Annotated in this window: 47 protein-coding genes and 1 pseudogene (2 of these 48 cut by a window edge); 23 read left to right on the top strand and 25 right to left on the bottom strand. The window is 47.6% G+C overall.

What is annotated here, in order from left to right; all coding sequences use genetic code 11:
- The 6 genes from ACO0LB_RS11505 to ACO0LB_RS11480 form a co-directional block, all read left to right on the top strand.
- On the top strand, positions 1 to 341 hold the 3' portion of the coding sequence (locus ACO0LB_RS11505; protein WP_423049236.1) for a response regulator transcription factor. It extends 334 nt beyond the left edge of the window; the window shows 341 of its 675 coding nt (coding positions 335–675); its start codon lies off the left edge, out of view; its stop codon occupies positions 339 to 341.
- Entirely contained in the window at positions 338 to 1,720 is a 1,383-nt protein-coding gene (locus ACO0LB_RS11500; RefSeq protein WP_423049235.1) for a sensor histidine kinase N-terminal domain-containing protein, read from the top strand. Before ACO0LB_RS11505 ends, ACO0LB_RS11500 begins: the two co-directional genes overlap by 4 nt.
- 117 nt (positions 1,721 to 1,837) lie before the next feature.
- On the top strand, positions 1,838 to 3,199 hold the full coding sequence (locus ACO0LB_RS11495; RefSeq protein ID WP_423049234.1) for a TolC family protein: 1,362 nt from the start codon (positions 1,838 to 1,840) through the stop codon (positions 3,197 to 3,199).
- A 65-nt stretch (positions 3,200 to 3,264) separates the two neighbouring features.
- On the top strand, positions 3,265 to 4,359 hold the full coding sequence (locus ACO0LB_RS11490; RefSeq protein ID WP_423049233.1) for an efflux RND transporter periplasmic adaptor subunit: 1,095 nt from the start codon (positions 3,265 to 3,267) through the stop codon (positions 4,357 to 4,359).
- Positions 4,349 to 7,432: an efflux RND transporter permease subunit gene (locus ACO0LB_RS11485; protein WP_423049232.1), complete on the top strand. Its 3,084-nt coding sequence runs from the start codon at positions 4,349 to 4,351 to the stop codon at positions 7,430 to 7,432. The genes ACO0LB_RS11490 and ACO0LB_RS11485 overlap by 11 nt, the downstream gene beginning before the upstream one ends.
- 189 nt (positions 7,433 to 7,621) lie before the next feature.
- Positions 7,622 to 8,014, top strand: coding sequence for a hypothetical protein (locus ACO0LB_RS11480; RefSeq protein ID WP_423049231.1), 393 nt, complete (start codon positions 7,622 to 7,624; stop codon positions 8,012 to 8,014).
- Between the two features lie 41 nt (positions 8,015 to 8,055).
- Here ACO0LB_RS11480 and ACO0LB_RS11475 read toward each other — a convergent pair whose 3' ends face one another.
- Together ACO0LB_RS11475 and leuE are read right to left on the bottom strand one after the other, a co-directional pair.
- A complete protein-coding gene (locus tag ACO0LB_RS11475; protein ID WP_423049230.1) occupies positions 8,056 to 8,877 on the bottom strand; it encodes a substrate-binding periplasmic protein in 822 nt (273 codons plus the stop codon).
- Positions 8,878 to 8,996: 119 nt separating this feature from the next.
- The gene (leuE, locus tag ACO0LB_RS11470) at positions 8,997 to 9,662 is read right to left on the bottom strand and encodes a leucine efflux protein LeuE (RefSeq protein ID WP_423049229.1); all 666 of its coding nucleotides are present in this window, start codon (positions 9,660 to 9,662) and stop codon (positions 8,997 to 8,999) included.
- A 340-nt stretch (positions 9,663 to 10,002) separates the two neighbouring features.
- Here leuE and ACO0LB_RS11465 point away from each other — a divergent pair, with 340 nt between their 5' ends.
- On the top strand, positions 10,003 to 10,743 hold the full coding sequence (locus ACO0LB_RS11465; protein ID WP_423049228.1) for a sulfite exporter TauE/SafE family protein: 741 nt from the start codon (positions 10,003 to 10,005) through the stop codon (positions 10,741 to 10,743).
- Positions 10,744 to 10,823: 80 nt separating this feature from the next.
- On the opposite strand, the gene ACO0LB_RS11460 is transcribed toward ACO0LB_RS11465, so the two are convergent.
- From ACO0LB_RS11460 to ACO0LB_RS11450, 3 genes are all read right to left on the bottom strand, one after another.
- The gene (locus ACO0LB_RS11460) at positions 10,824 to 12,035 is read right to left on the bottom strand and encodes a methyl-accepting chemotaxis protein (protein ID WP_423049227.1); all 1,212 of its coding nucleotides are present in this window, start codon (positions 12,033 to 12,035) and stop codon (positions 10,824 to 10,826) included.
- A 74-nt stretch (positions 12,036 to 12,109) separates the two neighbouring features.
- Entirely contained in the window at positions 12,110 to 12,628 is a 519-nt protein-coding gene (locus tag ACO0LB_RS11455; RefSeq protein ID WP_423049226.1) for a chemotaxis protein CheW, read from the bottom strand.
- Positions 12,629 to 13,008: 380 nt separating this feature from the next.
- Complete coding sequence (locus ACO0LB_RS11450) at positions 13,009 to 13,917, bottom strand: LysR substrate-binding domain-containing protein (protein ID WP_423049225.1); 909 nt, start codon at positions 13,915 to 13,917, stop codon at positions 13,009 to 13,011.
- Positions 13,918 to 14,023: 106 nt separating this feature from the next.
- On the opposite strand from ACO0LB_RS11450, the gene ACO0LB_RS11445 reads away from it, so the two are divergent.
- Positions 14,024 to 14,851, top strand: coding sequence for a sugar phosphate isomerase/epimerase family protein (locus ACO0LB_RS11445; protein ID WP_423049224.1), 828 nt, complete (start codon positions 14,024 to 14,026; stop codon positions 14,849 to 14,851).
- A 29-nt stretch (positions 14,852 to 14,880) separates the two neighbouring features.
- Positions 14,881 to 16,635, top strand: coding sequence for an FAD-dependent oxidoreductase (locus ACO0LB_RS11440; protein ID WP_423049267.1), 1,755 nt, complete (start codon positions 14,881 to 14,883; stop codon positions 16,633 to 16,635).
- A 46-nt stretch (positions 16,636 to 16,681) separates the two neighbouring features.
- Here the strand turns inward: ACO0LB_RS11440 and ACO0LB_RS11435 are convergent, their stop codons facing one another.
- Positions 16,682 to 18,262, bottom strand: coding sequence for an isocitrate lyase (locus ACO0LB_RS11435; protein WP_423049223.1), 1,581 nt, complete (start codon positions 18,260 to 18,262; stop codon positions 16,682 to 16,684).
- A gap of 996 nt (positions 18,263 to 19,258) precedes the next feature.
- A complete protein-coding gene (locus tag ACO0LB_RS11430) occupies positions 19,259 to 20,167 on the bottom strand; it encodes an AraC family transcriptional regulator N-terminal domain-containing protein (protein WP_423049222.1) in 909 nt (302 codons plus the stop codon).
- 189 nt (positions 20,168 to 20,356) lie between these two features.
- Here ACO0LB_RS11430 and ACO0LB_RS11425 point away from each other — a divergent pair, with 189 nt between their 5' ends.
- The 4 genes from ACO0LB_RS11425 to ACO0LB_RS11410 all read left to right on the top strand — a co-directional run bounded on the left by ACO0LB_RS11425 (position 20,357) and on the right by ACO0LB_RS11410 (position 24,924).
- Positions 20,357 to 20,971, top strand: a complete 615-nt coding sequence (locus ACO0LB_RS11425) for an NAD(P)H-dependent oxidoreductase (RefSeq protein ID WP_423049221.1) — start codon at positions 20,357 to 20,359, stop codon at positions 20,969 to 20,971.
- Between the two features lie 130 nt (positions 20,972 to 21,101).
- Positions 21,102 to 21,575, top strand: a complete 474-nt coding sequence (locus tag ACO0LB_RS11420) for a (2Fe-2S)-binding protein (protein WP_423049220.1) — start codon at positions 21,102 to 21,104, stop codon at positions 21,573 to 21,575.
- 10 nt (positions 21,576 to 21,585) lie between these two features.
- Positions 21,586 to 23,814, top strand: coding sequence for a molybdopterin cofactor-binding domain-containing protein (locus ACO0LB_RS11415; protein WP_423049219.1), 2,229 nt, complete (start codon positions 21,586 to 21,588; stop codon positions 23,812 to 23,814).
- 12 nt (positions 23,815 to 23,826) lie between these two features.
- Complete coding sequence (locus ACO0LB_RS11410) at positions 23,827 to 24,924, top strand: XdhC family protein (protein ID WP_423049218.1); 1,098 nt, start codon at positions 23,827 to 23,829, stop codon at positions 24,922 to 24,924.
- Between the two features lie 30 nt (positions 24,925 to 24,954).
- Here ACO0LB_RS11410 and ACO0LB_RS11405 read toward each other — a convergent pair whose 3' ends face one another.
- A complete protein-coding gene (locus ACO0LB_RS11405) occupies positions 24,955 to 26,994 on the bottom strand; it encodes a methyl-accepting chemotaxis protein (RefSeq protein WP_423049217.1) in 2,040 nt (679 codons plus the stop codon).
- Positions 26,995 to 27,316: 322 nt separating this feature from the next.
- Here ACO0LB_RS11405 and ACO0LB_RS11400 point away from each other — a divergent pair, with 322 nt between their 5' ends.
- A complete protein-coding gene (locus tag ACO0LB_RS11400; protein ID WP_423049216.1) occupies positions 27,317 to 28,519 on the top strand; it encodes a DUF2252 domain-containing protein in 1,203 nt (400 codons plus the stop codon).
- Between the two features lie 192 nt (positions 28,520 to 28,711).
- Here ACO0LB_RS11400 and parC read toward each other — a convergent pair whose 3' ends face one another.
- Positions 28,712 to 31,027 (bottom strand): DNA topoisomerase IV subunit A, encoded by a 2,316-nt coding sequence (parC, locus tag ACO0LB_RS11395; RefSeq protein WP_423049215.1) that lies wholly within the window; start codon positions 31,025 to 31,027, stop codon positions 28,712 to 28,714.
- Positions 31,028 to 31,207: 180 nt separating this feature from the next.
- On the bottom strand, positions 31,208 to 33,199 hold the full coding sequence (locus ACO0LB_RS11390; RefSeq protein ID WP_423049214.1) for a DNA topoisomerase IV subunit B: 1,992 nt from the start codon (positions 33,197 to 33,199) through the stop codon (positions 31,208 to 31,210).
- 134 nt (positions 33,200 to 33,333) lie between these two features.
- Between ACO0LB_RS11390 and ACO0LB_RS11385 the strand changes: the two genes are divergently transcribed.
- Positions 33,334 to 34,164 carry a response regulator gene (locus tag ACO0LB_RS11385; RefSeq protein ID WP_423049213.1) on the top strand — a complete coding sequence of 277 codons (831 nt, stop codon included), beginning with the start codon at positions 33,334 to 33,336 and terminating at the stop codon, positions 34,162 to 34,164.
- 88 nt (positions 34,165 to 34,252) lie between these two features.
- Here the strand turns inward: ACO0LB_RS11385 and ACO0LB_RS11380 are convergent, their stop codons facing one another.
- Positions 34,253 to 35,422, bottom strand: a complete 1,170-nt coding sequence (locus tag ACO0LB_RS11380) for a vWA domain-containing protein (protein ID WP_423049212.1) — start codon at positions 35,420 to 35,422, stop codon at positions 34,253 to 34,255.
- Positions 35,423 to 36,014: 592 nt separating this feature from the next.
- On the opposite strand from ACO0LB_RS11380, the gene rpsT reads away from it, so the two are divergent.
- Positions 36,015 to 36,278 (top strand): 30S ribosomal protein S20, encoded by a 264-nt coding sequence (gene rpsT, locus ACO0LB_RS11375; RefSeq protein WP_423049211.1) that lies wholly within the window; start codon positions 36,015 to 36,017, stop codon positions 36,276 to 36,278.
- A gap of 72 nt (positions 36,279 to 36,350) precedes the next feature.
- On the opposite strand, the gene ACO0LB_RS11370 is transcribed toward rpsT, so the two are convergent.
- Both ACO0LB_RS11370 and ACO0LB_RS11365 read right to left on the bottom strand, forming a co-directional pair.
- The gene (locus tag ACO0LB_RS11370; RefSeq protein ID WP_423049210.1) at positions 36,351 to 36,803 is read right to left on the bottom strand and encodes a DUF192 domain-containing protein; all 453 of its coding nucleotides are present in this window, start codon (positions 36,801 to 36,803) and stop codon (positions 36,351 to 36,353) included.
- A gap of 309 nt (positions 36,804 to 37,112) precedes the next feature.
- On the bottom strand, positions 37,113 to 37,682 hold the full coding sequence (locus ACO0LB_RS11365) for a pseudouridine synthase (protein WP_423049209.1): 570 nt from the start codon (positions 37,680 to 37,682) through the stop codon (positions 37,113 to 37,115).
- A gap of 181 nt (positions 37,683 to 37,863) precedes the next feature.
- Between ACO0LB_RS11365 and icd the strand changes: the two genes are divergently transcribed.
- Complete coding sequence (gene icd, locus ACO0LB_RS11360; protein ID WP_423049208.1) at positions 37,864 to 39,117, top strand: NADP-dependent isocitrate dehydrogenase; 1,254 nt, start codon at positions 37,864 to 37,866, stop codon at positions 39,115 to 39,117.
- A gap of 109 nt (positions 39,118 to 39,226) precedes the next feature.
- On the opposite strand, the gene ACO0LB_RS11355 is transcribed toward icd, so the two are convergent.
- From ACO0LB_RS11355 to ACO0LB_RS11345, 3 genes are all read right to left on the bottom strand, one after another.
- A complete protein-coding gene (locus ACO0LB_RS11355; protein WP_423049207.1) occupies positions 39,227 to 39,823 on the bottom strand; it encodes a response regulator transcription factor in 597 nt (198 codons plus the stop codon).
- Between the two features lie 23 nt (positions 39,824 to 39,846).
- A complete protein-coding gene (locus ACO0LB_RS11350; protein ID WP_423049206.1) occupies positions 39,847 to 41,214 on the bottom strand; it encodes a cache domain-containing protein in 1,368 nt (455 codons plus the stop codon).
- A gap of 156 nt (positions 41,215 to 41,370) precedes the next feature.
- Positions 41,371 to 41,574, bottom strand: a complete 204-nt coding sequence (locus tag ACO0LB_RS11345; protein WP_110257373.1) for a cold-shock protein — start codon at positions 41,572 to 41,574, stop codon at positions 41,371 to 41,373.
- A gap of 385 nt (positions 41,575 to 41,959) precedes the next feature.
- Here ACO0LB_RS11345 and clpS point away from each other — a divergent pair, with 385 nt between their 5' ends.
- The 3 genes from clpS (at position 41,960) to ACO0LB_RS11330 (ending at position 44,905) form a co-directional block, all read left to right on the top strand.
- The gene (clpS, locus tag ACO0LB_RS11340; RefSeq protein ID WP_423049205.1) at positions 41,960 to 42,268 is read left to right on the top strand and encodes an ATP-dependent Clp protease adapter ClpS; all 309 of its coding nucleotides are present in this window, start codon (positions 41,960 to 41,962) and stop codon (positions 42,266 to 42,268) included.
- The gene (gene clpA / locus ACO0LB_RS11335; protein ID WP_423049204.1) at positions 42,265 to 44,565 is read left to right on the top strand and encodes an ATP-dependent Clp protease ATP-binding subunit ClpA; all 2,301 of its coding nucleotides are present in this window, start codon (positions 42,265 to 42,267) and stop codon (positions 44,563 to 44,565) included. Before clpS ends, clpA begins: the two co-directional genes overlap by 4 nt.
- A 61-nt stretch (positions 44,566 to 44,626) precedes the next feature.
- Positions 44,627 to 44,905, top strand: a complete 279-nt coding sequence (locus ACO0LB_RS11330; protein ID WP_423049203.1) for a hypothetical protein — start codon at positions 44,627 to 44,629, stop codon at positions 44,903 to 44,905.
- Between the two features lie 221 nt (positions 44,906 to 45,126).
- Here the strand turns inward: ACO0LB_RS11330 and dut are convergent, their stop codons facing one another.
- From dut to ACO0LB_RS11295, 7 genes are all read right to left on the bottom strand, one after another.
- Positions 45,127 to 45,576 (bottom strand): dUTP diphosphatase, encoded by a 450-nt coding sequence (dut, locus tag ACO0LB_RS11325; protein ID WP_423049202.1) that lies wholly within the window; start codon positions 45,574 to 45,576, stop codon positions 45,127 to 45,129.
- 79 nt (positions 45,577 to 45,655) lie between these two features.
- Positions 45,656 to 46,861, bottom strand: a complete 1,206-nt coding sequence (gene coaBC / locus ACO0LB_RS11320; protein WP_423049201.1) for a bifunctional phosphopantothenoylcysteine decarboxylase/phosphopantothenate--cysteine ligase CoaBC — start codon at positions 46,859 to 46,861, stop codon at positions 45,656 to 45,658.
- An 11-nt stretch (positions 46,862 to 46,872) separates the two neighbouring features.
- Positions 46,873 to 47,397 (bottom strand): signal peptidase II, encoded by a 525-nt coding sequence (gene lspA, locus ACO0LB_RS11315; protein WP_423049200.1) that lies wholly within the window; start codon positions 47,395 to 47,397, stop codon positions 46,873 to 46,875.
- A gap of 134 nt (positions 47,398 to 47,531) precedes the next feature.
- Positions 47,532 to 50,396 carry an isoleucine--tRNA ligase gene (ileS, locus tag ACO0LB_RS11310; protein ID WP_423049199.1) on the bottom strand — a complete coding sequence of 955 codons (2,865 nt, stop codon included), beginning with the start codon at positions 50,394 to 50,396 and terminating at the stop codon, positions 47,532 to 47,534.
- Positions 50,397 to 50,449: 53 nt separating this feature from the next.
- On the bottom strand, positions 50,450 to 51,430 hold the full coding sequence (locus ACO0LB_RS11305; protein WP_423049198.1) for a bifunctional riboflavin kinase/FAD synthetase: 981 nt from the start codon (positions 51,428 to 51,430) through the stop codon (positions 50,450 to 50,452).
- 166 nt (positions 51,431 to 51,596) lie between these two features.
- Positions 51,597 to 51,809 carry a hypothetical protein gene (locus ACO0LB_RS11300; protein ID WP_423049197.1) on the bottom strand — a complete coding sequence of 71 codons (213 nt, stop codon included), beginning with the start codon at positions 51,807 to 51,809 and terminating at the stop codon, positions 51,597 to 51,599.
- Between the two features lie 93 nt (positions 51,810 to 51,902).
- Positions 51,903 to 53,036: a methyltransferase gene (locus ACO0LB_RS11295; RefSeq protein WP_423049196.1), complete on the bottom strand. Its 1,134-nt coding sequence runs from the start codon at positions 53,034 to 53,036 to the stop codon at positions 51,903 to 51,905.
- Positions 53,037 to 53,349: 313 nt separating this feature from the next.
- Here ACO0LB_RS11295 and ACO0LB_RS11290 point away from each other — a divergent pair.
- A pseudogene (locus ACO0LB_RS11290) lies at positions 53,350 to 53,547 on the top strand (DUF3079 domain-containing protein); the annotation flags it as partial.
- 116 nt (positions 53,548 to 53,663) lie between these two features.
- Here the strand turns inward: ACO0LB_RS11290 and ACO0LB_RS11285 are convergent.
- Together ACO0LB_RS11285 and ACO0LB_RS11280 are read right to left on the bottom strand one after the other, a co-directional pair.
- Positions 53,664 to 54,113, bottom strand: a complete 450-nt coding sequence (locus tag ACO0LB_RS11285) for a YidB family protein (RefSeq protein WP_423049195.1) — start codon at positions 54,111 to 54,113, stop codon at positions 53,664 to 53,666.
- A gap of 112 nt (positions 54,114 to 54,225) precedes the next feature.
- Positions 54,226 to 54,951 carry a 16S rRNA (uracil(1498)-N(3))-methyltransferase gene (locus tag ACO0LB_RS11280; RefSeq protein ID WP_423049194.1) on the bottom strand — a complete coding sequence of 242 codons (726 nt, stop codon included), beginning with the start codon at positions 54,949 to 54,951 and terminating at the stop codon, positions 54,226 to 54,228.
- A 553-nt stretch (positions 54,952 to 55,504) separates the two neighbouring features.
- Here ACO0LB_RS11280 and tkt point away from each other — a divergent pair.
- Entirely contained in the window at positions 55,505 to 57,508 is a 2,004-nt protein-coding gene (gene tkt, locus ACO0LB_RS11275; protein WP_423049193.1) for a transketolase, read from the top strand.
- A gap of 5 nt (positions 57,509 to 57,513) precedes the next feature.
- On the top strand, positions 57,514 to 57,671 hold the 5' portion of the coding sequence (locus ACO0LB_RS11270) for a GNAT family N-acetyltransferase (RefSeq protein ID WP_186883267.1). It continues 451 nt past the right edge of the window; the window shows 158 of its 609 coding nt (coding positions 1–158); the start codon lies at positions 57,514 to 57,516; its stop codon lies off the right edge, out of view.

The following is a 57,671-nucleotide window of genomic DNA, read 5'->3' as shown; positions in this document are numbered from 1 at the left end:
GTATCAAGGCTTTGGTGAGACGAAGTTCGACGAAATCATCAGAAGTGAAGTTGGGACATCTGACTCTGGAGTCTCTGACTAAACGCGCTTCGGTTGACGGACAGGCGCTGGAGTTATCCGTGAGAGAGTGGAATATTCTTGAATATTTGTTGCAACAAGAATCACGCGTGGTGTCCAAGCAGCAGATCATCGATGCCATCCTGGAGCATGGAGAGGATATGACAGTGAACGCGATTGAAGTTTATATATCGCGTATTCGGCTTAAATTGCAGAATTCTAAAGTGATGATCAGAACCATTCGTGGGTTTGGTTATATGCTGGAAGAAGAAAAAGTACCTTGAAGCCATTCCAGCCCAGCATTCGCCAGACACTATTACGATGGTTGATCGTACCGTTGTTATTCGTCAATCTGATGGGCGGCGGGTTGGTTTATTGGCTCGCATGGGCGCCGGCGCAAATCGCGTTTGACCAAAGTCTTTCAGATACCTGTTGGGCTCTCAGCACGAGGTTAAAAAGAGAAGAGGGCATAGTTCAAGTCGATTTACCCTCTGCGATTGAGCAAATCTTACGGGTAGATCATTTCAATACGATTTATTTTGTGATCCGCAATCAGGCTGGAAAAACGCTTGCAGGCGACAAAGATTTTCCGATGTTGGCGATTCCCTCACGTTTTGATGAGCCGCAATTGACAGATGGCAGAATGCGGGGAGAAGAAATCCGCATTGTAAGTATTAAATTTGTTGTTGGTGACGAGCCTGTTGTCATTAATGCGGCAGAAACACTCACAAAAAGACACGCGATCAGATCTCGTATCATCATCGCACTGGCCATGATTGAGGTGGTACTGACGGCATTGTTGTTAATCATCTCCTGGGTGGCCGTCACGAAAGGCCTGATGCCGCTTAAAAAGATACAGACGGATTTGAATCAACGCAACTTTGAAGAGCTATCTGCTATTTCGGTTGAAGAAAATACACTAGAGCTTGGCGCCGTAGTCACGGCGATTAACCGCTTGCTGAGTAAAATAAAGATTGGTGCAGTAGCACAGCAGGATTTGCTGGCCAATATTGCCCATCAATTGCGCACACCGCTGGCCGGTTTGAAGGCGCAAATTGAATGGCTACAAGAAAAATATGCCAATGAAGTAACGACTGCCAGATCTGTCGGATTAATGATGCTCTCAACAGAGAGAATGATCCGGCAGACCAATCAATTATTGGCTTTGGCTCGAGCGGAGCCGACGAAATTCGAGAAAAAACGATTAGAACCGCTATTTCTGAATACTCTGGTCGCAGATTGCATTCATTCCTTCATCGCAGCTGCTGACAAGAAGCATATTGATCTGGGTTTTGATTTGAATCCAGTCCGAATTTCTGGCGATGCGTTTTTATTGCGGGATTTAATTGAAAATTTAATCGATAACGCTCTGCATTACACGCCAGAGTATGGCGTCGTCACGGTTGGAACCCTGATACGTGATGGTGCGGCAATTTTTTACGTAGAAGATAATGGTCCGGGAATACCAGAAAAAGAACGGCAACTTATTTTTCAAAGACATTATCGGATTGATCAGCCAGCCAGCGAAAAAGTCACTGGCAATGGTATCGGACTCGCTATCGTTTCTGACATCGTGAAAGACCACGATGCCAGCATTTTGATCACTGATACGCCAGGCGGAGGGACGCATTTTTCGATTATCTTTAAGCAATGCGATGATTGACCTCAACAAATACTAGAATTTGTCAGCATTTTGTCAGCATTCTGTCATGGGATTGACAGTTTGATTTTGCATAATTCAATGGCGTGTTCCGCACTGAATTTTGATGCAAAAAATAATATGATTTCTACACTGACATGGGGGCGTTTCCCCAAAGCTATTTTGGTTGCCGGACTTGGATTGCTTATTGTTCCCGATAGCTTTGCGCAGTCTGATTTGCTGGTGTCTGGCAAACAGTTGGTCGCCACAGACCCTCATCTTGCGAGCTCTTTTCTACGTGAACTGACTTTGCCTCAGTCAATTCAACTTGCACTCCAAAACAATCATGATCTGCAATTAAGTCGTCTTGCGGCAAAGGCAGCCGATGCATCGGTGACGATCGCCAGTGCTGCCCCCAATCCGACACTCACGATACAGACTGCCAGTATTAATCCCAAACAGGGAATCGGTGCGGGGCAGTTGCGCGACAAAGCGGTCGACAGCACATTCAGAATTGATCAGTTAATCGAGCGAGGAGGGAAGCGCGAATTGCGGATTTCTAACGCCAGCCACCTTGAGCAAGCAAGTCGATATGATGTCCTTGATACCCAACGCCAGTTGCAGATCGCGGTGAGCGCTGCGTATGTTGATTTACTCGCAGCACAGCATAAATTACGCATATCGCAAGAAAACAAAGAATTATTCCGCTTGACGCTGACCGCCGCTGATAAAAGAAAAAAAGCTGGAGACATTGCGGGTGCCGATGTTGCTCGTGTCCGTATTGATGCTTTACGTGCCGAAAATGATGCAAAGCAAGCCGCGGTTGATTTTCTGCGCGCACAAACCGCTTTGTCTTACCTGATCGGCATTCCCGTTGCGCCTGATGCGATACGCGCAGCCGATGCATGGACAGATACCGATATCCAACAGATGGATATTGCGATTGAGGACATTATCCAGCGACGTTCTGACGTTCAGGCGGCAAAAGCAAGAGTAAAAGCAGCTATTTCTGCCAAACAACTGGCACTTGCCGCTAGAACGCGTGATGTATCTGTTGGTGTGCAGTACGAGCATTATCCAGTGAGCCAGTCAAACCAGCTCGGTTCAGGCAACAGCTATGGCGTTGCGATTCAAATTCCTTTATTTACACGCTATGAGTTTCAGGGCGAAATCCGCGTGGCCGAAGTGGCATTGAATGCGGCAGAAGAAAATGTCAACAAAGTCATCGACAGTGCACGTGCCGAATTTCAGGTCGCGCTCGCTACTGCCAAATCATCACAGGAACAGGTCAACAGATTCCGGCAAGAATTGATTCCTGCTGCACGTACATCTGCTGAGGCCGCCGAATTCGCCTTCAAGAATGGTGCGATTGCGGTCATGGATGTTCTGGATGCCCGGCGCATCTATAAGGCAACGGAGTTGGATGCCATCAACGCCCAGGCCGACTTTGCCAAATCTCTCATCTCCTTGCGTCTCAGTATCGAAGAGTCAAATACAAAATGAAACTAAAAAAATCTTACTTATTCATACTCAGTGCAATCGTATCAATTGGTGTCATTGCATATTCAATGAATGTAGTGACGGCAACGGAAAAACCGATTGCTGATGAGACTAAAAACAAGCCAGTGTTAGGCAGCGTTTCTTATCCTGTGAATGCGCCACAGCTGGCATCTATTAAAGTCGCGGCCTTATCCGAAGTCAGCTTGCCCGTTGCAGATGCGATGAATGGCAAATTAACGTATGACGAAAATGTTACCGCACGTATTAATTCGCCCGTTCTTGGCAGGGTCGTCTCCTCTTTTGCAGAGATAGGCGATCATGTAGAAAAAAATAAATCCCTGGTATTACTTGATTCTCCTGATCTGGCCACAGCAGATGCTGATTTGGCCAAAGCGAAGGCAGATGAATCGCGTAAAAAACTGGCTTATGAACGGTCAAAAAATTTGCTCGAACATGAAGTCATTGCCAGCAAAGACATGGAATCGGCAGCTGCTGATTATTTACAGGCAGCGGCAGAAACAAAGCGAGCAAGTTTGCGGATGAGAAATTTGAATGCAAGTGGGAATGAAAATGGAAAATTTGCCTTAAAAGCCCCGATTGCTGGCGTCATCGCAGATAAGCAAATCAATCCTGGTATGGAGTTGAGACCAGATGCTCCGGGGGCTTTGTTTGTGATCAGTGATCTTACTCGCCTGTGGTGCATTGTCGATGTTTCTGAGCGCTATATTGGCAGTATCAAGACCGGCCAAAAAATTGCATTAACATTTGATGCTTATCCAGAGCAAGTATTCGATGCCGTTGTAGATAAAGTGGGATTAGTGCTGGACGCGAGTACACGTCGCATTCAGGTACGTGCGCAGCTGTCGAATACAGAGATGAAGTTGAGGCCTGAGATGTTTGCCAAGGTTTCATTCTTATCTGAAAACGATAAAAAAGTCATGGAAATCCCAAATGCAGCGTTGATTGTGGAAGGCTTATATCACTATGTTTTTATAGAAAAGAGCGAAGGTGTTTTTCTGAAAAAGAAAATCAATATTCTTCGTAAAGGCCGCGATGTCAGCTATGCAGAGACAGATGCTGATTCTGGATTAAATAAGGGGCAGCGTATTGTGACAGACGGCGCACTGTTGCTTAATTCGGAGGTGGCTTCGAATGCTCAATAAGTTTGTTGATTTTGTTCTGACGCAAAGGGTATTTGTTTTGGTGCTCACCCTTGCGCTGATGATTTTTGGATATCGTTCATTTACTAATTTGCCGATTGAAGCCTTCCCTGATGTGCAGGATGTACAGGTACAGATTGTGACCCAGTTTCCCGGGCAGGCAGCAGAAGAAGTGGAACGTTCCATCACCTTGCCGATTGAGCGCGAGATGAGTGGTGTCCCGGGGCAGACACAATTGCGGTCTGTTTCTATTACGGGATTGTCGGTAGTGACAATCACATTCAAAGATGGCACCGATGATTATTTTGCGCGGCAACAGGTTCTGGAAAAATTGCAGGGAGTCAGTTTGCCCGTCGGAATTCAGGCAAGCATCGCACCGTTGACAACGGCAGTCGGCGAGATCTATCGCTATATCGTCGAAGCACCAGCAGACATGTCTGAAAATGATATCCGCGCCTTGCAGGATTGGGTGATCAGGCCAGAACTGAGAATTGTATCCGGCGTTGCCGATGTGGTGAGTTTTGGCGGGACAGTAAAGGAGTACCAGGTTCAGGTAGACCCGAATGCGTTAAAGCGTTATAGCGTTACCCTTGATCAGGTAAATCAGGCGCTCGCCAATAACAGCAGCAATGTTGGTGGCGGCACGATACGACGGGGTGATGAGGCGCTGGTCGTGCGCGGAATTGGTTTGTTCAGCCGCAAAGAAGATATTGGTCAGGTCATCGTTTCTGCTAAAAATGGCAAAACAGTGTTGATTGCAGATGTTGCCGATGTCAGCATCACGAATCGCCAACGTTCCGGGATTGTCTCGTATAACAAAGGGGATAGCTATGTCCTTGGCATCGTACAGATGACCAAGGGAGGAAACGCAGCAAAGATTATTGATGAGCTGAAGAAAAAAATTGAAGTTGTAAACACCAAGTTGCCAAAGGGGGTAAAACTAAAGCAAATATACGACAGAACTGAGTTGTTACATCACACCATCATGACGGTATTTGAAAATCTGGTGGTGGGTGCTGTTCTGGTGATGACCATTCTGATTATTTTTCTCAAGAATTGGCGGGCAGCACTGATCGTAGTGACAGTAATTCCACTCTCGTTGATGTGCGCATTCATTATGCTGGATATTCGGGGAATTCCAGCAAACCTGATTTCTTTAGGTGCAGTTGATTTCGGCATCATTATTGATAGTGCGGTAGTGTTAGTGGAAGCATTAATGGTGAGGCTTGCCTTAAAACATCATGAAGAACATGGTAATTTATTTTTATGGCGAAAACATGTCCTGAAAGATACCGTTGTTGAGATGGGGCATCCGATTCTGTTTGCCAAAGCGATCATCATTCTGGCTTTTATTCCTATCTTTACTTTTCAGCGTGTCGAAGGAAAAATATTTTCTCCAGTCGCCTTGACGCTGAGTTTTGCAATGTTAGGCGCTCTGATTCTGACCATGACTCTGATACCTACTTTGCTGACGCTGGTCATGAAGAAGCATAGTCTTGCTGAGACGCACAGCGAATGGATGCATCGCTTACAAACCGGTTATCGGCAATTGTTGCAGAGAGCCGAAGTTAACAAGCAGGGCGTCATGCTGGGCTCCAGCCTCCTGTTGATTCTGACACTGGGTTTTGCACCGAAATTGGGAAGTGAATTCTTGCCTAAACTGGATGAAGGTAATATCTGGCTGACGATTAGCCTGCCTCCTTCCACAGCGCTGGAAAAAACAAAAGATATCGAGCGACAGGTCAGAATTATTTTGCTGAGTTACCCGGAAGTCAAATCGGTTGTGGCTCACGTCGGCCGTCCTGACGATGGTACTGATCCAAAAGGTCCTAATAATATGGAGATATTGGCAGACCTTCAACCGCATGAACAATGGAAATTTGCGGATAAAGAAAGCCTGATCGAAAACATGACAGCCAGGATTGCCGTTATTCCCGGTGTGCCGACCAATTTTTCGCAAGTCATCCAAGACAGTGTCGAAGAGTCATTGTCAGGGGTCAAGGGCGAGATCGCGGTGAAAATTTTTGGTCCGAATCTTGATTTATTGACGCAAAAAAGTGAACAAATTGCGACGGTCTTACGTGGAATTCAAGGTGCGACCGATGTTGATGCTGTCAAAATCGGAGGGCAGAGTGAACTCAATATCGTCATCAATCGTGAAAAAATTGCCCGGCTCGGCATCAATGTATCGGACGTCAATAACATGATTCAGACTGCATTGGCAGATGTTCCTGTAAGTGCTTTTTTTGAGGGGGATAAGCGGTTTGATATCACTGTCAGATTAAAGCCAGAGTTCAGAGAGTCAGTTGATCGTATTGGCGCATTACAAGTGAGTCTGCCCAATGGTGCTGGCGCAGTTGAGCTTGCCGATATCGCCAATATTGAAATCAAGCAAGGCGCAGGGCGCATCAGCCGCGAGGCTGGTGGGCGGAATGCGTCTGTGAAGGCCAACTTATTGGGACGGGATCAGGGAAGTTTTGTGGCGGAAGCGCAAAAAAAGGTCAGTGAACAAGTCATGTTGCCACCTGGGTATTACATTGTCTGGGGCGGGCAATTCGAAAATCAGCAACGCGCGGTCAAGCGACTTGAAATTATTGTTCCGATTACGATTTTTCTGATTTTTGCTTTTCTGTTCTGGGCTTTCCGGTCAGTGCGCATGGCTGGACTGATATTAATGATGGTGCCATTCACGATGATTGGTGGCGTCGCAGGGCTGGCAGTGGCTGGTCTTCATTTTTCAGTTTCTGCTGCGGTCGGGTTTATTGCTGTTGCTGGAATCTCTGTACAGAATGGCGTCATTATGCTGGAGCAGATTTTAGACTTCGAGAAAACGCAGCCAGCCAGTTTTAACAGTTCGATAGAAGGTGCTGTTGCACGTTTGCGTCCGATTTTAATGACTGCGCTGATGGCAGGACTTGGCTTGTTGCCAGCAGCACTGTCTCATGGCATCGGCTCAGAAACGCAGCGCCCATTTGCGGTAGTGATTGTTGGCGGCATCGTTTCTGCAACGATTTTTACTTTACTGTTATTGCCTTTGAGTTATACGATTTTTAAAGATAAGCTGAAAGAAGAATAAAATCGCGGTGATATTTTATGCGCTTCGTGCACTTTATAAGTTTCATGCGTGTTATACATTTTAAGTCGCACTTGAATATTCGCAACATTGTTCGTGACACTGTTCTTGCGTTTCCGTGCATCTGCATCAGGATGTTCTGATGTATAAGGTGCATGGACGGAGGTCAGTGCAATTACCAGGATTTAACGTATGAAAAAAAATATAGTGATTCATTTTCTTGCATTGATCTCTCTTGCCTTGCCTTTACTGGAAGCAAAGGCGAGTGATGTGGACTGGGTGCATGGTGGTCGTCACGGCTGGGTCCTGGAAGTGTATGATGAAAATTCGGCGAAAGAGTCATTGCCGGATTGTTTAAAAATGTTGCCGAAAGATGAGCTTAGCCACAAGCATTTCGTCAAAGTACATTACAAGAATATTAAAAAGCACGTAGAAGTCTTTGCGGAAGTACCATCTTCTATGGAGTTAGGCAAAGGCGATGAAGTTGAGGTTTTTCCAGAGAAATGTAGCGAGGGAAAGTTGTCGCACATAACAAAGTTGCTTGAGCATGCGCATCCACACGAGTTAAATTCAACGACACATTAGCAAGGCTTTGGTGATGCATTTGAATGTTATGGCATTCATTTCTATTTACAGGCAAGCGTCTGAGCAGATGTTTTGCATGGAATATGTTTTTCTCTGATGCGCGCATAAGTGCCATCGTTAATCATATTGTCGAGATTTTTATTCAGACGACTGACGAATTGTGTATCGATGGTTTTTTTACTTAATGCAATCATCGCCACATCTTCGGAAACGACGACCGCACTTTTGACAATTTCTTCATTTAAATTTAATTGTCTTAACTCGATTAAACCCGTCACTTCATCCGCAATCAGGCCATCAATACGGCCGAGTTGCAGCATTTTCCAGCCGTTTTTTCTGGCATAAACGGGACTCAGGTGTTTGTTGAATGCGGGATTTTTGGATAATTCATCAAACTGTGTGCCATACGAAACGTTGACTTGTGTTCCGAGTTGAAAATCACTGTCAATAATATCGCCAAGTTTTCTGAAGTTAAATTTGTCACGGGCAGATTTGGCGACAAAAAGAACGTTAGGTGATTTATTCAGAGGTCGGGAAAACCACGCAAAGGCTTCTCTTGGTTCTGTTTTTAAGGCGCCCGGTAACATATCCAAACGCCCGGCTTCCAGTTCCGCCAGTGCACGTCCCCAAGGCATTTCCACCATCACAGCGCTGCAACCCATTCTTTGCAGTGCTGCTTGTACTACATCAACATAAAAGCCGGTGATGATGCCATCAGTATTACGCGATGAGTACGGCATATCGTCGTTCCAGCGAACTGTTTTCTCACATACCTCAGCTTGTGCATGTGGAGTCAGTAACATGCTGACACCAACAACCAAGACCCCAAAAAAGGGAAGAATACGGAACCTGAGAAGATTCATTTATTTCCTTACATATCTCACGCGACGATGTCATCAATGAACAGGATGCTGCTTAGGCAATCTAAAGAGGAAAATGTCTCTGAAAAATACCACTGCCACTGCCACTACCAATACCACTGCTACAGCGTTGCTGTTGCCAATTTGACGCCAAAGCCGATAAACATGGCGCCAACACCTCCTGACATGCCTGCCGACAAACGTTTGCGCTGGCGAAATACTTCAGCAAGTCGGTAGCCCACCAGAATAATCACTGTCAGGTAAATAAAACTTGTTAACTGGCAGATCAACGCCAAAAATCCATATGACAGTAAAGGCGTGCTGAATTCAGGATCGACGAACTGGATAAAGAAAGAAATAAAAAATAATATGGCTTTAGGATTCATGAGGCTGATCACGAGCGCTTTAGTGAACGGCTCACCTGATTGCACAGGAACAGGTGTCGTTGCGGCCGCAGACGGTTTTCTTTGCAACGCGCGGACGCAATTGAATAACATCTGAATGCCTATCCAGCCCAGATAGGCAGCACCGATATATTTGACTGAATAAAATAATGTCGGGCTACTTTTTAAGAGCGATGCCATGCCGCCGGCAGACAGTACCATCAGTATCAGGTCACCCAGAAAAATGCCGCAAGCGCCACGATAGGCTGCACGGATGCCTCTCTGCGCAGCAACGCTTAAGACATATAGAGAATTAGGCCCCGGTAGTAAGACAATAAATATGGTGCCGAACAAAAAAGTCCAGAAATCGGAAATGCCAAACGTGGCGTGGATCAGTGAGTTCATTGTTTGCGAAGATGTAGTGATGTCATTTAAGGTTTCTATCATAACAGTCAGAACCTTTTCTATGCTGATTCCTCACGATACCAACAAACTTTGCGTCCTCTGATCAACACATCGCAAGTGGGGGATGACTTATGCGCTGCCAGCAGCAAACCTGTCAATTCGCTATACGATATACTCAGCCAATGACAAATTAATGACACTGTAGTATCGCCAGCATCTTGCGTCTGCGCGGCCATTTCGAGAGAAATGGCTTTTATTGTGATCACGTACAGATCAACATGAATCTGCACCATCTTGTACTGATGTATCTCCATTTCACTTACCAACATCTCTAAAGCTTATGCTGACATTGCTTATTTTAGTTGCAGGTCTTTGGGCCGGCCTTCAGAATTCACTCGCTGGAGGAGGTTCATTTATTACCTTGCCAGCCTTAATCTTGTCTGGCATGTCTCCTTTGGCGGCCAATATTACTTCTACAGTCGCACTTTTTCCTGGTCAGGTTACTTCTGGTATTGCCGGCAGAAGTCTTGTCTCTGGTGTCGGTAAATTACCATTCTGGGTTTTATTTGTGGTTAGTATCTTTGGCGGTGCTCTGGGAGGATTGCTTTTACTGAATACACCGTCGGATGTTTTTGCCCGACTGGTTCCCTGGCTTGTTTTATTTGCGACGGCTGTATTTGCCTGGGGTAGTTTTTTTCGAAAAGCAGGAGATAGCAGTGTTCATCTGGGACCCGTCAGTGCTGCGGTCGTGCAATTTCTGATCGCGATATATGGTGGATATTTTGGCGGTGGGATTGGCTTTTTGATGATGGCCGCATTAGCGATGGCCGGGTTATCGACACGTATCGCTGCCGCGACAAAAAATGCACTCGCAGGTGTGATGAATGCTTCCGCAGTCGTTTTGTTTGTGACTTCCCCACAAGTCTATTGGTATCAGGCTTGCGTATTGGGTGGCGGTGCTATTGTCGGTGGACTATGCGGTTCCTGGGCTTTGCATCGCGTGAACGAAAAAATGCTGCGTCTGGCAGTCGTTTGCCTCGGTGTGTTGCTGACGGTAGGTCTTTTTACCAAGCCCATTTGATGCGCTACGCAATAACAATTGGTGAGCAGATTTGTGCTCACCAATTGTTATTGCCGCTTAAAACTCTTCCCAGTCGCCATTTACTGTTGATGAGCTATTAGTAATTTTTTTACAACTGGCTTCGTTGTTTTTATTGCTTGCTGCCGGGTGTTTTTTTGCAGACGAATCACATTACTTTTTGCCGTGGTTTGATTGGCTGCTTTTGTTGAGGTCGCAGTGAATGTGCTGTGTTGAGTGTCTAGCTTGAAAATACTGACCAACTCTACCAGATGCTTCGCTTGATCTTCAAGAGAACCCGCAGCGGCAGCGGCTTCTTCGACTAGGGCTGCGTTTTGCTGTGTGACGGTATCCATTTCAGATACTGCCTGATTTATTTGATAAATACCCGCTTCTTGCGCTTTACCGGCAGCGGTAATTTCAGTCATCAAATCAGTGACACGTTGAATACTGACTACGACTTCATCCATCGTTGTTCCGGCATCATTGACCAGTTTGCTACCGATACTCACTTTTTCTACCGAGTCATTAATCAGCGTTTTGATCTCTTTCGCCGCACTTGCCGAGCGCTGTGCAAGATTGCGTACTTCAGAGGCGACAACGGCGAAACCACGGCCTTGTTCACCGGCGCGTGCCGCTTCGACTGCTGCATTCAATGCCAGAATATTGGTTTGAAAAGCGATTCCATCAATGACGCTGATAATGTTGACGATTTTTTTAGATGAATCGTTGATTTGCCCCATCGTATTGACGACTTGCGACACTACTTGACCACCGCGTACTGCCATTTCTGTGGCGGAAACGGCTAATTGATTGGCTTGACGTGCATTATCAGCATTGTGTTTAACGGTGGACGTGAGTTCTTCCATCGATGATGCAGTTTCTTCCAATGAACTTGCTTGCTGTTCTGTGCGGGATGATAAGTCCATATTAGCTATAGCGATTTGACTTGAAGCTGTCACGATAGTATCTGTGGATTGACGGATGTGGGTGACGGTATTTGCCAGATTTTGTTGTATGGAACTCATTGCCGCCAGAAGGCTGACTTCATCATTTTGTTGAAGATGGACTTTGATGCTTAAGTCGCCATCAGCGATGGCTTTGACAATTCTTGCTGTATAAGATGGTTCGCCGCCGAGTTCTTTATAGATATTACGTACCAGCAGGTAACCCAGAATACTGGAAATGCTGGCACCCAATATAATCGCTATCGCAATCAGCAACCTGATGGAAATATAGCGTGATACGGCGTTATCGTATTCTGTTTTGGCTACATCCACCTGCAAGGTGCGCAAAGCGAGGATGTTATCCCGTAGTTGAGGGTTCAGTTTTTGAACCTCGTTCTCGTGTTTCCAATGATTGAATATAATTACGCGGCGAGTCGGTGATCTATATTGATTTCTGCTGCAGAGATCATTTCTTCGACATTCACCAGTATCAACATGCGTTCATCAATAGTGCCGAGTCCCAGAATGTAATTGGCATTCACACTGGTATCAAAACTGGGAGCTGGTTTAATCTGGTTGAGGGATAAAGTCACAACATCAGATACATTATCAACCACGATTCCGACGGTATTACCTGCGAGATTGAGCACGATAACGACAGTAAAATCGTTATAGGTCGGCGTTCCGAGATTGAGTTTGATGCGCATGTCAATCATGGGGACGATCACGCCGCGCAGATTGACGACACCCTTCATGTGTTCCGCAGCATTGGCAATCCGGGTAACGGAGTTGTAGCTGCGTAGCTCTTGCACTTTTTGAATATCGATACCGTATTCTTCATCGCCAACGGTAAAGGCAAGAATTTCTAAGGGTAAATCGGTGTGGTTACTATTGTTAGTATTGTTGGTGTCGTTATGACTACTATGATTAGGTTCGAACATACATTACTCCCGTAAATCAGCTTGCATCCGAAGATGCGAAATGAAGCGAACAAGATTGATCAGCCGTCGCGTGATGCGACAGTGAATGAAGAATAGATTGGAAAAAACCAAGACACGGCAGACTGAAGGCCGCAAAACTCGTCCGCTTAAAAGCTGAATGTTTTAAGTCGGTAGCGTGACGGGGATAAGGTCACCTCATTTGAGGTCTGTAACATACATCAAACGATTGCACATACATATAGTACATTCGAATTTCTTTCAGGCAACCATTGGAGACAATATTTAACATTGGATTTGGTGTGCTAAATGATGATTTTTGGGGAAATATGGATTGCTATCCAAATCCAAAAACTACTGATAGGTATCAGCGCCCCGATCATTTACTGCTTCAATGCGTAGGGACCATGCGCAAGTTGTTCCTGAAGAAAGCGGACGCACACACGTACCTTGGCTGAATGGCTGAGTCTTACTGTGCTTGCTGCCCAGATATCGGCTGGCTGCGAATACGCGGGTAAAATGGGGATCAGACGTCCGCTCAGTAACTCTTCGTAAACATCCCATCTGGTCGTCAGTAAAATCCCATGCCCATCACTGGTCCAGCCGCGGACTATTTCTGCATTGTTGGATGACAGCCGTCCTGTAACTTTCACTTTTTCAATGCCATCAGGGCCAGTTAGTTGCCAGACACCAAAAGGCTGATTCCTGTCGCGAAGCACCAGGCAATCACGTTGGCTCAGTTCTGCAATGCTGGTGGGCTCTCCATGTGCGGCAAGGTAGGCAGGTGCCGCGCATAAAATTCTTGTGCTTTCTGCTATGCGATGCGCAACAAGATGCGGTTCTGATACTTCGGCAACGCGTACATCAAGATCAATGTTTTCACTGATCAGATCCACCCGACGATCGACCACATCAAGCGTAATGTCCAGTGCAGGGTAACGTTGTGCTAACAGCGACAGGGCAGGTGCAATATGTTTGCGCCCCAGACGGAAACTGGTTGTGACGCGCAACGATCCGCGTGGGTCGAGTCGCCCACCCGCAACGGTTTCCTCCATGTGCTCGACACCCTGAAAGATTTCTTGTGCCGACGCATATACGCGTTCACCGTCATCCGTGACTGTGACACGTCGGGGAGTGCGGTGAAACAGTGATACTCCGAGCGCTTTTTCGAGAATGGCGATGCGCTTACTTACGAATGCCGGCGAGGCACCCAGCTCTACGGCAGTCGCAGCAAAGCTACCCTTACGAGCCGCCAGGCAAAACAGCCGCAGGTCATCCAGTTGGAAATTCATGTTCACAGTTCGTAAATTATAACGCCACGTTTCGCTGCTTGATTGTGCAATTCGTATTTTATACGATGAATGCCATCAATATAAACGACAACTCAGGAGACACTACATGACACGCCCCATCTCACTTGCTGCGCTGACCGTGCTGGAATTGACGCCGCCCGAAATGGTCATCTGTGCTGCGGAAGCGGGCTTTAGTCACGTTGGTATCCGCTTGCTTCCGGCGACGCCGACCGAACCGCAATACAACATCATTGGTGATGTGCCCCTGCTTCGCGAAGTAGAACGCTGCCTGGCTGATACCGGGGTCAAGGTATTAGATGTGGAAATATTCAGAATCAAGCCAGAGACAAAAGTGAATGATTATGAAGCTGCGATAGCGACGGCGGCACGGTTGGGGGCGAGTGAGTTATTGGTTGCAGGCAACGATCCAGATGAGGCCAGACTGACAGAACGCTTTAGTGTATTTTGCGATCTGGCCAATCGCTATGGACTAGGTGCCAATCTGGAATTCATGCCCTGGACCGATGCGAAAGACCTGAAGCAGGCGGCAAGAATAGTGGAGCGTTCTGCGCGGATCAATGCCGGTGTGTTGATTGATCCTTTTCATCTGAGCCGTTCCGGTAGTCGCATAGACGATATTGCGATCATTCCCCCGTCGTCACTGCGCTTCATTCAATTTTGTGATGTGCCTGCAGCCATCCCTGCCAGCATGGATGCCATCTTGGCTGAAGCACGTTCAGAGCGCTTGTTTCCGGGAGAAGGCGAGCTTGATTTGTCTGGTTTGTTGCGTGCTTTGCCAGACAACATTCCCATCAGTATTGAAGTACCGACACATACACTGGCAATGACGGTCGGCGCAACGGAACGTGCTCGCCGCGCATTGGCAGCAACAAAGCGCGTGCTGGCGCAATCCGAGGTGAGCAAGCTGTCATGATGAGTGCAACTGATAAGGACGCTGCCGCGATGGGGAATGCTGATGCCAGCCATGCTGACGCAGCCAGTAGTCGACAATTGGAATGCGATTTACTCGTCATTGGTTCTGGCGCATCTGGATTAGCGGCGGCTGTTACGGCGGCATGGCATGGTCTGAGTGTGGTGGTGGTAGAAAAGGATAGAGTGTTTGGTGGGGCGACAGCCTGGTCTGGTGGCTGGATGTGGGTTCCCGGCAATCCGCTCGCTAAACGTGCCGGGATTCACGAAGATTCACAGCAACCAAGAACCTATCTTAAAAATGAATTGGGTGAGCGATACGACGCTGCCAGAATAGACGCGTTTTTGGATCATTGTCCGCAGATGGTGAGTTTCTTTGAGCAGCATACCTCTCTCCAGTTTATTGATGGAAATGCTATTCCGGATATACATGGCTCAGTCCCCGGTGCTGGTACGCAGGGGCATCAGATCATCGCTGCACCGTATGACGGACGGAAGCTGGGGCCCTTGCTGTATCGGCTGCGCAAAACCATGCGTGAGACATCGTTTATGGGAATGCCTATCATGGCAGGTACGGATCTCGCGGCCTTTCTTAATATGACGCGTTCCTTGAAGGCGTTTTTTCATGTAAGCAAGCGATTTTGCCGCCATTTGTGCGATCTCGCTGTTTGTGGGCGAGCGACACAGTTAGTGAATGGCGTAGCGCTGGTTGCCCGCCTGGCAAAATCCGCAGAAAAGTTAGGCGTTCAGCTAATAGCGTCAGCACCTGCTAAGCAGCTTATCCTGTCGGAAGGCCGTGTTTGTGGCGCCATCGTGGCTACCACAGCGGGTGACATGACTATCCATGCAAAGAAGGGCGTAGTGCTTGCGGCAGGTGGTTTTCCGAATGATGTTGCACGTCGCAAGGCATTGTTTCCGCGCACGCCAACTGGAGCGGAACATCTGGCATTGCCGCCAGAAAGTTGTTCTGGTGACGGTATTACACTGGGGGAGTCCGCTGGCGCAACTTTAGTGACGGATCTTGCATCGCCTGTCGCATGGGCGCCGGTATCGTTGGTCAGGCATGCGGATGGTACAACCGGACATTTTCCTCACATCATTGACCGTGCCAAGCCCGGCGTGATTGGTGTGCTGGCGAATGGCAAACGGTTCGTGAATGAAGCTGGTGGTTATTACGACTATACGGCAGCTATGGTGGCGGCGGTTCCCGAAGGAGAAGAAGTTGCATCATGGCTGATCTGTGATCATCGCTTTATACGACGCTATGGTCTCGGCTATGTAAGACCTTCGCCACTACCCATAGGTTCTTTTATTCGCAGTGGCTATCTGCATCGCGGCCATACTATCGCAGAACTGGCAGTATCTTGTGGGATTGCCGTTGATCATCTTGTTCATACCATCAGCGTGTATAACGAACACGCAAAGCGGGGTGAAGACCCTGAGTTTGGCCGAGGCTCAACTCCATATAATCGCAAACAAGGCGATGCACTCTATCCGGGGACTAACCCTTGTGTTGCGCCGATTCAGCATGGGCCATTTTATGCTGTGAAAGTGCAGCCTGGTTGTTTCGGAACCTTTGCCGGATTAAAAACCAATGCGTCTGCACAAGTGTTGGATAATCAAGATCGGGCGATCACAGGTCTTTACGCAGTTGGTACCGATATGGCCAGCATTATGGGCGGTGTCTATCCTTCTGGCGGTATCAATTTGGGACCGGCGATGACCTTCGGCTATATTGCAGGCCGTCATGCCGCTGGTGCTGACAAGTTTGGAGGTAACTCGATATAAATAAAAAAAGCTCGCCGTAGCGAGCTTTTTTGTACTGTATCCAGAATCAGAACTGATTCATTGTGTTGTCTTTACCAGCTGCTTTCAACGCTGCTTCACCGCTGAAATAATCTTTGTGATCATCACCGATGTCGGAACCGGACATGTTCTGATGTTTCACGCAAGCGATACCCTGACGGATTTCTTTACGCTGAACGCCAGCAACATAACCCAGCATGCCTTGGTCGCCGAAGTATTCTTTGGCCAGATTGTCAGTTGACAAAGCAGCAGTGTGGTAAGTAGGCAAAGTGATCAGGTGATGGAAAATACCTGCTTCACGAGCTGCATCAGCCTGGAATGTACGGATTTTTTCATCAGCAGTGATCGCCAGCTCTGTATTGTCATAGTCAACGCTCATCAACTTAGCGCGGTCGTAGGCAGATACATCTTTGCCTGCTGCTTGCATGCTGTCGAATACTTGCTGACGGAAATTCAATGTCCAGTTGAACGATGGGCTGTTGTTGTAGACCAGCTTCGCATTTGGAATCACTTTACGGATTTCGCTGACCATACCGCCGATTTGAGCGATATGTGGTTTTTCAGTTTCAATCCACAACAAGTCCGCGCCGTTTTGCAGGGATGTGATGCAATCCAGTACGCAACGCTCTTCACCAGTGCCAGCACGGAACTGGAACAAGTTACTTGGCAGACGTTTAGGACGCAACAGTTTGCCGTCACGTTTGATCACAACATCACCATTTGCCATGGAGTCAGTTGACACTTCTTCAACGTCAAGGAAGGAGTTGTACTTGTCGCCCAGATCGCCAGGTTGATTTGTTACAGCGATTTGCTTGGTCAGACCAGCACCCAGAGAATCTGTACGCGCAACGATCACGCCATCATCCACGCCGAGTTCCAGGAATGCGTAACGAATCGCACGGATCTTCGCGAGGAAGTCTTCGTGAGGAACGGTAACTTTTCCGTCCTGGTGACCGCATTGTTTTTCATCGGAAACTTGATTTTCAACCTGGATACAGCATGCACCAGCTTCAATGAACTGTTTCGCCAGCAGATAAGTCGCTTCAGCGTTACCAAAGCCTGCATCGATATCAGCGATGATAGGTACTACGTGAGTAACGTGGTTGTCGATCTGGTCTTGAATCGCTTGTTTAGCAGCGCCTTCAGCAGCATCGAGTTGACGGAACAAACCGCCCAGTTCACGTGCATCAGCCTGACGCAGGAATGTGTACAGCTCTCTGATCAGATCGGAAACAGCTGTTTTTTCATGCATGGACTGATCTGGCAATGGGCCGAATTCAGAACGCAATGCAGCAACCATCCAGCCAGACAGGTATAAATAACGACGGTCAGTGCTGTTGAAGTGTTTCTTGATAGAAATCATCTTCTGTTGACCGATGAAACCGTGCCAGCAACCCAGAGATTGAGTGTATTTGGAAGAGTCTGCATCGTAGTTTGCCATATCCTGGCGCATGATTTTCGCAGTGTAGCGTGCGATATCCAGACCAGTTTTGAATTTGTTCTGAGCGCGCATACGTGCAGCGGATTCAGGATTAATTGCGTTCCAGGCACTACCTTGTTTGTCTTTCAGACCTGCAATAGCTTTGATGTCGTCTTGATACTGTGGCATGTGAATCTCCTAAAAAATAAAGCAAGATTGAGAAAATCGAATAATGTTGCCGCTTCTGTTCATGATCTTTCTGGTGCAGGACGGTGAACAAAAGCAAAACTGCATGGAAGAATAATATACGCTTTTTTAAATTTGGTACAGTCTTATATAAGACATATAACTTAAATTTAATCTATATTATTCAATGACTTAAATAATAAATTTCGGCATATGAAATTCTGTGTCGGTGAGTGAAATATTATTCATGCATTTTTTTGACTGAATTTTCACAATGTGAAGATCATTTTCAAATTTTCCTGAAAAAGGTAGTCACGTGCTTTCCTTCAAAGGAATTTGACCGCTGGGTAGAAACTTCCTTTGAGATGTCGTAGTCAATTATGTGCATTGTGAGAAAAAACGGGATGACATTTGCATGACCGATTTGATCAGCGTCAATCAGATAGCGGGTGATGTATTGTGGCAAATAGGATGTTGAAATGAGAGGAGGGTGTATGAGTACAGAACAGCCATCAATATTGACAGGTGCATTGAATCTTCAATGTCATGGGGAACGAGGGTGAATTTTTGGGAGAAATTACTGAATGATCCAGAACGAGGGCCGCGAATAAATTCGCCCTTGGCTCGTGCTGCCATCGGTTTGGGACTTTTATTCTTTTGTCTGCACAGCCTTGCTACTGGCGCAATGAAAGTGAGTAAGACTGGTGATGGTATGTATATACATTTTCATGATCATCCCAGACTCTTCGTCATTACCTGTGCTGGTGCTGCGATCGCAGGAATCTGGATGTTGGCGGATGCACGTCGCCGATATCGCAGACACGAACAGTAAGATAAATGTACTACCTCTGCATGGGAAACTGATAATCCGGTGGCAGATGTGTCAATAAGGGCAGCATATAAAACAACATATAAAACAACATATAAAAAGCAGCGTAAAACTATGCAAGCCCGTCACTGAAAACTGGCGTGCGTGATTAACAAAGATCAGCGTCCTCGTTATGAGATCAGTCTTACGCGTTTAATGTCTCGCAATGGTGGTGCGCCAAACAAACGTGTGTATTCACGACTGAATTGTGAGGGACTTTCGTAGCCGACACGAATAGCCGCGCTGCTGGCATCGATGTCTTCGTTCAGCATTAATTGCCGTGCATCTTGTAAGCGTAGATGTTTTAAATATTGCAAAGGACTCATACCTGCAACCGTCCGGAAGTGTTGCCGGAAGGTTGATGCACTCATGTGGGCTTTCGTTGCCAGATCATCGATAGAAATGTTTTCGGTGTAGTGTTGCTTCAACCATGAGATGACTCTGGCAATTTGCTGGCTTGCTGAGCCTGCCACAACCAGGTGTCGCAGCGCAGGACCATGTCCCCCGTTCAGCAGACGGACAATCAATTCCTGCTGAATCAGTGGTGCAATTAACGGGATCAGGTGCGGCTCTTCCAATAACCGTACCAACCGTATCACGGCATCAAGTATGCCTTCATCCAGAGTCACTACCGAGATCGCCAGCGATGCTGATGCCCTCAACGGATCTGAAAATGTCATGTCTGATGCTATCTGGGCAATCGCGCGAGCATCCAGCGCCAGTCCCATTCCCAAAAACGGATGCGTGGAATTGGCATGTGTGACATACGACACGACAGGTAAATCCACTGAAGTCACCAGCGATTGACCCGGTCCATAGTCAAAAATCTCATCGCCAAGGGTGACACGTTTGCCGCCCTGAACCGTTAGCCCCAGTCCAAGTCCATAGATACACGGCATAGGATCAGTCGTATTGCTGCGACGATACATCTTTAACCCTGGGATTTGCGTTGTGAACTCGCCGTCAGTTTGTGCAATGCGATACACCAGCTGTGCAAGGATATGGCTATTTGTCGATGGGAGGTGGAGTTCTGTTTCCATGGGGGGCAGATGATGATTGTATTGATGCGTAGCCTATCATTCTCGACGCCTTGTTTTTATCTTCCGATGATGATTCATCAGATTGGGCAAGAAATACATCGGATCAGGCAAGCGGCAGGGATGCATTTTGGCACACAATATCCGTCAGAAAAATCGCTGACGTTGCGCAAATAACCAAAATCTCATTCTATGAAACATGATATCAAACATGTATTAATCATTCACGCTCACCAGTTGTACGAAGGCATTTCTGCCGGAAATCTGAATCGAAGTATGGCCGACATCATCAAAACCGAGTTTGAACATCGGGATGCTCAAGTCAGGACGACGCATATTGCACAGGGCTATGATATTGATGCTGAAGTACAGCATCATCTCTGGGCTGATCTCATCATTGTGCAGTCGCCGGTGTACTGGTTTGGCTTGCCCTGGATATACAAAAAATATATCGACGAGGTTTTCACTGCAGGTATGCTGCAACAGAGCTTTCTGGATGGCGATGGCCGCTCGCGGGAAAACCCTGACAGGCAATATGGTAGTGGTGGCAAGTTGCAGGGTAAAAAATATATGTTGTCGCTGACATGGAATGCACCGAAAGAAGCCTTTGGTGACGAATCACAGGTGTTATTTGGAGGCAAAACAGTGGACGATGTGTTCGTCGCCAATACTGCCAATTATAAGTTTTGCGGTGCGGATATCTTGCCTTCATTTTCCTGTCATGATGTGATGAAGCAGCCTGACATTGAGAACGATAAGGCCAGATTGCGCGCTCACCTGGCAAAAGTTACTTGCATCGATTACTGATGTACTGATAGTTGAATGATGAAAAGTCTCTGGTTGGCGAAATTTTTAGCGTGACGTTTAGCGAGCCTTTTTGGCAGGATTTTTCTGTTTTGCAATATTACCTTCTCCCTTACTTACACCGGAGGTTTTCATGATTAACACCACTATTAACGGCAAAAATACCAGCGTTGATGTTACTCCAGACACGCCCGTGCTATGGATGTTGCGTGATGCACTGCAACTGACAGGCACCAAATTTGGTTGCGGTGCAGCCTTATGCGGTGCTTGTACCGTGCATCTGGATGGTCAGGCAATACGTTCCTGTGTCACGCCTGCCTCGGCGATCCAGGGAAAAAAAATTACGACAATTGAGGCTGCCACTGGCGGCAACGATAAAGTCGGTAATGCCGTGCATGCTGCATGGATCAAACACGATGTCGCTCAGTGCGGCTATTGCCAGAGTGGTCAGATCATGAGCGCTACTGCCTTTCTGAAATCCTTACCTCGCGGCAAACAACCAAGTATTGCTGAAATTGATTCTGCAATGGCAGGAAATATCTGTCGTTGCGGTACTTATGCCCGTATTCGCGCTGCTATTGCCGATGCTGCTAAAGCGCTCACCTGAAGGGAATATCATGTTATCTAATGTTGACTACAGCGAAATGCCACGTGCCTTGCAGCACATGTTGGAGCGGGATCAGAATACAGAAGCCGGTGCATTGTCCCGCCGCAGTTTTCTGAAATTTGCCGGTATCGGCGGGCTGGCATTGGGGGCTTTTCCGCAGCTTGCCATCGGCCAGACCAGCAATCAACTGAAGCCTACACAACAACCTTCGGCATTTGTACAGATTGCGACAAATGGAGAGGTGACGGTAGTGATTAACCGACTGGAGTTCGGTCAGGGGGTGCAGACGGCATTGCCTATGATTCTGGCCGAAGAGCTGGATGCAGACTGGAGCCTGGTTCGTAGTCGTCATGGTTCCAGCGATGCTGCGTATCATGATCCATTGTTTGGTATTCATCTGACCGGTGGCTCTAACTCGATCAAAAACAGCTTTATGCAATACCGTGAACTCGGTGCCAGAGCACGTGCCATGCTGTTAGCAGCTGCTGCGGCACGCTGGAATGTGGATGTCAGCACATTGAGCACGCGGGCTGGTGTCGTGTTGGGGCCAGATCATCGTCAATTAAAGTATGGCGAATTAGCGGAAGCCGCTATGGCGTTGCCGGTACCAGAAACTGTCGTCCTGAAAAATCCCAAAGATTTCCGGCTCATTGGTCATGCGACCAATCGCCTTGATGCAAACGCTAAAAGCAGCGGACGGCAGGATTACGGTATTGACATGCATCTCCCGGGTCAATTAACGGCTGTGGTGGCTCGTCCTCCTGTGTTTGGCGCACGTCTGAAATCTTTGGACGATAGCGCTGCACGTGCAATGAGAGGAGTAAAAGCTGTTGTGCGTGTACCTCTTGATCGCGGTGCCGAAGGCGTGGCGGTAGTCGCAGATGGCTATTGGGCGGCGAAGCAGGGGCGGGATGCCTTAAAACTGGAATGGGACACCACAGCAGTCGAAAAATTGGACAGCGCCAAACAACTGGCTGAGTACCGCACACTGGCGACACAGGCGGGGCCGCGACGTTTTGATGCCGATGTCACTCCACTGACGAGCGCTCCTAAACAACTGGAAGCCGAATTCGTCTTCCCTTATCTGGCGCATGCCGCGATGGAACCATTGAATTGCACCGTGGCATTGACCGATAGCGGCGCAGAAGTGTGGACAGGTTCCCAATGTCCGGGTCTGGACGCGGGTGCTGTTGCGCGCGTGTTAGGTGTGAAGCCTGAGAAAGTGGTGATGAACGTGCAGATGGCGGGTGGCGGCTTTGGTCGGCGTTTTTCCAGCAGCAGTGATTTTGTCGTTGAAGCTTGCGAAATTGCCAAGGCAGTCCGCGCTACCGGGCTGAATGTACCTGTCCGTACACTCTGGAGCCGCGAGGACGATATGCGTGGTGGCTATTACCGCCCCATGCATTTGCATCGCGCCCACATCGGCTTTGATGATAAAGGTCAGGTGCTGGCATGGGATCATGTCATCGTCGGTCAATCGATTACGGCTGGTTCCGTGTTTGAGCAATTTCAGGTCAAGAATGGGATTGATGGTACAACCACAGAAGGGATGCGAGACCCATATCCGTTTCCTATGCGCCTGACTGTCCATCACCCTAAGCATAACGTGCCTGTTTTGTGGTGGCGTAGCGTGGGTTCGACGCATACTGCCTTTGTCATGGAAACTCTGGTAGATGAAATTGCTCACAGCACCAAACAAGACCCCGTGACTTATCGCATGAGTTTGTTTGGTGATAAGCATCTTCGCCATCGCGCAGCACTGCAATTGGCGGTGGATAAGAGCGGTTACGGTAAAAAACGATTGCCAGCAGGTCGTGCCTGGGGTGTGGCGGTGCATGAGTCGTTTTCAACGGTTGTGGCATATGTCGTCGAAGCAGCGATGGAGCAGGAACGCCCTGTATTGAAGCGCGTGACGGCGGGCGTGCATTGCAATCTGGCCGTGAACCCTCGTACCATCGAAACTCAGGTGCAAGGTGCCGCAGTCATGGGCTTGTCCATGTGTTTGCCCGGATCAGCGATCACTCTCAAAGATGGTGTTGTGGAGCAGAGTAATTTTGGTGACTATACAGTGGCACGGATCACAGATATGCCTGCGTTTGAAGTGCATGTCGTGCCAAGTGCAGAACCGCCAACTGGAATGGGCGAACCGGGTTTGCCTCCTCTTGCGCCTGCATTTGCCAATGCTGTTTCCAGGCTGACTGGCAAACGGATACGCCAGTTACCGTTCAATCTTGCCTGAGTTGCTGGTGCTATGGAAGATCTGGATACACTCGTATTACGTACCGCGCTCGGCTGGCATACTGCCGGTCTGAGTGTGGTGCTGGTCACCGTTGCGCGCACCTGGGGATCGTCACCCCGGCCTCCGGGTTCGCTGATGGCAATCAATGAGCGTGGCGATACTGTAGGCTCGGTATCGGGTGGTTGTATTGAGGATGAACTCATACACCGCATCAGAGAAGAGGGCGTTCATACCATTTGTGCCGATATCAGACCAACAGTGCTGCGTTATGGCATTTCTGCTGAAGAAGCACACCGATTCGGCTTGCCATGTGGAGGCACAGTCGAACTGGTTCTGGAGGTCGTTTCTGCGCATAGTCGTCTGGATGAGCTGCTTCTCAATTGCGAGAAGCGGCTTAGCACGAAACGTTCACTGGACTTGCGTTCCGGGCATGTGACATTGCAGGCAGGCCAGCGCGATGGCGGGCCGCTACTGAATGAAGATATTCTCGTCACGTATCTTGGTCCACAAGCGCGCCTGATTGTGATTGGTGCCAGCGATCTTTCCCGTTACTTGTGCCAGATGGCTTTGGGATTAGGTTTTGAGGTCATTGTCTGTGAACCCAGAGAGGAGTATCGCGCCAGTTGGCAGTTGGATGGCGTGACGCTCACTGAAGAGATGCCGGATGATCTTATCTTGCGCTTACAACCGGATGCGCGTACCGCCGTGATTGCGCTGACTCATGATCCGAAATTGGATGATCTCGCATTGATTGACGCACTACATTCAAACGCATTTTATGTCGGTGCCATTGGATCGCGCCGTAATAGTGAACATCGGCGTGAACGCTTGCGTGAACATTTCAATATTGCAGAGTCTGCGTTACAGGCATTACGTGGACCTGCGGGTTTGTACATTGGCAGCAAGACACCCGCCGAGATCGCTTTATCAATCATGGCGGAAATCGTCGCTGTCAAAAACGGTATTGGTCTTTTGTCCACAGCGCCTTCAACGCCTTCAACATCTTCATCACCTTCAATACCAGCCATATCTGTCATGGTTGCCAAGCCACTATATGAGCATCAGGAACAGATACTCCGGGAGCCGAAGCCTGTCATTGACTCTCAATAGGAGGCCTGAAAAAGCACATACAGCCGATGTTCAGCCGAATTTTTGCATCGGTAATTTGATGCGTGATATTTTTTGTTGCTTCACTGGTGTTTGTGAGCGCGCGATGCGGATATCCGGATGACGTTGAATGCCAGTTTCTGCAATCTTAAAAACGGCAACTGCCTGTGACAGTTTGAGTGCCTGAGTATGCATGCTCTCAGCTGCAGCAGCGGCCTCTTCAACCAAGGCAGCATTTTGCTGAGTAATATTATCCATTTGGCCGAGTGCATCATTAATCTGTTCGATTCCTGAGCGTTGCTCTGCGCTGGCGCTGGTAATTTGCGTCATCGTATTGGTCACCGACTGGATAGAATGAACAATTTTTTCCATGGTCGACCCAGCTATTTTGACTTGCGCATTTCCGGCACTGACTTGCTGTACGGAGGCTGTAATCAGTGTTTTAATTTCTTTGGCAGCTCCCGCTGAACGCTGAGCCAGATTGCGTACTTCTGCCGCGACGACCGCAAAGCCACGCCCCTGTTCACCAGCGCGGGCAGCTTCTACCGCAGCGTTTAATGCGAGGATATTGGTCTGAAAGGCAATGCCGTCAATCACGCCGATAATGTCATTAATTTTCTTGGACGATTCTCGAATCGCTCCCATGGTATCAATCACACCAGCGACAGCAACGCCGCCATCCTCAGCGATCTTGGCGGCAGTCAGAGCGTTTTCGTTTGCATGCTCGGCGCCAGTGGCATTTTGTTTCACAGCGCCAGTCAATTCTGTCATGGAAGCATAAGTCTCTTCGAGCGAGCCCGCCTGTTGCTCAGTGCGTGACGACAGATCAGCATTACCGTGAGCAATTTCCTGAGATGCAGTAGCAATTGTCTCAGTGCCCTGGCGAATATCTGTCACCAGCGTTGCCAGACCGGTAGTCATGATGTCGAACTCATTGAGTAGTTGTGCTATCTCATCTTTTCCATGCGAAGAAACCTGTGCTGTGAGATCACCAGCGGCAACGCGCTTTACCGCTTCACTTAATTCTTTTACTTCATCCGAAAATGACAGATAAAATCCCGTCAACAGGTAAGCAGCGATACCGAAGATCAGTGCAATGACGACAATGAGCATATTCCGGTGCAACACATCCAGATTAAGTCGGTTTTCCAGCGTTTTGTCTAAGAGCGAGCCTGCCGTATTTGCATAGGCATACCAGCCATCGGCACTGGACATCCCCGCTTTCAGGAATTCTGTTCCTGATGTCTGATTCAAGGTATTCAATACTTCATTCTTCGTGCGCTCCAAAAACTCCAGATTGTTACTCATCACAGCCTGTTGAGTATCCATCTTTGTTTTGAAATCAGGATTAGCGCGATACATGGCCTCAAGCTGCATCGGGATACGACTGATGTCACGTTTTGCCAGCATGACATCCGAGTTGATCAGCAGATCTTCGTTAGGTTCAAGTAAGCCGGTGTCGATATAAGTAGCCCCTCTGCCAGCAATATCAGCAATGCCATCGGCCAATTCCGGCAATACCCTGACGAACAGGCCGATCAGGTAATAGGTATCCACTTCCGGGTCGAGCGTGAGGTGAGAGCGATCAGCTATCTGCGCATTTAATTTGTATAACTGGGCAATCAAGGCGGAATGTTCAGCGTAACTCTCCGTACTTTTTGGCGACGGGAGTTTTTGTATGATGCTGTCCCAGGATTTTTGTATGGCGGAGAGCGGTGCAGTCAGCGCCATTGCTGTATTTTCTTTTTGTGACTCAATGAGTTTTGTTAATGCTGAGCTGATTTCTTGCTGCTTTTTCTGCATATCTGCCTTGGCCGGAACATTTCCAGCGAGGACCAGATGACTTAAGGCACGATGTTGCTGCGCTAAGTTCAATATGTGATGAACTACGCGTAATTGCGATATGCCATCACGTTCGATCTGGGTGAACGAAATAGATTTATTCAGTTCCTGAATCAGCAAGCCCGTTACTAATAGGGCAGGAATCGAAAAGAGGGTGGCAACAATCACAAATTTGGGAAATAACCGCAAGCGCTGCATGAGTGCAATGGCAGGACTGAATATGATTGACATGATTACCTCGGAGAGTTCATTTCGCATGGACAGTCCGGCTATCATGCGCTTGCTTTATGACCAGTCCGTGAATCTGGTTTGTAAAATAGCATTTCTTTTGAGAAATTAATTTTTGACAGGTTTCAGACTTATTGCATGACGTACGGATGACTGAATATGTCATGTTGCGTCATGTGATTGAGCATCAATTCAGGTCGTTACCTCGACAATAGGCCGAAAAAAAAGAAAACACGCTCAAACTGATGTACCTGCACTTCAAAAACGATTAGTCTTTCTGGTAAATCATTATCAAGGTATCACCCAACTATTTCCGGAGCTTCTGATGACTGATGTCTGCCATTCTATTCACACCTTTAATCAACATCGCGAGCCAGAGCGTCTGGCAATGAAGTATCGCAATATGCGAACCAGTCCTTTTGTGTTTTTCAGAGCAAGTTGCCATCTGTTTTATGAGCGCTTTTCAACACAGGTGACTGTTGACGCCTCTCCTTTGGTGTGGAGCGTCGGAGATTTGCATCTGGAAAATTTCGGAAGCTACAAGGGGGATAATCGTTTAGCGTATTTTGATTTGAATGACTTCGACGAAGCAGTACTGGCCCCGCCAGAGTGGGATATTGTCCGTTTCATTTCCAGCTTGCGCGTCGGTGCAAAAAGTATGGGTATAGGGAGTGAAGATGCCGATACGCTTGTCAGTGATTTTTTAAAAAAATATCAGTCAATACTGGCTAAGGGAAAAAGTCACTGGATAGAAAGAGAAACCTCAACAGGCTTGATACGTAATTTACTAACGAGTCTGAAATACAGAAAAAGAAGTGATTTTCTCGACAAGCGGACACTCTTTAAGGCCGATCAGAGACGCCTCAGAATAGACGGAGAAAAAGCGCTGAAAGCCAGCCCGCAGCAACAAACGCTGGTGAAAAAATTTCTCAGGGAGTTTGCCAAAACGCAGCCAGACAAAAAATTTTTCCAGCCGCTGGATATCGCCCGCAGAGTCGCGGGTAATGGTAGTTTGGGAATAGAAAGATATATTATTCTGGTCAATGGGAAAGGGAATCCAGACGGCAATTATCTGCTCGACTTAAAAGAGGCGACGCCATCGTCATTGCTGCCATTTTTGCCTGTCAGCCAACCGACATGGGACTCTGAGGCACACAGGGTTGTCACATTGCAAAATCGTATGCAGGCGGTATCGATGGCATTTCTCCAGCCTGTCACCATCGGTGAAAAATCGTATGTGCTAAGGGCTTTACAGCCATCAGAAGACAGAGTGTTGCTCGATCACTCGATCAGTACGCTCAAAGAACTGAAGGGGGTGATTGAAACCATGGCGGTCACGATTGCCTCGGCACAGTTACGTAGCTCAGGCAGGCAGGGATCTGCGAATGCAGATGAGCTGGTTCAGTTTGCTTTTCAAAAAAACTGGATTAAAAAAATGATGGCCGCCAGTCGTGAATCTGCAAAGCAGGTCAATAAAGACTGGAAACTGTTTTGTGCAGCGTATGACGATGGGGATTTTAAATGCTGACTGGCGATATTGCGATGCTGCTTTATCGCCAGTCGGGCTGTTGATATCTCTTGAAGATGACCTTAGACATCAAATTCAATATCAAAATTCAATATCAAAATTCAATATCAATATCAATATCAATATCAATATTGAATTTTGAAGTTTCACATCGCCACTTCATGCTGAAATCGCGTAGATGATGGGGAGCACTTAAGCGATTTTTTGCAGTTGATCTGCTTTGATTTTTGCTTCCAGTGGCTTGCCTTTACGGGCGCGTTTGTTGATGTGGATATGCAGGGCATTGGCGTTGAGAGTGATTTCCTGTGCTTTGCCGCCTCGTCCGGTACCGTAGACTTTCAATCCTTTCTGGCTGATTGCTTTGGCTGCCAGCAGAGTTTCTTTGTCTTCCAGTTCCATCAGAGTCACGCCACGACCACCGCTGGATAATTGTTTGATCTCAGTCAGACCAAATACCAGCAGTCGTCCTTTTTCAGATAAGCAGGCAATGGCGCTTGCATCGCTGTCTATTGTCGTTGGCGGCAAAGGAAGATCTGCCTCGTCCAGCGTCATAAAAGCTTTGCCGGCTTTTGTACGACCGACCATGTCGGCCACCTTGGCGGTGAAGCCATAGCCTGCCGTGGATGCCAGCAACAGCGCAACTTCGTTATTACCAGCAAAGTAATGCAGGATTTTGCTACCCGCAGCCAGATCAATCAAGGTTGTGATCGGGACGCCGTCGCCGCGTGCACCAGGCAGTGCCGATACCGGCACTGAGTAGACCCGGCCATTGGAGCCGAACACCAGCATATTGTCGACGGTGCGGCATTCAAATGTGCCATACAGGGTGTCGCCGGCTTTGAATGCGAACTGCGCCGGATCATGATCGTGGCCTGTGCGCGCACGTACCCAGCCTTTTTCAGAAATGACGACGGTCACTGGCTCATCAACCACTTTTTGTTCTACGGACGCTCTGGCGGCTTCTTCGATGATGGTGCGACGGGTGTCGCCAAATTGTTTCGTATCAGCTTCGATTTCCTTGATCAGCATTTTTTTCATGGAGGCCGGATTATCAAGCAGATCCTGCAGAGCGGCTTTTTCTTTGCGCAGCTCGGCCAGTTCTTGCTGAATTTTGATCGCTTCCAGGCGTGCCAGCTGACGCAAGCGGATTTCCAGAATGTCTTCAGCTTGTCTGTCTGAGAGATGGAATGCCTGAATCAATGCCGGTTTTGGCTCATCCGACTCGCGGATGATGCGGATGACTGCATCAATATTCAGCAGAACGGCTTCGCGTCCTTCCAGAATGTGGATGCGATCATCGACTTTTTTCAGGCGGAATTTGGTGCGGCGGGTCACGGTTTCGAAGCGGAATGCAATCCACTCGCTGATGATATCCAGCAAACCTTTCTGGCGTGGGCGACCGTCACCGCCTATCATCACCAGATTGATGGAGGCCGAGGTTTCCAGTGAGGTGTGCGCCAGCAGCATCTGCATGAATTCAGTCTGATCCTGATTCTTGGATTTCGGCTCCAGCACGAGCCGTACCGGTGCATCTTTACCGGACTCATCACGCACGGTATCAAGCACCGACAGAATGACTTGCTTGATGGCGACTTGTTCTGGTGAGAGTGTTTTTTTACCGGTTTTAATTTTTGGATTGGTCAGTTCCTCGATTTCTTCCAGCACTTTCTGCGACGAAGTGCCGGGCGGCAGTTCAGTCACCACGGCCTGCCATTGCCCGCGCGCCATGTCTTCGATTTTCCAGCGAGCGCGGACTTTCATGCTGCCGCGACCAGTCGCATACATATCGGCAATCGCTGTTGCCGGTGTAATGATCTGGCCACCACCCGGGAAATCCGGGCCAGGAATATATTCCATCAATTCCGCATGTTTCATTTGCGGATTGCGGATCAGGGCAACTGCGGCTTTGGCGACTTCGGTCAGATTGTGGGAAGGAATTTCTGTTGCCAGACCGACGGCGATACCCGATGCGCCATTGAGCAGTACCATCGGCAAACGGGCAGGCAGTAATTTTGGCTCTTCGGTCGTGCCGTCATAATTAGGCTGAAAATCGACCGTACCCTGATCAATTTCATCCATCAGTAATTTGGCAATCGGGGTCAGCCGGGCTTCTGTGTAACGCATCGCTGCTGCACCATCGCCATCGCGGGAACCAAAGTTGCCCTGACCATCAATCAATGGATAGCGTAGTGAAAAATCCTGTGCCATACGGACCAGTGCGTCGTACACGGACTGGTCGCCGTGGGGATGCAGTTTGCCCAGTACGTCACCTACCACGGCGGCAGACTTGCGCGGTTTGGCACTTGCGTTGAGCCCCAGTTCATTCATGGCATATAAAATGCGGCGCTGGACTGGCTTTTGACCATCGCAGACGTCTGGCAAGGCGCGGCCTTTGACAACCGAGATCGCATAGTCCAGATAGGCACGTTCGGCGAATGTCGCCAGAGTCAGTGCTTCGCCATCACCCGGTGGTGTGGCTTGTTCAAATAAATTCGCTTGTTCGCTCATAACTGGCTGTTTGGTCTGCTCCCGCTACTTGTCAGCTGCCAGCTGGCGCGCTGCCGGTATATCGGGATATATCAAAAATTAGGGGGTATGGGAGCTTTTTGCTCTATCGTCTATATAGATACTGGGCTTGAAAATATACTTGGGGGAGTATATTTCTTTGCCCAGAGTCGTTTTCCGGGCTTAAATATCAGCTTCGACGGCGTTGCCATGTTCTTCTATCCATGCGCGGCGGGCGGCAGCTTCGCCTTTGCCCATCAGCATGTTAAAGCGCGCCTCAGAAAAATCCCGATCAAATTCGCCCAACGATACCGGCAACAGGCGGCGTGTATCCGGATTCATGGTCGTTTCCCACAACTGTTCTGCATTCATTTCACCCAGACCTTTGAAGCGGGAAATGCTCCATGCACCGTCTTTGACGCCATCTTTACGCAATTTGTCTTCAATCGCAGCCATTTCACCGGCGTCGAGAGCATAGATTTTCTGTGCTGGCTTTTTCCCTCTTGCCGGCGCATCGACACGGAACAGCGGCGGACGCGCCACGCAAATGTGGCCGCGCGCGATCAACTGCGGGAAGTGTTTGAAGAACAGCGTCAGCAGCAGTACCTGAATATGTGAACCATCGACGTCGGCATCTGACAGGATGCAGATTTTTCCGTAGCGCAGATTGGACAGGTCGGGCTGATCATTCGGGCCATGCGGATCGACGCCGATGGCGACTGAGATATCGTGAATCTCATTATTGGCAAACAAGCGGTCGCGCTCAGACTCCCAGGAATTCAATACCTTGCCGCGTAACGGTAAAATCGCCTGAAACTCTTTGTCCCGTCCCATTTTTGCGGAGCCACCGGCAGAATCACCTTCGACCAGAAATAATTCATTGCGGGCAATATCATTGGATTCGCAATCGGTCAGTTTTCCTGGCAGGACAGCAACGCCGGAAGACTTTTTCTTTTCTACTTTCTGTGCCGAACGCAGGCGTGATTGCGCCTGTTTGATGACCAGTTCAGCCAGTTTTTTTCCATACTCCACATGTGAGTTCAGCCATAACTCCAGCGGTGGCTTGGTAAATGAGGAAACGAGTCGCACCGCATCACGCGAGTTCAGGCGCTCCTTGATCTGTCCCTGAAATTGCGGGTCCAGCACTTTAGCCGAGAGTACGAAGGAAACCCGTGCGAAGACGTCTTCCGGTAATAATTTGACGCCCTTCGGCAACAGAGAATGCATTTCCGCGAAGCTTTTTACGGCACCGAACAATCCATCGCGTAAGCCTGATTCGTGCGTGCCGCCCGCCGGTGTTGGGATCAGATTGACATACGATTCGCGTACTACGTTACCTTCTTCAGTCCATGCCACAACCCAGGAGGCGCCTTCACCTTCAGCAAAACCATCATTATCTGATGTGGCAAACTGTTCACCTTCAAACAGCGGGATCAGTGGTTCGCCGTGTGATGATTGCGCCAGCGCTTCCGTCAGGTAACCACGCAGCCCCTGATCGTATTGCCAGGTAAGTGATTCTCCTGTTTTAGCGTTATTCAGTGTGACTTTGACGCCCGGTAACAGGACAGCCTTGGAGCGTAACAGGCGCTGTAATTCACCCAGCGGGATATTGGCGGAGTCAAAGTATTTGGCATCTGGCCAGATCGACACACGGGTGCCGTTTTTCTTGTCACCGCGTGGAATCGGTTGACTACGCAAAGGCTCGATCACATCACCATCGGCAAACGTCAGCTGGTGCAGACCAGCCTCGCGCCAGACGGTGATTTCCATTCGTTTTGAGAGTGCATTGGTGACCGAAACACCGACGCCATGCAACCCGCCGGAAAATGCGTAAGCCCCCCCGGAACCTTTATCAAACTTGCCACCCGCATGCAGACGAGTAAAGACGATTTCGACGGTAGGAACACCTTCTTCTGGATGGAGCCCAACAGGAATACCGCGCCCATCATCTTCCACGCTGACGCTACCGTCAGCATGAATACTCACCAGGATATTCTTACAATGACCGCCAAGAGCTTCATCAGAGGCATTGTCGATGACTTCCTGAATGATGTGCAGTGGATTTTCTGTACGGGTGTACATCCCCGGTCTTTGCTTGACTGGTTCCAGTCCCTTCAGAACCCTGATGGACGATTCGCTATAGTCAGATGGTGATGTGTTTTTTTTAGTGGCCATGCAAAGTGAAATCTGTTGTTTTGGTTAAATGTTGATGAGGATTTGCAATTTTTCTATCTGATATGCAGAATTTAGATGTATTCTTGCAGTCGTTTTGGCTGCTATTGTAGCTGTAATAAGTAGATGGATAAACGATGTCACAAAAAACTCCAACGATCGCAATCCGACTGCTTGGATTCTCTGCTAAAGAAGAAGACACTTTTTCGACCGTGCTCGCTGTTGCGCGTGAGAAAGGGTACAGCTATGCCTGTCTGAAACAAGGCAGCTTACAGGATCCTGATGCTTATATTGTTAATGCGGAAGATTTAAAAGCGATTGCCACCTTGTCGGACATCAATCCCGGAGAGGCGCAGCCGGTATTGCTGGTCGGTAAAACGGATATCAGCCTGCCTTACAGAGTAATGCCACGACCTATACGCTGGCGCAGTCTGTTCGACATTCTCGATGAAATGATTGACCGTCGCCAGCTATTACTGACAACCCTGAGCGCTTATAACGAGGTCGCAGTTCCTGAACGCCGTCGCAGCAAGCGGCTTGATCTTGATCTCACGAATCCGGTCGATTATCAAAAAATGCGCAGAACCGGCCCTTTGCCGGGCGGGATTCTGATTGTCGATAAAGATAATCGTTTCAGAGAATATGTGGCGATGATTATGGATCGCTACAATGTATCTGTGACTTTGGCATTGGATGAGCGCAGTGCAATGATGCTTGATCGCAATAACCGCCATGCACTGACCATGATTAATACCTCGACACAGGACGTGGACCCTTATCATTTATGCGGCGAACTGAAGCAGCAGGGTGCAGATGGTAAATCGATCGTTATTTTTTTGATCGACAGAAGCTTTAATTACAATGTGGCAGAAGCATCCAAGGTTGCATGCGATGGTTATTTGAATAAGCCTCTGTCACGCAAGCTTGTATTGCAGACGATACAAAAATTCTTGCATCTGGAGAGTTAAATAAAAAAGCAGAATGCTATAGAGGCATTCTGCTTTGATCTGCTGAGTATGCAGTATTCAGTCTTGAGTATCCGCAGGTAATCTAAGCTTATTTGCTTAATAAGCGCATCCCACGTTCCAGTCCCTCGATCGTCACGGGAAACATCCGATTACTCATGACTTGCCGGACGATGGAGATTGATTGGCGATATTGCCATAATCCCTCAGGTTCTGGGTTTAACCAGATGTATTTGGGAAACGCAGACGTAAATCGTTGTAACCAGGTCGCTCCCGCTTCTTCATTGTTGTATTCGACAGATCCACCCGGTTGCAGGATTTCGTAGGGGCTCATCGTGGCATCGCCAACAAAAATGACCTTCGTATCCGGCGTATATTTACGCAGGACATCCCAGGTAGGAAATTTTTCAGCATGGCGTCTATGATTGTTTTTCCATAAATAATCATAAACACAATTATGGAAATAAAAGAATTCCATATTTTTGAATTCTGTTTTTGCCGCAGAAAATAATTCTTCTGTTTGCGCAATATGGTCATCCATCGTGCCGCCGACATCAAGCAACATCAGTACTTTGATATTGTTCTTGCGCTCGGGTTGCATTTTGATATCCAGATAACCAGCGTTGTTCGCGGTCGCCTTGATAGTGGCATCCAGCGCCAGTTCGTCCTCTGCGCCTTGCCGTGCAAATTTACGCAATCGGCGTAGTGCCACTTTAATATTGCGCGTTCCAAGTTCGCGTTCACTGTCGTAATCACGGAAAGAGCGTTCTTCCCAGACTTTCACTGCGCTCCGATTGCCACCTTTTCCACCTATGCGTATCCCTTCGGGGTTGGTGCCGCCGTTGCCGAACGGAGAAGTGCCACCGGTTCCTATCCACTTGCTGCCGCCTTCGTGTCGCTCTTTCTGTTCTTTTAATAATTCTTGCAGGCGATTCATTAATTTGTCATAGCCGTATTTTTCTATGGCGGCTTTTTGTTCGTCACTCAATTCGCGCTGCATACGTTTGGTCAGCCAATCGAGTGGAATTTCCGGGTGCTTTTCAAACAGCGCATCAATTCCCTTAAAGTACATACCAAATGCCTTATCGAACTTATCGTAATGCGTTTCGTCTTTGACCAGGATGGTACGTGAAAGAAAATAAAAATCGTCCAGTGAAAATTGAATCAACCCTTTTTCCATTGCCTCCAGCAGCATCAGGAATTCTTTGATGGAGACCGGAATTTTGGCGTCCTTTAGTGTAAAGAAAAAATCTATCAGCACTTGTCAGTCACTCCCTGTTTGTTTTGTGAGGGCTTAGGTCATACTGCGCTAGCGGCGGTATGGCAGTTTATTGCATTGGTTAGCGTACTGCTTGTTCTGTTTTGCACCAGACATTCCATGGCCAGATACTTCTATTGATCTATTAATCTGCGTTCGTCACGACTTTTCCAGGTAATCAAGCTATATGTATAGTTTGCTAAAAAAAAGCGAATTCACCTCCGACGCCTTATATCCTGTCAATGGTTTCCTTGCTTTACTACGTCGATATCGCCTGGGCTGGAAGTCAAGTGTAACCAATTTTGAGAATATTGTTGTTCGGCTTTGTTTTGACATTGTTGGCTTCAATGGTTAATGTCATTTGTCACGCCAGCATACGTGCCACCTTGCTCCTGTGAATACGCGTACGTTCTTCCTGTTTGTGGTGAAATAAAAACAATGTGCGGCATTTTAATCAGTCATATCAGGGAATATGAAGCGATGCTTGCCAATGAAGATATTCGAGGTTATACTGCAAAGCTGTATAGAATTTTTGCGGCGTGGCATTTAATCAAATGTTTTGACCTCGTCGCTTTGACCACGTTTAGGAAATCTCATGGCAAATACCGCACAAGCACGCAAACGTGCTCGTCAAGCAGTTAAACAAAATGCGCACAACTCCAGTCAGCGTTCTACTTTGCGCACAGCAATCAAAGCTGTTCGTAAAGCAATCGAAGCTGGCGATAAAGCTGCTGCTGCAACAATTTTTCAAGCATCTGTCTCTACTATCGACAGCATTGCCGACAAAAATATCATCCACAAAAACAAAGCAGCACGTCATAAAAGCCGTTTGTCTGCAGCGTTGAAAGCACTGGCTTAATCTAGTGTTTTTTGCGATTTGATCGCAAGTGTGAAACAAAAAAACCGCAGTTTATTGCGGTTTTTTTATTATCTATTGCAACGGTAGTCCTTCAATTTTTGTTCCTGCTTTAATATTCTTTTGTTTGAACCAGCCCTGATTCATCTCCAGTGCGTAACGTACGACTTTTTTCGCGCAATGAGAGTCAGTGGTTTGTGGCTGCATATCTTCAATATTCACGATTTTTCCTTCACCGTCAATAAATGCGACGGATAGCGGAATCAATGTATTTTTCATCCACATGCAGACTCCAGCTGGCGCACCAAAATCAAATACCATACCTTCATTGCTTCCCATTTTAGTCCGTAACATCAATCCTTGTTGCCGGTCTGCATCGCTTGAGGCGACTTCCGCCTGAATCACATAGATGCCTGCAGATAGTTGTTTCACTGGAAGTTTGGCTTGCGCATAGGCAATGCTACTTGTGGCAATCAGTGCGGATGCAAGTATGAATTGATATCGTAGTTGAGAAAATAAATTGCTCATGGTGACAGAGTCTGAAAGGTAAAAGCATTATCGTACAGCAAATAAAAAGAGCCGGAAGATATCCGCTCTTGATTGTGCGGCGGATCAATCGTTATTTAAATGCAAAAGCAGATATTGGATCAGAAATTATTTTTAATGACCTATGTTGACAGGCAGGTGTAAATCCCGGGCGCAGCAAAGTTGCGCTGTTTTGCTGAGCTGCTCATATTAGCCATAACACCTATTGAGGGCTTTTTTGTCATGGTAAATATTCCGTATTGTCTGATCGTTCCCGCAAAAAGACGGGATATTCAGGGATTCTGACGATCATCAGATATTTTTATTGGTAAATTGATTATATTTAACTTCCATCCATTCTCCCGGAAGTAATGGGTGAGACTCAAGAGAAAATCCACCGATGGCGCTACGTATCAGTCTGAGTGTAGGTAGGCCAACTGCCGCAGTCATGCGACGGACTTGACGATTCTTGCCCTCTGACAAGATGATGCATAACCAGCTTGTCGGGATGTTGATACGTGATCTGACGGGTGGATGGCGCTCCCAGAGCCATGCCGGACTGTGTATATGTTTCACGATGCATGGTTGAGTGACAAAGTCCCCAAGATTCAGCGGATTACGCAGGCACTCCAATGCCTCATGGCTTGGCACTCCTTCTACTTGCACGAGATAGGTTTTTGCCTGTTTGTGGTCAGGGTGACTGATACGGTTTTGTATTTTGCCATCATCCGTTAATAGAATCAGTCCTTCGCTGTCGGCATCTAGTCGTCCCGCAGGATATATATTGGGAATGCTTATTAAATCAGCTAGAGAAGGGCGTGTGGGGTGCTCAGAAAATTGGCACATCACGTTAAAAGGTTTGTTGAGCAAAATCAGTTTCATGGCAATATGGTAACCGCAATTTGGTAAACTAATGGCACACAGTAAAATACTAGTGCATAATACGGAATGACGGTCTTGTGTCTTATATAAGAGTTAATAACGATATTAGCTGCCGAAAAGCAAGCAAGGCATATTATGAGCAAAGCGTAACCCGCTTGATCACCCAACTATGGAGAAAACGATGTATCAACATATTCAAGTTCCTGCTGAAGGTAAAAAAATTACCGTCAATGCCGATTTCTCACTGAATGTCCCTGAGAATCCTATCATTCCTTACATCGAAGGTGATGGAACTGGTGTCGACATCAGCCCTGTTATGATCAAGGTGGTTGATGCTGCTGTTGCTAAAGCATACGGCGGTAAGCGTAAAATCAGCTGGATGGAAATTTATGCTGGTGAAAAATCGACTAAAGTATACGGTCCAGATGTCTGGTTGCCAGAAGAAACACTGAAAGTCCTGAAGGACTATGTTGTTTCCATTAAAGGTCCTTTGACTACGCCTGTTGGCGGTGGTATTCGTTCACTGAACGTTGCTTTGCGTCAGGAATTGGATTTATATGTTTGTCTGCGTCCAGTACGTTATTTCAAGGGTGTGCCATCCCCTCTGCGTGAGCCAGAAAAAACTGACATGGTGATCTTCCGCGAAAACTCTGAAGACATCTACGCTGGTATCGAATTTGCAGAAGGTACTGATCAGGTCAAAAAATTGATCAAGTTTCTGCAAGATGAAATGGGCGTTAAGAAAATCCGCTTCCCAGAGTCATCTGGTATCGGTGTTAAGCCAGTTTCTCGCGAAGGTACAGAGCGTCTGGTGCGCAAAGCAATCCAGTATGCAATCGACAATGACAAGCCATCTGTGACTATCGTTCACAAAGGCAACATCATGAAGTACACCGAAGGTGGCTTCCGTGACTGGGCATACGATCTGGCACAAAAAGAATTCGGCGCAGAATTGATCGATGGCGGCCCATGGTGCAAATTCAAAAATCCTAAAACTGGTAAAGAAATTATCGTTAAGGATTCCATCGCTGATGCGTTCTTGCAGCAGATTTTGTTGCGTCCAGCAGAATATAGCGTTATTGCTACATTGAATCTGAATGGCGATTATATTTCTGATGCGCTGGCTGCTCAAGTTGGTGGTATCGGTATCGCTCCAGGTGCAAATTTGTCTGACTCTATCGCGATGTTTGAAGCAACTCACGGTACAGCACCAAAGTATGCTGGTAAAGATTATGTGAATCCAGGTTCATTGATCTTGTCCGCAGAAATGATGTTGCGTCACATGGGCTGGTTTGAAGCAGCTGATCTGTTGATTTCGTCTACAGAAAAATCAATCACAGCGAAAAAAGTGACTTATGACTTTGCTCGTTTGATGGAAGGCGCAACGCAAGTATCTTGCTCCGGTTTCGGCGATGTTATGATCGAAAACATGTAATATATGTGTTGGCCGCGAAGGTTCTTCGTTGCCTTGCATGTAAAAAAACCGGCTTTTGCCGGTTTTTTTATTGCTCCACACATCAGGCGAATGAATAGCGAATGGTGCGTTAGAGAATCACATTATTCAGCGCATAGCGTATTAAGTCGGCCTGTCCTTCTATATTGAGCTTGCGTTTGATATTCAGTCGATGCGTTTCCACGGTTCTGACGCTCAGCCCCAGTTCATTTGCAATATGCTTATTTGATTTCCCAGTTGCAATACTTTGTAAGATGCACTGTTCTCGTTGAGTCAATATCTGCACTTCAGTGCTCATGCCAGTTTGCTTTTTCAGACCGGAGCTGAAATACACGCCGCCAGCGGTTACGGACTCTATTGCGTTAATAATTTCTTCGGCAGGCGCATCTTTGAGTACATAAGCACGTGCACCTGCCTGAATTGATTGAGCTACATATTCCGCCTTTTCATGCATTGAGAGCATGATGATGGAAATATTCGGATGCTCTTTGGTAAACCTTGCTGTTAGCGTAATACCGTTGTTTCCAACGAGATTGATATCCATAAGCACGAGATCAATCGACCTGTCATTCGCCATTTCAATTGCTTCTGTTGCATTTCCTGCCTCCCCAACGATCTTGAAGTGGGGGATGGTTTCCAGCCTTGCTCTCAGCCCGTCCCTGACGAGTGGGTGGTCATCGACCAGCATAATATTGATTTGAGTTTTGTTGTTCATCCAATTTCTCCATTGGGTATTTGTGCCACCACCCGCGTACCCGCTGCATCTGAATATAATTCCAGCTGACCGTTGATCGTCGCCAGGCGTTCACGCATATTGCTCAGGCCTATTCCTCGCTTAGGGTGTTTGGTAATTCCCTGTATATCGAAGCCTGCGCCATTATCTGCGATTGCTAACGTGACGAAATGTTTATTGGAAGTCAGTTGCATGTGTACGCTGCTTACTTTCTGCGCATGTTTATGAATATTCGTCAATGCTTCCTGTGCAATTCTGAATAACACGGTATTACTGGTTTCGGACAACGCCTGAAATTCACCTGCAAATTCAAATTGCACAGGTATGCCAGAGGCCTCTTCAAATTCTCCAGCAAGATGTTCAAAAGCGGCAACCAGACCAAGATCATCAAGCATGGCTGGTCGTAAATCATGGGATATGCGGCGCACTTCATTCAGCGCTTCATTGATCTGGTTTTTTGCCCTGACGAATGAATGGCTGACGGACTCTTTCTGAGGTTGATCGACAGATAATTTTGCCAGACCGGATTCTATCTGCAATTTGGTTGAGACCAATAATTGACTCAAGCCATCATGCAAGTCACGCGAGAGCCTGGCTCGTTCATTTTCCTGTGAGCGGACGACACTTTGTGCCAGTACCTTCAATTTTGCCTCTGCCACACGAGACTCCGTGATATTGATCACCAGTCCTGACAAGGCAATGATGAAGGAACTGACAATCGCAATGCCAGCAATCCATAACATGGTGCTTTGAATATTTTTTGCGACCTGAATGTCAATTTTATTGAGTGCTGTATCAACGTCATCGAGATAAATACCCGTACCCATCATCCATCCCCAGCGTTCCAGAGGCACGACGTAGCCCATCTTGAGTACCATTTGCTGGCTGGACGGCTTCTCCCACAAATAGCGGATGACGCCGCCGCCATTTTTTGCTTTGTTGATCAGATTTTGTATGGTGGGCTGTCCCTCAGGGTCTTTAAGATTCCATAAATCTTTACCCACCAGTTCCGGGCGGCGAGGATGCATTAAATTTTTGCCTTGCATATCGTAGATAAAAAAATAACCATCATCACCAAAATCTAGGGAAGCTAATATTTTTTGAGCTTCAATTTGCGTTGTTGCATCTTGATGATCCGCGTTATAAAGGTGGGAAATCGCTGCCGTACCTAATTTAACGTAATGCTTGAGTTCAACTTCTTTACTGGCAATATAAGCTTGTTCTACTGTATTTCTTTGTTGCTTTGCCAGAATGGTTGTTTGGTAAAACATTGCTGCGGCGAGCGCAACGAAAGATAGGAGTAGCGGGGTTAAAGCAAGTAAAATAAATTTGTAGCGTAGTTTCATTGTGTCGCTTTATCGATACAAAAATATAGGCGTGTGTCAAATGAGACGTATCACTTAGAGTGGATACATGCATGACATTCGTTGTGCATAGTGATTTTCAGACAAAAAAAGCCCCGCATCAGCGGGGCTCTTTAAAAAATCTTTTATCTTTACAGATTAAGGATTTTGAATGTTAGAAGCTTGCTTGCCTTTAGGGCCTTGCGTGACTTCGAACGATACTTTTTGACCTTCTTTCAGAGTCTTGAAGCCGTTCATTTGGATTGCGGAAAAGTGGGCGAACAAATCCTCACCACCGTCGTCCGGAGTGATAAAGCCGAAGCCTTTGGAATCATTGAACCACTTGACGGTACCTGTTGCCATAATGCATCTTTCAAATAAAAACTAATCACACGAGCCGTAAAAGCAAGAAAACTAGCACAATGCTACTCCTCCCTAAACTTGCTCACTTCATATTGACGAAGTGTTATTTATTGCGTCAATACATACCATTCTTGGCGGAAAAAAAACTAATGTCAAGCAATTTTTATTGTTCATATACTATTGTTGTATTTTAAATTGGATAATACGAAATGAGTTGTTTTTCAGTGTGATAAGCATCAATTGCAATAAAACTTGATGTGTGGAAAATGATCTCCATCTACTAAATAAATAGAAAGCGCGTAACATGTACTGAATGCCAGAATTAGGGCATCTTTATTCGCGTATTATTCGCCTCTGAAATGATTCAACGTACTAAAATAGACGTATGGGAAACAAGCATGAAAACGGTACGATATTGGAGCGACAGGCTCAACAGCTGAAACCGCCACCTATGTACCAGGTGATTTTATTGAATGATGATTACACTCCGATGGAGTTTGTAGTGGCGATCGTTCAGGAATATTTTAATAAGGATCGTGAGACTGCAATGCAGATCATGCTCAAAGTGCACAGGGATGGCAAAGGGATTTGCGGTGTTTATTCCAAGGACATTGCGCTGACAAAAGTGGAACTCGTTTTAACGCACGCTCGTAAGGCAGGGCATCCCCTGCAATGTGTGATGGAGGAAGTATGATTGCGCAAGAACTGGAAGTTAGTTTGCACATGGCTTTTGTTGAAGCCAGGCAGGCTCGTTATGAATTCATCACCGTTGAGCATTTGTTGCTTGCGCTGCTGGACAACCCCTCAGCTGCGGAAGTGATGCGCGCTTGCGCCGTCAATATTGACGATTTACGCAAAACACTTGGTAATTTCATTACCGATAATACGCCGACCGTTCCGGGCACGAGCGAAGTGGATACGCAGCCAACGTTAGGATTTCAGCGCGTTATACAACGTGCGATCATGCACGTCCAGTCTGCGTCGAATGGTAAAAAAGAGGTGACAGGCGCGAACGTTTTGGTTGCTATTTTTGGCGAGAAAGATTCGCATGCTGTTTATTATTTGCACCAACAAGGTGTGACTCGCCTTGATGTCGTGAATTTTATTTCGCATGGAGTGCGCAAAGACAACAGCAACGAACCACAAAAATCTCCTGAGAATAATGAAGAAGCGCAAGCAGACACGCAAGCTCGGGAAAATCCTCTTGATCAATTCACTCAGAATCTGAATAAGGCTGCTGCGGAAGGAAAAATCGATCCCTTGATTGGTCGTGATAATGAAGTTGAGCGTGTTATCCAGATTTTATGCCGTCGTAGAAAAAACAATCCTTTACTGGTCGGCGAGGCTGGCGTAGGGAAGACGGCGATTGCCGAAGGTTTGGCATGGCGTATCACGCAAAATGATGTACCAGATGTATTGCAAAATGCCGTTGTTTACTCCTTGGACATGGGGGCTCTACTCGCAGGTACCAAGTACCGTGGGGATTTTGAGTTACGTCTGAAAGGAGTTCTTAAACAATTGAAGGATACGCCAAACGGTGTTCTTTTCATTGACGAAATTCATACGATTATTGGCGCAGGCTCTGCTTCTGGAGGTACGCTGGATGCATCTAATCTCCTCAAGCCAGCATTGTCCAGTGGCCAACTGAAATGTATCGGTGCGACGACGTATACTGAGTATCGCGGTGTATTCGAAAAAGACCATGCTCTAGCTCGTCGCTTCCAGAAGGTGGATGTGAATGAGCCTACAGTTGAGCAAACAATTCAGATATTACGGGGCTTGAAGTCCAAATTTGAAGAGCATCATAATGTTAAATACTCAGCATCTGCACTGACGACAGCGGCAGAACTGTCTGCACGCTTTATCAATGATCGTCATTTACCGGACAAGGCAATCGACGTGATAGATGAGGCGGGGGCTGCACAGCGTATCTTGCCAAAATCAAAACAAAAGAAAACGATCGGCAAGGCAGATATTGAAGATATTATTTCAAAAATTGCCCGTATCCCACCGCAAACAGTGAATCAGGATGATCGAAGCAAGCTACAAACGATAGAGCGTGATCTCAAGAATGTCGTGTTTGGTCAGGAGCCTGCAATTGAAGCACTGGCGTCGTCTATTAAAATGGCGCGTGCAGGCTTGGGTAAAACAGACAAGCCTATCGGTTCCTTCTTGTTCTCTGGCCCAACGGGCGTCGGTAAAACAGAGGTTGCCAAGCAACTGGCGTTCACATTAGGAATTGAACTGATTCGCTTTGACATGTCTGAATATATGGAGCGTCATGCTGTCAGTCGTTTAATTGGGGCTCCTCCGGGCTATGTTGGTTTTGATCAGGGTGGATTATTAACCGAAGCGATCAATAAAAAACCTCATGCAGTATTGTTGCTGGATGAAATTGAAAAAGCACATCCTGATGTGTTCAATATTTTGTTGCAGGTTATGGATCATGGCACGTTGACTGACAACAATGGACGCAAGGCTGATTTCCGTAATGTCATTATTATCATGACGACTAATGCTGGTGCTGAAAGTCTGCAAAAGCGCTCGATTGGTTTCAATGACAACAAAGAAGCGGGCGATGAAATGGCGGATATTAAGCGTATGTTTACGCCTGAATTCCGTAATCGTCTTGATGCGATTATCAGTTTCCGTGCTCTCAACGAAGAAATCATCTTGCGCGTTGTCGACAAGTTCCTCATGCAACTTGAAGAGCAATTGCATGAGAAAAAAGTGGAGGCAACATTTACCGATAATCTGCGTAAATTCCTCGGTAAAAAGGGATTTGATCCTCTGATGGGTGCTCGCCCTATGGCCCGATTGATTCAGGACATGATACGCAAGGCGTTAGCAGATGAGTTACTGTTTGGACGTCTGGTTAGCGGTGGTAGAGTGATTGTTGATCTGGATGATAAAGATCAGGTAAAACTGGAGTTCTCAGATGGTAACGAGACACCACCTGAAGCATCACAAGAGGTCGTAGAGGTTGAGTAGTTTCTTTTCTATCGGTTTCTGATGTCATTTGTGGTATCTGTCATAACGCGTGGGGATAAAAATGTCAGCTCTTGTGCTTCCTAAATATGTACTTGAATACACGATAAAAACGACAGATGCCGTATTGTCACAGGCCGCTTTGCAGGGGCATGAAGTGGAGATCGATGTTTACGATAGAAGTGACGTGAGCAAAAGGCATGTTGCGACAGGACAGCGGCTGAGTGGTGAGGGTGATATGTTCCGAGTTACCGTTGTCACTGATAACGGTTCTCATAGCGATGAGTGGAACTATACGATTTTGCGTGACTCAGCTGGTCGCAGTCGCAAAATGAAGAAATAGAATTGGCAGACTAAATAAAAAGCCCTGAGAAATTCAGGGCTTTTTTTATGGGCAATTTTTGTTAATGATATTCAGATAACTGAGTATTTATAGTTGGTACGTATTGTGATGCGTATTTTGCGTTCAGTATTCAGACATGTAATAACTGAAAATTCTGATGCACACAAGACCTGTACTGCATTGGTCAGTAATAAGATTCAACTCTGGCCGATATTGACTGTTTAATGTTTCCCAGTGCTTCCAAAGCCGCCTTCGCCACGCTCACTATCACCGAACTCCTCAACGATCTCAAAGCCGACTTGTACAACCGGAACAATGATGAGTTGTGCAAGTCTTTCCATTGGATTCAGAACAAATTCAGCTTGTCCGCGATTCCAAGTGGATACCATCAACTGTCCTTGATAATCTGAATCAATCAATCCAACCAGATTGCCTAAGACTATTCCATGCTTATGACCCATTCCACTGCGAGGGAGAATCATTGCTGCGTAACCAGGATCGGCGATATGAATGGCCAAACCCGTTGGAATCAGTATTGTTTCTCCAGGCTTGATGGTGACAGGCGTGTCTATGCATGCTCGCAGATCAAGGCCTGCACTGCCCGGAGTGCCATAACTTGGCAATTGGTCTTTCATGCGTGCATCAAGAATTTTCAGAGCAACGTTTTTCATAAATGTACTAAAAGAAAAGATGAAAATAAAAGCAGGCTATTCTCAATAACAAAGTAATTAAAAATAGTGACGCTGTAAATTATGCCGATACCAGACGCTGTGCCAATTCATCGATGAGTTGAATGGCCAATGTTTGTTTATCAGCCCGTGGCAACTGTACATAGCCGTTTGCATCAAAGAGGACTAATTCATTATCTTCTTTGCCAAAAGTATGGTGTCCGATGTTGCCAACCAGTAGTGGGATATTTTTCTTTACTCGTTTTGCCGCGCCGTATTGCAATAGGTTTTCTGACTCTGCTGCAAAACCTACACAGTAGGGCGCATTGGGCAATGCTGCTACGAGCGCAAGAATATCTGGATTTTGTATAAATTTCAGTTGCGGCGTATTGGATTCTGAAGTTTTTTTCAACTTCTGATCGCTGGCATTGGCAACGCGCCAGTCAGCGACAGCAGCCACTGCAATAAATACCTGCGGATTTTGAATCTGTAATTGTGTCATGACTGCATCGTGCATTTGCTGTGCTGTCTGCACATGAATGCGACGTACGCCATAAGGTGCCGATAGCGCTGTGGGGCCAGACACTAAGGTGACTTGAGCGCCTGCTTCCCAAGCAGCTTGGGCAATGGCGTAGCCCATTTTCCCTGATGATAAATTAGTGATGCCACGCACAGGATCAATTGGCTCAAACGTTGGGCCAGCAGTGATTAATATTTGTTTTCCAGTCAGAGATTTTTTTTGAAATGTCGCAACAATCTCAGAAAATAACTGATCTGGCTCTAGCATACGACCCATACCCGTTTCACCACATGCCTGTTCTCCGGACACTGGCCCCATCATCTGTATTCCATCAGCTTTGATGAGTGTCGCATTACGCTGAGTTGCAGCGTTTTGCCACATCTCCACATTCATGGCGGGGGCAATCAATAATGGTATGCCAGATGGTCTTGCGATACATAAGGTGGAGAGCAAATCATCACATGCACCATGTGCCAGCTTTGACATGAAATCGGTACTGCAAGGGGCAATCACAATGGCGTCAGCATCTCGCGTCAGATCAATATGCGGCATGTTGTTAGGTATGCGCGTATCCCACTGGTCGGCAAATACCGTGTTGCCAGACAAGGCCTGCATGGTAACTGGCGTGATGAATTGCGTAGCTGCTTGCGTCATCACAACCTGAACGTCAGCACCAGCTTTACCCAGCATGCGTGTCAGTTCAGCAATTTTGTAACACGCGATACCACCTGTCATTCCAAGGACAATTTTTTTTCCAGCGAGTCGCATACGGATGCTCCTTATTTCTTGACGCGTCGTAATTCATCCAGAATGAACAGCGCTGCACCAATGCAAATAGCACTGTCTGCAATATTGAACGCGGGGAAGTGATACAGCTCCTGATAATGAAAATCCAGGAAATCAATCACATGACCGTAGAGCAAACGATCAATCACGTTGCCAAGCGCTCCACCCATGATCAATGAAAGTGCCCAGCAAAATAATTTTTGTGTCGAATGTCGTTTTAATAAATAAGTGATGTAACTCGCTGCAATCAACCCTATGCCAGTAAAAAAATAGCGCTGCCAGCCGGATTCTGCCGCTAGAAAGCTGAATGCCGCGCCTTTGTTATACACCAGAGTCAGGTTAAAAAAGGATGTGATACTGAGCGACTCAGCATAGCTGAACAGTTTGGTGACCGTGATTTTGCTGACTTGATCAAACAAAATGACGATGATCGCCAATCCCAACCAGGGAATCAATGAAGAAGAGCCTGAAGATTTGGTTCCAGCGGAGAGATGATTGCTACGTTTTCTTGTGGCCATGTATAAGATCATCCGTGTGCGTCGATGACGGGTATGTTGCTGTTAGTTGGGGCAGTGGTGCAGTGAATGCCTGGCAGCGGTGTAAATCGCTGGTGAATATGTACAAGCCATATTCACCAGCAGCGGTAGTGACATTATGCAAAACGGCGTGATTCACCAGCACCAAATAGGTTGCTGACGCAGCGACCACATAAACCTTTGTGCTCTGCGTGGCTGCCAACTTCAGCGCGATAATGCCAGCAACGCTCGCATTTTTCATATTTGGATGGTGTTACGACGACTGCTTCTTCGGCTTCTGTTGCTACTTGTTCTACGGTTGCAGAAGAGGTGATCAGCGTGAATTTCAAATCGTCTTCCAGACTATTCAGCACCGCAAATTTTTCGCCAGCCGCTTTGATTGCCACTTCTGCTTGCAGTGATGAGCCGATCGCACCGGATACCCGCACTTCTTCCAGTTGTTTGGTCACATCCGCACGCACAGCACGCAACGCATTGAATTTGGCGAGCAAAGCTGCAGCGTCAGTAATTTCAGGCAACTGGTAATAGGTTTGTGTGAAGATGGTTTCTTCGCTGTCTTTGTAGGTATCTGCGGCAGCAAAGAACTGCCATGCTTCTTCTGCCGTGAATGACAGCGTCGGAGCCATCAGACGCAACAGCGATTGCGTGATATGCCAGATCGCTGTCTGTGCCGAACGGCGCGCATGCGACGTCGTACCGCTGGTGTACAGACGATCTTTCAGAATATCGAGGTAGAAGCCGCCGAGGTCTTCCGAGCAATACGATTGCAGTTTGCTGACCACAGGATGGAATTCATAGGCATCATAGTGAGCGAGTACTTCCGCTTGTAGCACTGCCATATTGGCGATGGCGTAGCGATCGATTTCCAGCAGGTCAGCGATGGTAACTGCATCCGTTGCTGCATTGAAATCAGATGTGTTAGCGAGCAAGAAGCGCAAGGTATTGCGGATGCGGCGATAGGATTCCGTCACACGCTTCAGAATTTCATCCGAGATCGATAGTTCACCGGAATAATCGGTCGATGCAACCCATAAACGCAGAATGTCAGCGCCTAAGGTGTCTGAAATTTTTTGTGGCGCAACCACATTGCCTTTGGATTTAGACATTTTCTTGCCTTCGCCATCCACCACGAAACCGTGGGTCAGCAAGGCTTTATAAGGCGCACGGCCGTTCAGCATGCTGGATGTCAGCAACGAAGAATGGAACCAGCCACGATGTTGATCGGAACCTTCGAGGTACAGATCCGCTGGGAATTGCAATTGTTCTTTGTGTGAACCGCGCAATACCGTCTGATGTGTCGTGCCGGAATCAAACCAGACATCCAGCGTGTCGCGGTTTTTGACATACATATCGGCCTCGTCACCCAGCAGGTCAGCGATTTCGATTTTTTGCCATGCTTCGATGCCCTCTTTTTCGACGCGTTGAGCGATTTTCTCCAGCAACTCTGGTGTGCGAGGATGTAATTGTCCAGTTTCTTTATGCAGGAAAAACGCCATAGGCACTCCCCATTGGCGTTGACGCGACAAGGTCCAGTCCGGACGGTTCGCAATCATTCCGTGCAGGCGGGCTTTACCCCAGCCCGGATAAAACGCCGTCTCATCAATGGCTTTCAGCGCAGTCTGACGCAGGCTGTCGCCACCGTCTTTCGGCGTGTTGTCCATGCTGGCGAACCATTGCGATGTCGCACGATAGATGATTGGCGTTTTATGACGCCAGCAATGCATGTAGCTATGATCAAACATTTTCAGGGAGAACAGCGATCCGACTTCTCTGAGTTTGTCGCAGATAGGTTTGGACGCTTCCCAGATCGTCATTCCAGCAAAAAATGGCAGGCTGGAGGCGAATTTACCATCGCCCATCACCGGCGCGATAATGTCGTCGTCTTTCATGTCATGCGCTTTGCATGACTGGAAATCTTCGATACCGTAAGCAGGTGCCGAGTGAACGATACCGGTACCGGTTTCGGTGCTGACGTAATCGCCCAGATAAACCGGGGAAAAACGGTCGTAGCCCGCGTCCAGCGAAGCGAACGGATGTTTGAATCTGATTCCGGCTAAAGCAGTACCAGCGCAGGTCGCAATGATCTTGCCTTCGAGTTCGTATTTGGCAAGACAGGCTTCGACCAGATCCTGTGCCAGGATCAGCAGCAAAGGTGTGCCATCACGTACGGTCTCGACCAGAGCGTAAGTGATTTCCGGGTGCATGTTCAGTGCCTGATTCGACGGGATGGTCCAAGGTGTGGTGGTCCAGATGACGCAGTAACCTTGCTCATGTGGCAGTTTGCCCAGCCCGAATGCTTTGGCGAGTTTGTCTTGTTCTGCGAACGGAAAGCCGACGTCGATAGACGGATCTCGTTTGTTTTCGTATTCAACTTCAGCTTCAGCCAGTGCCGAGCCGCAGTCGAAACACCAGTTGACCGGTTTCAGTCCACGATAAACATAGCCTTTTTCCAGTAAAGTACCGAGCGCACGGATTTCATCGGCCTCGTTACTGAAATTCATTGTCTTGTATGGGTTATCCCATTCGCCGAGTACGCCGAGACGGATAAAGTCGACCTTTTGACGTTCGATTTGTTCATTGGCGTAAGCGCGTGCTTTTGCCTGCACTTCACCGACTGGCAGATTCTTGCCATACAGTTTTTCGATCTGAATTTCGATAGGCATGCCGTGGCAATCCCAGCCGGGAACGTATTGCGCATCAAAGCCTGCCATGTTGCGGGCTTTGACGATCATGTCTTTCAGAATTTTGTTGACGGCGTGACCAATATGAATATCGCCATTCGCATACGGTGGGCCATCGTGCAGAATAAATTTAGGCCGGCCAGCACTGGCTTTACGGATGCGCTGATAGATTTGTTTGTCTTGCCATTCCTTGACCCATTTAGGTTCGCGTTTGGCGAGGTCGCCACGCATAGGGAAGGCGGTTTCGGTCATGTTGACCGGATATTTATTGGCAGATTTAGCCGCTTTGTTTTCAGACATGATGAATTTTCTTGTAAAGATATCGGGGGAAGAAACAATGACGATTTGTTTCTTCAAATTCGGTCAGTAGCGTTACTGGCGGGTATCCTGGCGGAAGTATTAAAATAAGCACGAGCTTGCGTAGCATCGTTGTGAATGGCGGCAGTCAGCGTTTCCAGATCGCTGTACTTTTCTTCATCACGCAGTTTCTGTAAAAATTCAATCTGCACTATTTTTCCGTAAGCGCTTCCGCTGTAATCGAATACATGTGTTTCCAGCAGCACACGACCGCTGTCATCCACGGTAGGACGTACACCAAGGCTTGCCACTGCAGGCAGCGGTTGCTCGGCGAGGCCATGTACCTGTACGATAAATATGCCTGTCAAGGCAGGGCGATGATGCGCGATTCTCAGATTCAGTGTTGGAAAACCAATCGTGCGACCTAACTTTTGGCCATGTACCACATGACCTGAAATCCGGTAAGGATGTCCCAACAGGGCGTGTGCCTCGTCAAAGTTTCCTTGATTCAGTGCTTTTCTGACAGAAGAAGACGATATCCGTACACCTTTATTTTGCACCGAAGGAAGCGTGACGACTTCAAAACCAAATTGCCGCCCGGCCTCTTCCAGCGTCGCAATATTGCCCGCACGTTTTGCGCCAAAGCAAAAATCTTCACCAACCATCAGCCACTTGACGTGCAAACCGTCGACAAGCACCTGTTGAATAAAGTCTTGTGGCGTCAACGAGGCAAAATGCGCATTAAAGTGCTCAACAACAACACGATCAACACCTGAACGCTGTAATGAAGTCATGTTGTCACGCAAATTGGCAATGCGTGTGGGTGCTTTAGACAAATCACCTGCCAACTTGGCAAAAAATGCACGCGGATGTGGCTCAAATGTCATGACTGCAGCGTCAACACCCATTCGGTCTGCGGCTTGCCGCAAGTGGGCGAGCAAAGTCTGATGGCCTAAGTGTACGCCATCAAAATTGCCTATCGCCAGTGCACAGGGCGCACGGGAGGCTGCATTTGGAAGTCCGCGAAATACCTTCATTGTTTCCAGAAAACTGCTGCAAAGCGGTAGATTATAAATGCTTTCCGCTTAAGCATTTATGAAAAACCTGATTCTGAAATGAATACCGCACTGCAATGGCGTGATTTTTCTATTTTGCAGATACGTAAAATCGTTGAAATGAAGTGTTACTGTCACTGCTATTCATCTAATGGTGATGCGACCAGGTCAGGCTATCCGAATGCATATAAGACTCGACGGCGTCTTTATTCCCTGTGGCGTGTTTCATCACTGTGCCGCAGCTGCAAATGCCTTGGTATGGCTGAATATGTGAACAGGCAGAGACTTTTTGCAGGAAAACCTGAACAGACTTTCCACATTGTTTGCATTTAAAAGTCAGGATACGGGCAGGTTTATTCATGATCTTGCTTGGTTGGTGAAGATGAAAACGATAAATTAATATCTAAATAGCAACTAAAAACTCGTTGTTAACGAGGAAAAATAGTAGTGAGCATTATTTCAATGTTAAACGCCATAGAGAGGTAACTTCCTTGACGCGTGCGGCATGCAAAGGGTCGGATGCATCAGTTGATTTAGGATGTCTGGGTTTGATATCCATTTTCCCTCTGACGCTCAGTCCGCCTGCATCAATCCAGTTCCATAGTTCTGCGGAAGTGCGCAAGCCAAGATGTTCTGCAAAATCAGACATGATCAGCCATGCCTCTCCCTGGGGTTCCAGATGTGCCGCAACCCCTGCCAGAAAGCCTTGCAACATGCGGCTGTCAGGGTCATATACGGCTTGTTCTACAGGAGAATTAGGGCGCGCCGGCAACCATGGAGGGTTGCAGACAATCAGCCCAGCTTTGCCTTCTGGAAATAAGTCGCATTGTTGTAATTCAATCTGTTGATTCAAGCCCAGTTTGCTGATGTTCTCTCTGGCACAGGTCAGGGCGCCACTGCTCTGATCTGTTGCAATGATTTTTTTAATACCGCGTTTTGCCAGCACAGCAGAGAGTACTCCGGTACCAACGCCGATATCAAATGCGAGCGACGTCGCTGGCAGTGGTGCTTTGGCAACCAGATCTATATATTCCCCCCGTACCGGAGAAAAAACACCGTAGTGGGGATATATTTTGCTGCCGAGGGCGGCTATTTCTACACCATTTTTACGCCATTCATGCGCACCGATGATGCCTAGCAGCTCACGTAAAGACGCGACGAAAGGTGTACCTATGTCGCCATACACTTCCTGACAGGCTAGTTTGACATCCGGCGCCCGGCGTAAAGGGATACTGAAGTCTGCATTGAACGGAATCAGCACCATGGACAGGACGCGCGCCCGTTGAGCCTGCGCCTGACGATGCAGATGAAATGCTTCTGTTGCGTTTGCCGGAATTTTCTTTTTACTGGATGGCTTTTTGTCAATCCTGCGTGCCAAAGACTGTAGTAACTGCTTTGCGTTGTGAAAGTCACCTCGCCACAGCAATGCCGTTCCCTCACATGCCAGTTTGTAGGCAGTGTCGGTATTCATTCTGTCATCTGTAATTTGCACACGTTTTGGCGCAGGCGTCCCGTTCTCAGCATGCCAAAGACAATGGCGTACTTCGTCGTTTTCTGTCCATTGCAGCTGAGTAGAGGGCGATGTCATATGTTATTCCGTAATAAAGCGAGTAAATCGGTTTATCACTATCCGGCAGTTATTCAAGGCACGGAGTGTATCAAAGAATATGGCCGATGTTGATGGATCGCTGTCGGGCAGCGATATTCATGCGCATTTCATATGGCGCAAGGTTGTTGAATGCAGCTTGAAGAGCGAGATAGAGGATGTTAACAGTTAACAATAGATCATGTCGTCGATACTGTCGGTGGCGTTGTTAATTGCTTGTGCTGGCTCAAGGAAAAATTATTCCGGAATACATAAGATGAATCCCCATAAGGAACGATAAATAGAGGCACACATAATGAAAAAATTTCCGCTGCATCCGAAAAGTCCGGAACGGATTTGTTGGGGATGTGATCAATACTGTGCCGTTGATGCGATGAGTTGCGGTAATGGTGCAGAAAGAGCGCCTCATCCGGCTGAATTGTTTGGTGACGACTGGCAAGAATGGCAGCCGCAGCAGGGGCGGAAGAGTGCTGTGAATGCTGTGCCGACTTCAGCCAATATAGTTGAGACAAGCCATGCAGGCGACAACGGAGTTGACCGCATTGCGGCCGGTCATTCTGTTGTCGTTCCTTGCACGGTTCCTGTCTGATTCTCAGTGTAGAGGCCTGATCAGCGATTGCCGCCGAAGATGCTGGAAAATTGCTGTAGTAATTCCGCCGGCTGGATGTTGCCAGTATCTGGAATTTGTCCACCTGGAGTCATTTTGTCAATCAGGCCGGGGAGTAGATCAGCTAGGTGACCAGCGGCACTTTCATGTGAAATGCCAGCAGCTTGTGCCAAGTCGCTCAAATGTGTTCCGCCCAGAACCTGTTGTATCTGCTCTGCTGATATCGGCAGGTTTTGTCCTGTTCCTATCCAGCTGGATACAACGTCTGTTAATCCGGATTGTTGAAAAGCACTGATGATTCCCTGTAAGCCACTTTGCCCATTTTCTGAGCTGGTCAGCATCTGTATCACTGTTTGCACCAGTGCCCCGGGAACACCAGAAGTACCCTGAGGATTGTCGGCTTGTCCGCCCTGATTTCCTAACATGGATAATGCAGTATCAAGAAGTCCCATGATTGACCTTTCATCTGAAATTAAAAATAAAACAATGTTAATCTCAATTACCGTCAGTAGTATTAAATTTTTGTGAAATTTGGTGTGATGAATGGTTTCATTGGCGGTCTCATCAGAAACCACCCCAAAGCGCATTCAGTGTGGCGATGGCCGCCAGTCCAGCGGTTTCAGTGCGCAATATCCGTGAGCCTATCGATAAAGACAATACTCCCTGGCGGCTCGCCATATTTTCTTCCTCTTCTGTTAGTCCTCCCTCTGGGCCAATTAACAGCGCGACAGCTTGTGGTGGATGATGGCGAGCCCAGTCGGCGAGGGATTCGTTCGCACGTGGCGATAGCATGATGCGTTTGTGAATATCTTGCTGACCCAGCCATTTGCTGATGTCCAGCACTGGTGCCAGATGAGCAAGGCGATTGCGTCCACATTGTTCTGCGGCTGCGGCAATGACACCTTCCCAGTGCGCCATTTTCTTTTCCGTGCGTTCTGGTGATAATTTGACGACACAGCGTTGACTCGCCAATGGTTGTACCGCGCTGACGCCAAGTTCCATGGCTTTTTCTATGATCCAGTCCATTTTGCTACCTTCTGGCAACGCTTGTGCCAGCGTCAGCGAATAAGGTAATTCCACTTCTTCAGGTAAAAAAACTTTAATTTCTGCTGCCGCTCTTTTCTTTGTGATGTCGGTCAGGCTGGCAATGTAGCTACCTCCTTGTCCGTTAAATAGCTGTACCGTATCGCCAATTTGCAGGCGTAATACAAAAACGTGATGAGCGACTGTGTCTGGCAGGTCAACCAACAACCCGATAGACAGAGGAATGGGGCAAAAAAAACGTGGCATAAAAATTATTTCTTAATGGCAAGAAGATGGCGCGACAAAATGTGGACAAACTTTATCCACAGTTACTCTATATTACTCCAGCCAGGCTTAGCATTAATGGCCCATTCATTCCTTTCAGTATCGACGGAAATCCTTGTCGAGGATAAATCGGTGCATGCCACGTGTCCTTTGAATCCTATGTAACTAATATCTGGCATAGTCAGTTTTTATCTTGATATTTTTGATATATATTTAGTTGTTATATTGACTGCATTCCTGTTATCGATCGCAGATATCCTATCTGCCATGCAGGCAAGCTCGCTGATTGCCGCTCAAAATATCTTCGAACCTAGCATCTGGGGATTTATTGTTTCCGATAAAAATATCAGAACAGGCTTGTTATTGAAGGCGTTTCCATACTAAAGGTGGGATTTGGACGATCCCGTCAGGTCACGTCAACGTCACAATTGTATTCTGCTGTCCCGTGCTCTGGTAAAATAACGGGTTTCGCGGGGTGCCTGTTGATACCTCGCTACGCTTCACGGACCATTTCCTCAATACACCACCTATCGTCATGATCTCAACTCTTCAGCCTGCAACACTCACCACCATGGCTAATGCCGTGCGCGTTTTGTCCATGGATGCCGTTCAAAAAGCCAATTCCGGTCACCCGGGCGCGCCGATGGGCATGGCGGATATTGCAGTGGCATTGTGGAAAGGCCACTACCGCCATAATCCAACGAATCCACAATGGATTAATCGTGACCGTTTTGTGCTGTCGAATGGCCATGGTTCGATGCTGCATTACTCCTTGCTGCATCTGACAGGCTACGACTTGTCTATGGATGAAATTAAAAATTTCCGTCAACTGCATTCGAAAACAGCAGGACATCCCGAAGTGCACGTCACGCCGGGCGTGGAAACCACGACTGGCCCATTGGGGCAGGGAATTACGAATGCGGTCGGCATGGCACTGGCAGAGAAGTTACTGGCAGCTGAATTTAATCAAACAGGCCTAAATGTTGTTGATCACTATACCTATGTGTTCATGGGCGATGGCTGTCTGATGGAAGGTATCTCACACGAAGCCTGCTCGCTGGCTGGCACATTGCAACTGAATAAACTGATTGCGTTTTGGGATGACAATGGCATCTCTATCGACGGACACGTCGAAGGTTGGTTCACTGACGATACGCCGAAACGTTTTGAAGCGTACGGCTGGAATGTGATCCGTGCGGTGGATGGTCACGATGCCAAAGCGGTGGATGCGGCCATTGCATCAGCAAAAACATCGGACAAACCAACGCTGATCTGCTGCAAAACCGTGATCGGTAAAGGATCACCGAACAAGCAAGGCACACATGATGTACATGGTGCAGCGCTTGGAGATAAAGAAGTTGCGGCAGTTCGTGAAAATCTGGGCTGGGCTTTGCCTCCATTTGAAATGCCAGCGGACGTGTATACCGCCTGGGATGCAAAAGCCGATGGCGCAAAGGCTGAAGCTGAGTGGAATGCACAATTTGCTACTTACACTACACAGTTCCCGCAAAAAGCAGCTGAACTGACACGCCGCATGAAGGGCGATCTGCCAGCGAATTTTGATGAAGTGGTTGCGAATGCCATCGCTGCTTGCGTTGAGAAAAAAGAAAACATCGCTACCCGCAAAGCCAGCCAAAACGCGATTCAGGCATTTGCACCATCGCTGCCAGAATTCCTCGGCGGCTCTGCTGATCTGACTGGTTCTAACCTGACTAACTGGAAAGAATGCGTCGCGGTACGTGGTAATCAGGCTGGTAATCACATCAACTATGGTGTGCGTGAATTCGGCATGAGTGCGATCATGAATGGTATCGCTTTGCATGGCGGTTATATTCCTTTCGGCGCGACTTTCCTGACTTTCTCTGACTACAGCCGCAATGCGATCCGTATGGCAGCGCTGATGAAAATCCGTACGCTGTTTGTGTTCACGCATGATTCTATCGGTCTCGGTGAAGATGGCCCTACCCATCAATCTGTCGAACACGTTTCCAGCATGCGTCTGATCCCGAATCTCGATAACTGGCGTCCGTGCGATACCGTGGAATCTGCTGCTGCCTGGGCGCATGCGGTTAAACGCAATGACGGCCCATCGACCTTGATTTTCTCGCGTCAAAACTTGCCGTATCAGGAACGTACGACACAGCAAATCGCTGACATTCAGCGTGGTGGCTATGTTCTGCAAGATGCAGCGGATGCTAAAGCGGTACTGATTGCGACTGGTTCTGAAATCGAGCTTGCGGTGAAATCCGCAGCCGCATTGGCTGAACAGGGTATCGCAGTACGCGTGGTGTCCATGCCATCGACTGATGTATTCGATCGTCAGGATGCGGCATACAAAACTGCGGTGTTGGGCAAGGGTTTGCCACGTATTGCGATTGAAGCTGGCGTAACGGACTTCTGGTACAAATATGTTGGTCTGGAAGGCGCTGTCGTCGGTATCGACACGTTTGGCGAATCCGCTCCGGCAGGTGTCTTGTTTAAGTATTTTGGCTTTACAGTTGAAAATGTGGTCGCCAAGGTCAAGGCGACGCTGGCTTGAGCACGATGACAGATTTAGTTGACAGCACTGTGAGCCTTATCAAAGAAGTCAGTCTGCGTCGTGCTACTGTGGCGGACGCAGAAGCGATTGCTGCCGTGCGTGTGGAAAGCTGGCAAACCACCTACCGCGGCATGATTCCGGATACGTATCTGGATCAGATGCG

The sequence above is a fragment of the Undibacterium sp. SXout7W genome, from assembly GCF_049339385.1.
Lineage (GTDB): Bacteria > Pseudomonadota > Gammaproteobacteria > Burkholderiales > Burkholderiaceae_D > Undibacterium.
This window is presented reverse-complemented; position numbering and strand designations above follow the sequence as displayed.

Excerpts from the sequence above, each read along its gene's own strand:
- ACO0LB_RS11495 (WP_423049234.1), top strand. The coding sequence starts at position 1,838 with ATGATTTCTACACTGACATGGGGGCGTTTCCCCAAAGCTATTTTGGTT.
- ACO0LB_RS11490 (WP_423049233.1), top strand. The coding sequence starts at position 3,265 with ATGAATGTAGTGACGGCAACGGAAAAACCGATTGCTGATGAGACTAAA.
- ACO0LB_RS11485 (WP_423049232.1), top strand. The coding sequence starts at position 4,349 with ATGCTCAATAAGTTTGTTGATTTTGTTCTGACGCAAAGGGTATTTGTT.
- ACO0LB_RS11480 (WP_423049231.1), top strand. The coding sequence starts at position 7,622 with ATGAAAAAAAATATAGTGATTCATTTTCTTGCATTGATCTCTCTTGCC.
- ACO0LB_RS11475 (WP_423049230.1), bottom strand. The coding sequence starts at position 8,877 with ATGAATCTTCTCAGGTTCCGTATTCTTCCCTTTTTTGGGGTCTTGGTT.
- leuE (WP_423049229.1), bottom strand. The coding sequence starts at position 9,662 with ATGAACTCACTGATCCACGCCACGTTTGGCATTTCCGATTTCTGGACT.
- ACO0LB_RS11465 (WP_423049228.1), top strand. The coding sequence starts at position 10,003 with ATGCTGACATTGCTTATTTTAGTTGCAGGTCTTTGGGCCGGCCTTCAG.
- ACO0LB_RS11455 (WP_423049226.1), bottom strand. The coding sequence starts at position 12,628 with ATGTTCGAACCTAATCATAGTAGTCATAACGACACCAACAATACTAAC.
- ACO0LB_RS11450 (WP_423049225.1), bottom strand. The coding sequence starts at position 13,917 with ATGAATTTCCAACTGGATGACCTGCGGCTGTTTTGCCTGGCGGCTCGT.
- ACO0LB_RS11445 (WP_423049224.1), top strand. The coding sequence starts at position 14,024 with ATGACACGCCCCATCTCACTTGCTGCGCTGACCGTGCTGGAATTGACG.
- ACO0LB_RS11440 (WP_423049267.1), top strand. The coding sequence starts at position 14,881 with ATGGGGAATGCTGATGCCAGCCATGCTGACGCAGCCAGTAGTCGACAA.
- ACO0LB_RS11435 (WP_423049223.1), bottom strand. The coding sequence starts at position 18,262 with ATGCCACAGTATCAAGACGACATCAAAGCTATTGCAGGTCTGAAAGAC.
- ACO0LB_RS11430 (WP_423049222.1), bottom strand. The coding sequence starts at position 20,167 with ATGGAAACAGAACTCCACCTCCCATCGACAAATAGCCATATCCTTGCA.
- ACO0LB_RS11425 (WP_423049221.1), top strand. The coding sequence starts at position 20,357 with ATGAAACATGATATCAAACATGTATTAATCATTCACGCTCACCAGTTG.
- ACO0LB_RS11420 (WP_423049220.1), top strand. The coding sequence starts at position 21,102 with ATGATTAACACCACTATTAACGGCAAAAATACCAGCGTTGATGTTACT.
- ACO0LB_RS11415 (WP_423049219.1), top strand. The coding sequence starts at position 21,586 with ATGTTATCTAATGTTGACTACAGCGAAATGCCACGTGCCTTGCAGCAC.
- ACO0LB_RS11410 (WP_423049218.1), top strand. The coding sequence starts at position 23,827 with ATGGAAGATCTGGATACACTCGTATTACGTACCGCGCTCGGCTGGCAT.
- ACO0LB_RS11405 (WP_423049217.1), bottom strand. The coding sequence starts at position 26,994 with ATGTCAATCATATTCAGTCCTGCCATTGCACTCATGCAGCGCTTGCGG.
- ACO0LB_RS11400 (WP_423049216.1), top strand. The coding sequence starts at position 27,317 with ATGACTGATGTCTGCCATTCTATTCACACCTTTAATCAACATCGCGAG.
- parC (WP_423049215.1), bottom strand. The coding sequence starts at position 31,027 with ATGAGCGAACAAGCGAATTTATTTGAACAAGCCACACCACCGGGTGAT.
- ACO0LB_RS11390 (WP_423049214.1), bottom strand. The coding sequence starts at position 33,199 with ATGGCCACTAAAAAAAACACATCACCATCTGACTATAGCGAATCGTCC.
- ACO0LB_RS11385 (WP_423049213.1), top strand. The coding sequence starts at position 33,334 with ATGTCACAAAAAACTCCAACGATCGCAATCCGACTGCTTGGATTCTCT.
- rpsT (WP_423049211.1), top strand. The coding sequence starts at position 36,015 with ATGGCAAATACCGCACAAGCACGCAAACGTGCTCGTCAAGCAGTTAAA.
- ACO0LB_RS11370 (WP_423049210.1), bottom strand. The coding sequence starts at position 36,803 with ATGAGCAATTTATTTTCTCAACTACGATATCAATTCATACTTGCATCC.
- ACO0LB_RS11365 (WP_423049209.1), bottom strand. The coding sequence starts at position 37,682 with ATGAAACTGATTTTGCTCAACAAACCTTTTAACGTGATGTGCCAATTT.
- icd (WP_423049208.1), top strand. The coding sequence starts at position 37,864 with ATGTATCAACATATTCAAGTTCCTGCTGAAGGTAAAAAAATTACCGTC.
- ACO0LB_RS11355 (WP_423049207.1), bottom strand. The coding sequence starts at position 39,823 with ATGCTGGTCGATGACCACCCACTCGTCAGGGACGGGCTGAGAGCAAGG.
- ACO0LB_RS11350 (WP_423049206.1), bottom strand. The coding sequence starts at position 41,214 with ATGAAACTACGCTACAAATTTATTTTACTTGCTTTAACCCCGCTACTC.
- ACO0LB_RS11345 (WP_110257373.1), bottom strand. The coding sequence starts at position 41,574 with ATGGCAACAGGTACCGTCAAGTGGTTCAATGATTCCAAAGGCTTCGGC.
- clpS (WP_423049205.1), top strand. The coding sequence starts at position 41,960 with ATGGGAAACAAGCATGAAAACGGTACGATATTGGAGCGACAGGCTCAA.
- clpA (WP_423049204.1), top strand. The coding sequence starts at position 42,265 with ATGATTGCGCAAGAACTGGAAGTTAGTTTGCACATGGCTTTTGTTGAA.
- ACO0LB_RS11330 (WP_423049203.1), top strand. The coding sequence starts at position 44,627 with ATGTCAGCTCTTGTGCTTCCTAAATATGTACTTGAATACACGATAAAA.
- dut (WP_423049202.1), bottom strand. The coding sequence starts at position 45,576 with ATGAAAAACGTTGCTCTGAAAATTCTTGATGCACGCATGAAAGACCAA.
- coaBC (WP_423049201.1), bottom strand. The coding sequence starts at position 46,861 with ATGCGACTCGCTGGAAAAAAAATTGTCCTTGGAATGACAGGTGGTATC.
- lspA (WP_423049200.1), bottom strand. The coding sequence starts at position 47,397 with ATGGCCACAAGAAAACGTAGCAATCATCTCTCCGCTGGAACCAAATCT.
- ileS (WP_423049199.1), bottom strand. The coding sequence starts at position 50,396 with ATGTCTGAAAACAAAGCGGCTAAATCTGCCAATAAATATCCGGTCAAC.
- ACO0LB_RS11305 (WP_423049198.1), bottom strand. The coding sequence starts at position 51,430 with ATGAAGGTATTTCGCGGACTTCCAAATGCAGCCTCCCGTGCGCCCTGT.
- ACO0LB_RS11300 (WP_423049197.1), bottom strand. The coding sequence starts at position 51,809 with ATGAATAAACCTGCCCGTATCCTGACTTTTAAATGCAAACAATGTGGA.
- ACO0LB_RS11295 (WP_423049196.1), bottom strand. The coding sequence starts at position 53,036 with ATGACATCGCCCTCTACTCAGCTGCAATGGACAGAAAACGACGAAGTA.
- ACO0LB_RS11285 (WP_423049195.1), bottom strand. The coding sequence starts at position 54,113 with ATGGGACTTCTTGATACTGCATTATCCATGTTAGGAAATCAGGGCGGA.
- ACO0LB_RS11280 (WP_423049194.1), bottom strand. The coding sequence starts at position 54,951 with ATGCCACGTTTTTTTTGCCCCATTCCTCTGTCTATCGGGTTGTTGGTT.
- tkt (WP_423049193.1), top strand. The coding sequence starts at position 55,505 with ATGATCTCAACTCTTCAGCCTGCAACACTCACCACCATGGCTAATGCC.